This window comes from Magnetococcales bacterium (genome assembly GCA_015228935.1).
In the GTDB taxonomy this organism is placed as follows: Bacteria; Pseudomonadota; Magnetococcia; order Magnetococcales; family DC0425bin3; genus HA3dbin3.
This window is the reverse complement of record JADGCO010000002.1, coordinates 16349-74019: the sequence shown is the minus strand read 5'-3', so window position 1 is coordinate 74019 and position 57671 is coordinate 16349. Positions and strand designations below refer to the sequence as shown.

Here is a 57671-nt window from a genome sequence, read left to right as displayed (position 1 = left end):
GAAACACTGGTACAGGCCATCCGGAGTGCGGGGTGTATTCCCATGGCCACCCCGTTTGATGAAATCTCCGTTGAATCGTGTGAAAAAATGGGCATCGATATCATCAAAATTGCCAGTTCCGACTTGAATGATTGGATTCTGGTCGAAAAAATTGCCAAGACCCGCAAACCCGTCATTGTTTCTACCGGAGGATCGTCTCTTAAGGATATCGATGATCTGGTGACATTTTTTTCCAATCGCAACATACCTCTGGCCATCAACCACTGTGTGTCGATCTATCCGAGTGAAGATGACGAGTTGGAACTCAATCAGATCGATTTTCTGCGTACCCGTTACCCGGAGCATGTCATTGGACTTTCCACTCATGAATACCATGATTGGAAAGCATCGATTCTGATGGCCTATGCCAAGGGAGCCAGGACCTTCGAACGCCATATCGACATCGATGCGGATGGTATTCCGGTTTCTTCCTACTGTTCCTTGCCACATCAGATTGATGACTGGTTCAAATCCTGGAAAAAAGCTGTTGTCATGTGTGGCAGTTCGGGATTGCAAAAGCGGATTCCCCAAAAAAAGGAGATTGTTTATTTGGATCAACTCGTGCGTGGCGTCTATGCGCGTCGGGATATGGCCGTGGGTGAAGTCTTGACCGATGCTGACTACTATCTGGCCATTCCGCTCCAAAAAGGCCAGATTTCCTGTCGTGAACTGATGAATGGTGAACGCCTGCTGCGTCCCGTTGCCAAAGATGCCTCCATCATGATCGATGACATTGACAGTCCCTATGCGGAAAGGCCGGAACTGAAGCAATTGATTTATCAGAGAGGGTTTTAAATTGAAAAACGTTTGAAAAACCGGGATGGAGGTCCAGGAGGAAGGGCTGCGCCCTTCCTCCTGGCGGGGTTTGGGGCGGATCCCCAATAAAATCTTTTTTTCCAATTTTTTTTATCCGAGGGTTAATGGACAGCCTCTCAGTCAGGGTTCCATGAAAAAAATCAGCGTTGTTGCTTCGTGTTTCAATGAGGAAGAGAACGTCGAAGAGCTTTATCGGCGGGTGGTCCTTGTTTTCGAAAATCTGGCCAGATACGAACTGGAAATGGTTCTCATCGACAATGCCTCCACGGATGCGACCGCCGCCAAGCTGCGGGGTTTGGCCCAAAGAGACAAACGGGTCAAAGTCATCCTGAATGCCAGAAATTTTGGCCACATTCGCTCCCCCATGCATGCGTTCCTGGCCGCCACGGGTGATGCGGTGATCACCATGGTGTCGGATTTGCAGGATCCTCCCGAATTGATTCCGGCGTTTCTGGAAGCCTGGGAAGAGGGGTTCTTGAAAGTCGTGGCCGTCAAGCCAACGGCGCAGGAAAATTTTATTGTTTTCAATCTGCGAAAATTATTTTATCGCTTTCTCAACGCCATCTCGGAAATTCCTCTGATCAATAATTTTACCGGCTTTGGGCTTTATGATCGAATCGTTGTCGAACACATGCGTGCCCTTCAGGATCCCTATCCCTATTTCAGGGGACTTGTAAACGAAATTGGCTTTGCAATGAAAACGGTGACATTCGATCAGCCACGGCGGGTGCGCGGATTGACCAAGAATAATTTTTTTACATTATATGACATCGCCATGCTGGGGATCACCAACCATTCGAAACTTCCCCTGCGTATGGCAACCATTGGCGGCTTTCTCATGTCCGCGTTCAGTCTGTTGGTTGCCCTGGGGTATCTCATGTATAAGCTTATGTTTTGGAATGAGTTTGCCCTGGGCCTGGCACCCATGGTCATTGGGCTTTTCTTTCTCTTCTCGGTGCAAATGTTTTTTGTCGGTCTCCTGGGAGAGTATATTTTGGCCATTCACCGGCACGTCTTGAACAGACCGCTTGTGGTTGAGAAGGAAAGAATCAATTTTTAACGCTGTCCGAGTTTTTCAGATGGCATCGGTATTTTTGGGTGGTTTTGCTGGTGGGGCTGATGGGGCTGGTTTGGGCAGGGTGGTCAGGTCTTGTTCGAGTTTTTGCAGACGCTCTTCCCATTGCTGCATCAATTTTTTGGTTTCTTCAACGGTTTTGCGGGTCAGGTCTTCGATTTCGGGAACGTTTTCTTCGTAGGTTTGGCGACCGGCATTCCCCAGGGCGCGCAATCCTTCAAGAAAATGTTGCCGGGCGCGTTGCAGACTTTCCCTGGTTCCTTCCTGGGTCTTGTTTTCTTGAGTCGCATCGGGTGTACCGGCCTGTTGATTGGGAATGGTCTGTTGGTTGGGAGTGACCTGTTGGCTGGGAATGGCCTGTTGGCTGGGAATGGCTTGTTGATTGGGAATGACCGGTTGGTTGGGAATGGTCTGCTGACCAATCGATCCGGTTTCGGCTGTTGCCCGGGTGGCGAAAAAGAGCGATACAACGGCAACCGTCAGCAAGGTTGATCTCCGGCAGAGAATTCCATTGTGTGTCATGTGGTTTCTCCTGGTGCATCCAGAGCCGGAAACGACCATCCCAAGGTGGACATTTGGGACGCCATTTGTGGGTAGGCCATTTTGCCTTCCCGCACGATGGTTGCAAAGGTGCTGTAGTTGGCCCATAAAGTCTCCGTGATTTCACGACTCAGGCATGCCGCCTGCCCATGCCAGGCATCGCACTGGAAAATAAACCCGATATGGGGTGTCTCCTGTTGCAGGAGGGGATCCATATGGACAATATTGGCCTTTTCCAGATGCAGACCCACCTCTTCCCGAACCTCCCGCCGCAAGGCATCCAGCAGACTTTCACCGGCGTCCACAAAACCGCCCGGAAAAGACCACTTGCCGCTGCGGTGATCCCGGTAGGCGAGTCGCACGAGCAATACCTGATCTTCGGCAGTGGTGGCGTCTCTCCGAACGATCAAGACATGAGTTGAGAGCGTGGCTTTGGCGAGCATGGTCTTTTCTCACAATGCGGAGTGGTTGGCCCCCATATCCCCAAAAAAAAAACCACAGTAACGATATCAGCCTGTATCTTCGTAGACAATTTTCCAGAGATCCTTTTCCAGCCGCCAGTATTGGCGGCGCAGGGGTTGTTTGAACAACTCCTTGCCCCGGACTTCCTGGGTGAAGGTGACCACAATCATGCGCTGTTCGGTGGGGTATCCCAGGATGCTGATGTCGGAAAAATTGGTCTCTTCGGTCGTTCCTTCCTGAAACTGGCGGCGTAAATATTTGGTCCAACCAGCATGGTCGAAGCGATTGTTCTGGAAGTCGGGGGAGTAATGGCGCAAGACCCGTTCGACTTTGCCGCTAATCCAATCCTTGTGCCACTCCTGGATACGGGAGAGAAACCAGTCGAGTTGGCCGCGCCACTCCACGGGATCCAGCCATTCCACGGCATTGCTGATGATCACCGGCGTACCGATGCCAACCACTTCGCCTATGGTTTCAAAATCTATATTGGTCAAGGCAACGCAACCATCGCTCGCCATGGGTGGACGGCTGTAGGTGAGGGGAGGGGTTCCATGCAGCCAGATGCCGTCGCCGGTCTTTTTGAGGAGCCGGTCCCACTCATTGGGATAGTTGATCGGCATGGCACCCAGACCATACATGGGGGGGAGTTTGTAGCCGGGCAGATAGTCGGTGATGAAGTACAGGCCGACCGGGGTCTTTTTATCCCCCTTCAAGATTTTTCCGGATCCGTTTTTGCCGCTGGAAATGTAATAGTTGGCAATCAGTTCGGGACGGCCACTGACCCGTCGAAAAAGATACAGACGCGACCGGGTGATGTCCACCACGATGGCATTGCCCTGGGCATGTGCCAGATAGATCAAATTCTGGGGAATGGCATCCTTGGGGGGGGAGTCCAGATAATTGTGGATGCGAACCCGGGCCTCATCCAGGAGATGCATGACCTCGGGATCACTCTCCTGAGCGTGGCCAAAACCACGCAGATCACCCGCCTTGGCCATGAGCAGATCCCCCTGTATGAGATGTGCCAGGCGAAAATCCGGCCTTTGCCGGGTCAATTCACCGATTTCTCGCAGGGCACCATCCAGGTCATGGCGCAGGACAGCTTCCAGTCCCTTGATCAGTGACCGTTCGGTTGCGGAAAGATAGTCCAGTGGGGAAAAGGGACCCAGGGATTCAGCCCAGACAAGACCCCAGGCACCACTCAGGAATATTCCCCCCAGGAGTATCAGCAAACCAGTCGGTGCCTTGCGGCAGACTTTACCCATCCACCCCTTCCTGAAAAATTTTCCATTCGTTGCCTTCTTTTTTCATCAGAATGGATTTGCGCACGACATCCTGATATTTGTCAGAGCGGTAACTCTGAATGAAGCTGACTCTGGCAAGCCCCTGATTTTCCATGTGGATTTGAATGTCATCCAGGCCGACCTGTATGGATTGTGCATTTTCGATCAAATATTTGCGCTTGTTTTTCCAATCGTCGCGCCGGGAAAATCCCGCCGGCAGACGAAAATCCCGGGTATAGGCGGCCAGATATCTGGGAACCTGTTTTCCCGACCAGGCTTCGGCCCAGCCGCGCACGGCCTTTTCGACGAGTTGCGTTTGTTGGACCTGGTTCCCTGCCGTCTGATTGTGATCCGGCTCATTGTCCTTGGATTTTTTCTTGTCCTGGCTTTTGTCTTTGTCTTTGTCTTTGTCTTTGTCTTTTGTTGACTGTTTATCGCCTTGATCGGTCACTTTTGGATCCCGGCTTTCTTTTTCAACCGCCTCGAAAACCTGGTCAATCATGGTCATATTGGCCGTGCGGACAGCCTGGTCCGGCGTTTTGATCTGGCCTTTGGCCAGTTGCTTCATGGCGGTTGGGGCTTCATCCTTGATGGCTTTTTCCTTGGCTTTTTCCTTGGCATCTTCTTTGGTTTCTTTTTTCAGGGTGGGGGGTGATTTATCGGTTTTTGTTTCAGGCAGGGCTTTCTTTTCCCTGGTTTGTTGTGCCAGCAGATCGGCTTTTTCTTTCTCGGCACGTGCCTTGGCTTCGATTTCGGATCGGGTGCGTTCCTGGACTTCGGCGTCGGCCCGTTCGTGTTCATCGTTGCGGGCGAGCGTCACGGCCTCGGCGCGAATTTTTTCCATTTCCGTGGATCGCACCTGGGCCACGATTTCGGCATGGAGTTTTTGGCGCAGCTCGGTACGGACCTGTTCGAGAATTTCGGCCCGTACCTGACTGAGGGCTTCTGCCCGGAGCTTGTCCATGTTTTCGGCTCGAACCTTTTCCAGGGCTTCGTTGCGTGCCTTGCGCAACAGCTCCTCGGAGGAGTGGGGCAGGCCTGGTGTGGCTCCGGGGCCGGACCCCGAAGTGACGAAAAGCGTGCGTACCAGGGCAAGCTTGGCCTCGGTTACAGGATTTTCACGGTTGATTTGCAAGGCCTTCCGGTAAGATTGCGAGGCCAGCTTGGCATAGATGTCCCCGAGGTTTTCGCGGGCTGTGGCATAGGCGGGTTTGGAATTGATGGCCCTGAGCAGGATGTCGCGGGCCTTCTCCAAATGCCCCTGTTCCGCATAAAGCACGGCAAGGTTGTTGAACGGCTCGGGTCGGTCCGGAAACTCCTCGGTCAGTTCCTGAAAAACCTGAATGGCCTCGGACTGTTTTTGTTCCTCGGCCAGGATCAACCCTTTGAAAAACCGGGCCTGGGCATCTTTCGGATTGCTCTTCAAATAATTGGTGAGACGACCCATGGCCGTCGGAAACTGCCTTTTTTCGACAAGTGACTGAATCTCATCCAGCTCTCCGGCCATGGCCAATGGCATCGAGGATGACCAGCCGAAGAGTGTACAGGCCAGCAGAAGTGGGAGAGCATAAGACCATCTTATCACATGCATGTTCCATAAACCCGCTGAAAGGTGACAGAAACCTGCCGAAAAGCAACGGAAGCCGGCGGACAGGCAACGGAAGCCGGCAAAAAGAGGGCGAGACCCGCTGCAAGGTATCAAAAACCATTTGAAAGATAACAGAAATCAGCAAAAACAAAACCGGGTACAAAGGACTCCTGAAGAGTATAGACGCGCATTGTATCAATCTCAATGTTTCGGTTGCCGGTTGTGTTGTATTTCCCGCCCGGAAAGGGCGGACTCAATGGAGTGCGTCAATTCCGGCGATCTGGTGACGGATGGTGGCACATGGCTTGGGTGACGGGTGGTGGCGCATTTCTGGTCAGAGGGGCGGGAATGCCAGGGATGGCCGCAGAGATTCTTTGTTCAGATGGGGAGGAAGATCAAAAATTGCAGGGCCTGTTTGATCAGCCGTTTGGTCTTTTGTGCCACGACCCGCGACAGGGCGTCTTGCAGGCCAATCATTTTACCAAACAGACGCTCATAGCTGAGATTGCGGACGGTGCCTTCGCTTTCGTTGCTGAGCAGGAACAGATTGCCATGGGAATCCCGGTCATGCGTTAAAAGCCACAGGGCCAGTTCCAGGTTGCGGGCACTGTTGTACAATTTTTGCGGGTCCAGACTGTCCAGGACATAAAATTCCCGCTTGTTTTCGTAGGAGGCCATGATCATGGATCCCAGCCCGACCGTGTAGGCCAGGACCCGGTCACCGGTGAAGGACTCCTGAAATGCGAGACGAATACAGTCAACACCCTTGACATTGTTGAGTTCGGCAAATTCCCAGTTGTGGAAGGTCCCAAAAACCCGTCCGACATTGGCCTCGGCCTGATGGACGGTACCCCGTTGCAACTGGTTTGGGTTGCGCCGGTAGAGCTTGATCATCAACTGTTTGAGGTAACCCATGACATCATGCTGGTTGGTTTCAACGAACAGGTTGACGTCGGTCTTGGCCAGATCAGGCCAGGTAAAGTTGGAATTTTCCCGATCCACGGGCATCTTGTCTGGAGCGGGTCTGCTGCAACCCACCAGCAACAATACCAGTACGAGGATGGCCAGGGGTAACGGGGTTTCCTTGTGATTGGAACGCATCTGGGTACGGGTTTCAGGGTTCAGGGATGATCAATGGGCCACTTTTTCCTGCCGTTTCTGGAGGTATCCATTACGCAGGGCGATGTAGGGATCCAGGGTTGCCGTGCGCAGGGTCTGGAACTCCTCCAGGCGGAGAGAGGTTTCATTGACTCTGGAAAAGAGCTTGATGCCCGTTTGGTCCCAATAATCTGTTGGCTTATAGTTCAGGGGATCCAGAAACCAGTCGCCGACATCCCCGACCGTATCCCGCGCATTGGAAGGCCCGAGAATCGGCCAGACCAGATAGAGTTTGTCGCCAACTCCGTAATGGCCCAATGTCTGCCCCAAATCCTCATCGCTGCTGTGGAGATTGAAGTGCAGGGCCGCCACATCGAACAAACCGGCCACGCCCAGAGTGGAGTTGATCACAAACCGCCCCAATTCTTCACCGGCAGCCTGACCTTTGCCCTGCAACAAGGCATTGGTGAAATGGATGGGCGCTTTCAGATTGTGAAAGACATTGCGTACCGCAACACGCCCCCCTTCCGGAATCAAGGCCTTGTAGCCTTGGGCCAGAGGCTCCAAAACCCAGGCCGAGGCTTTGTCGTTGAAGGTGAATATGGCCCTGTTCCAGGGTTCCAACGGATCGGATGCCACCAGCGATCCTTGCTTTTGCTCTTCGGCAGACCAGACACTGTCGTCTGGCGTGTTTTGTTCTCCTCCGGAGGGGGTTCCAGAACCGGCCCGCCCATCGACCGGCCCACTGGCCAAAAGAAGGGCAACTGTCCACAACATCAGACGCTGCTTCCGAATTTTCATGAAACCATCCTCGAAATGTTGATGTTGCCTGAGGGGAGGAAATCTTCTCTGCACCTTGCAGAGAGGGGTGATGATGAGTGATAATCCGCTGGTTTGCAAACTGCTCCGGATGCCGTTGTCCGGTTTCGCCAATCCTTACCCAGTCGCGGCGTACATTTTCCTCCATGATCCTGATGCTTCGCAAGCTTGGTCGCACCTCTCTCCAAAGATTCTGGAAGATGGGGCACATGTTTCTGTTCCTGTTGACGGCCCTGTTTGGGGTCGTGCGGCCTCCCTATCGCCTGGATAATCTGCTTAAGCAGATTGTTTTTATTGGTATTCACTCGCTTTTTGTCATTGTATTGACGGCGGCGTTCGCCGGCATGGTCCTGGCTCTGCAAGGCTACTACATCCTCTCGCGCTTCGGTTCCGAAGGAATGGTGGGACCCATGGTGGCCCTCGCCATCGTCCAGGAATTGGGGCCGGTCCTCACCGCCCTGATGGTGACCGGACGCGCCGGGTCGGCCATGGCGGGCGAGCTGGGCGTCATGCGCATCAAGGAACAGATCGACGCCCTCGAATCCATGGGCATCAATCCCCTCAAATATCTCATCGCCCCCAGAGTGGAAGCCAGCCTGATCACCCTGCCCGTCCTGACCGCCATCTTCAACGTGGTGGGAATCTTCGGCGGCTATCTGGTCGCCGTGCAGCTCCTCGGCATGTCCAGCGGTACCTATTGGGGGGGCATCGAATCCAAACTGGCAGCAAAGGACATCTACATCAGTGTCATCAAATCGTTCAGTTTCGGACTGATCGTGGCCTGGGTCTGTACCTACATGGGCTACTTCACCACCCGGGGCGCGGAAGGCGTAGGACGCTCCATCACGTCGGCTGTGGTCCTCACGTCGGTCCTGGTCCTGATCTGGGATTATTTCATCACCTCGGTCATGCTCTAGGTCCAGGAGATTTCCCTTGCCTTCCCAAGATAAGACCACGAACCTGACTGAATCTCCCTGGCCAATCGGCGAAATGCTTGTCAAGGCAGGACAGATCTCCCTCAACCACGTCGAAGCGGCGCTGGCCCACCAGTCCAAACAGATCGAACCCGATCTCATCGGTGAAATTCTTGTCCGTGAAGGCATCATTTCCCAACCCGAGCTGATGGCGTTCCTGGTTGCCAAGTTCTTTGAAGAACGCAAAGAGTATGCCGCCCAACCTCTGCCGCCCACCGCCATCCGTTTTGCCGGTGTGGAAAAAACCCTCGATGGCCGCAAGGTCCTGGATCAGGTCGATCTGGAAATTCCCCAGGGCAAGATCACGGCCATCATCGGCGTCAGCGGCGGGGGAAAGAGCGTCTCCCTCAAACATATGATCGGCCTCATGGCCCCGGATCGGGGCCGGGTCTTCGTCGGCGATCAGGAACTGGGCAGGCTGACCAGAAAACAGTTGCTGCGCGTCCGGGAACGTTTCAGCATGCTGTTCCAGGGCAGTGCGCTTTTCGACTCCATGAACGTCTTCGACAATGTGGCGTTTCCCTTGCGGGAAAAAACCCGCCACAATGCCGAAACCATTGCCAAAATGGTCCACAAAACCCTGGCACAGGTCGGCTTGTCCGGCATGGACGCCAAGTTTCCGGACGAGTTGAGCGGCGGCATGATGAAACGGGTGGCCCTGGCACGGGCACTGGTCACCCAACCCGAAATCATCCTCCTCGATGAACCAACCGCCGGTCTGGATCCCATCATCGAAAATGCCATCCACCACCTCATCTGTGATACCTTCATGCGCGCCCGCTACACCATGGTGATCATCAGCCATGCCATACCGCAAATCTTCAACTGGTGCCATCATGTTCTCGTACTCCACGAGGGAAAAATTCTGGAATCCGGTCCCTCGGTCGTGGTCATGGAATCGCAACATCCGGTCATTAAACAATTTATCAATGGAAACCTGACAGGACCGATCAAGGTTATCTGAAATCCTGGGGAAGGTCGTCGATGACAACACAATCCGTCAAATTGGAACTGGCAGTCGGTATTTTCGTCCTGATAGGCATTCTGGCCCTGGGATGGCTCTCCATCAAAATGGCCCGCATGGAACTCGTGGGTGGCAACTTCATGACGATCCATGCCCATTTTACCTCCATTTCCGGACTCAGAAGCGGAGCCTCCGTCGAAATTTCCGGTGTCGAAGTGGGCCGGGTCAACCAGATCGAACTGGATACCAAACAGATGGATGCCCTGGTGACCATGAAAATCCGCACCAATGTCGCCATCCAGGAAGATGCCATCGCCTCGGTGCGCACCAAAGGCCTGATCGGCGACCGCTTCGTCAAAATTTCTCCCGGTGCCTCCGATACCCTGCTGAAATCCGGCGACCGTCTGGTCCAAACCGAACCCGCCATCGATTTCGAGGAACTCATCAGTCAGTTCATCCATGGCAGTGTCAAATAATTGCTTTCGGTCAAGGAATACAACCATGTCCACAATCCGGTTCCGTTATGCGTCCCTGACGGCAACAGTCGCCCTTTTCATCGCCATCTCCCTGCTGCCTGGAGTCGCGCCGGCTGACTCATCCACCTCCGCCGGAGCCATGGCATCCCTTCAGAAAACCATTGAACAGATCATCGATATTCTCAAGGATCCCCAATACAACTCCCCGGAAAAACGCGAGATACGACGCGAATCCCTCAGAAAACTGGTCTACCAGCAATTCAATTTTTTCCTCATGGCCCGCGGTGCCGTCGGCCCGCGTTGGCGAGAGTTCGCCCCGCAGCAACAACAACGTTTCAGTGATCTTTTCAAAATGGTCCTCGAAGATACCTACCTGGCCAAAATCGAGGGGTATCAGGGGGAAAAGGTCATGTTCAACAAGGAAATCCTGGAAAGCCCCACCATCACCCGGGTGGAAAGCCTCGTCCATGCCAAAGGACAGGAGTACAAAATGTTCTACCGGATGACACCTTCGAAAGAGGGAAAATGGGAAGTCTTCGATATCATCATCGAAGGGGTCAGTCTCATCAACAACTACCGTTCCCAGTTCCAGTCCATCCTGGGCAAGGAGGGACCTGCCGGGCTTCTGGCCAAAATGGAAGCCAAATTCGGCACTTCTGGTAGCCGTGGTGCGTCCGGGGCTGCATCAACCGGCTCCATGGATCTTTCCCTCGACAAAAAGTCAGGCCCGACAACAGGTAAAGAGACCCCGGCCACCCCATGACCGACCATTTTGCCGATCAGATATTGTCCCGGGCCAAGGCCACCTCGCCGCTGGTGGTTGGCATTGATCCCGACTTTGACCAGATGCCCACGTTTTTGCGCCCGACGGATTCTGACCCGGTCACCATCCGTTCCGCCTTGACGACCTTCTGCCGTCTGGTTCTGGAAGCCTCCGGGGAGATGGTCTGCGGCGTCAAATTCCAGTCTGCCTTCTTCGAACAATTCGGAACAGTCGGCCTGCTGGCCCTGGCCGATGTCATGGCCCTGGCCCGCACCATGAAACTACCCCTGATCCTGGATGTCAAACGGGGGGATATCGGCTCCACATCCCTGGCCTATGCCCGGGGATATCTGGCTGGTGGTGGCTCCCTGGGAGGGGGACGGATGGGCAGCTCCGATCTGGGAGCGGATTGCATCACCGTCAATCCGTTCATGGGCGAAGATGCCATCGAACCCTTCCTGCGGCTGGCCATCGACCATGGCAAAGGGGTCTTTTTCCTGGTCAAAACCTCCAATCCCGGTTCCGGTCTCTTCATGGGAGCCAAAACCGGCCGCTCCGAAACCGTCGCCGACCGTATCGCCAGACTCGTGAACGATTGGGCCAAAAAAACCATGGGAAAAAGCGGTTATGGCCTAGCCGGTGGCGTGGTCGGGGCCACCTTCCCCGAGGAGGCCGAACGCCTGCGCAAACTGATGCCTCGCGCCATCATCCTGGCCCCCGGCGTGGGGTTCCAGGGGGGGGGGATCGAAACCATGCGGGCCTTTTTTGATAACGACAAAAGCGGTGCCCTGGTCCCCATGTCCCGGACCCTGACCTATCCGGAACATTCCGGCAATACCCACGACACCTTCCAAAAAGCCGTCCAGGAAGCCACCCAACGCTATGTCACCCTCTTTCGGGAGCGGTTTCGTGCCCTGCCTCCTGGTGCTGTTTCCGGGCATGTTTCAATCTCGTGAACAGTGGGCCGTGCCAATTGTTCTTTGATAGTAAAAAATAATGGACCGTTACAACAGCGAGTTGTTGAATATCATAAACAAGACATGTGCAGTGGAGAGAAATAATGAGCATGTTTGAGGCTTTTATTATTATGCCATACAAGGAACCTTATGAATCCATCTATGGTGGTGTCATTTCGAAAGTTTTGAATAAGCATGGCTTTAATCCAATCAGAGCGGATCAGATTGAAGGGTCGTCTTCATTTTATTCAGATATTTCTGAAAGAATTCGAACCGCTGATCTGGTAATTGCAGAGCTGTCTGAGGTAAATCCAAATGTTTACTTTGAATTGGGACAGGCATCTGCCTTCAATAAAGATATTATTTTGATCACGGGAAAAAAGGACAGCTTTCCTTCAGATATTTCACATTTAAGGCATCTAGTATATGATCATGAAAATTTTTCTGAATTTGAAATGCTTTTATCAAAATGGATAAAAAACAGTCGCGCCTTTAAATTAAAATCTCAGAAAAAAGCAGCGAAAGTGCTTAATAGAGGAGATGTTTTTCCTGAGATAACTGACGCCACATTTTATCTGGAGCATTGGAGTAAGGATGATCGTAGACAAATAATAAAGCATATTCGGAACGCAAGCCTGATTCCAACCCAGTATTTGTATAAGTTTGATCGTGGATCATCATTGTGGCTAGGCTTGTGTCAGGACGCAGAATACAAGTATTTCGGTAAATCTGTTTCTTTTTTTACAGACAATATAGGGAAAATATTGGATTCTATTGGAAATGATTTTGTTTCTTCCCAGCCGGATTATATTTCACTTGGTCCAGGAAATGGTGTAAAGGACAGAATTTTTCTTACCAATATTATGGAAAGACAAACAAAGTCGGTCAACGATATTTTTTATTATCCTTTTGATATCAGCCCAACTCTTATCTCAAATGCAATTCAAACGGTTGTAGATGTGAAAGATTTAAAAAACAGATTAAAGATTAAAGCTATTGTTTCAGATTTCAGTAAGTCATTAAAATCGTTTACTCCTGTATATCAGTATCGCCCAGAACCTAATATTTTCACCCTTTTAGGAAACACGCTTGGGAATATGGATAAGGAAGTTGATTTTTTATATAGAATAAAAGAGGCTATGTTTATTGAAGACGTATTGATAGTTGAGGTAAGGTTAAAGACAAATAGAAGTGTTGACATAGGTGGAAGTGAACATATTAATAAGAAATTTGATTTTACACCGCTTGACATGTTGGGAGTGGACTACGATAGCGATAGACTTAGGTATGTTGAGCAAGAAAATAGGAGTAACGTGCCGGATACGAGAACTGTTATTGCGACTTACAACGATTTTAAACTTCCTGGAGATGAAGATGTTATGTCTTCCGCTTATCTGTCATATATTCATGAATATGATCCCGTCGCTTTACGTAAAGTTATAGAAAAGATTGGCCTGAAAATATTATGGTTTGGCCATGACGAGGGACTGGCATGCTTTGTTTTAAAAAAAAGCGGATCAGTCTAGCGTTACGGCTGTGTTGGCCAGACCATCCAGAGCCGTTTCAACAACGCCCTGGCCGAGGGAGAACAAAGAACCAACTATGTGACCGTGGCCGACATGAACACTGCCATCCAGGAGGTATTGGAACTCGACACCAATGCCGCCTTTGACAATCATTGGGGCGATCTGAAGGCCGCCGATCATCGGGTCCTTGCCACCCTGGCCTGGCTTTCAGATGAATCCACCCGCATCTGGCGTACCACCGCCGACGTGGAAGCCTTCATGAATCAGGCCGGCATGCCTCTGCCCCGCAATCAAATCCAAGGTTGCCTCGAAGCAAGATTTGACGAACAAATCCTGCTGAGAAATGGCCCGGCCTACAAATTTTCCGTGCCGCTCTATCGGCAGTGGATCGCCTGGCGCTGGCCCCCGGAAGTCGTGCGCGAGGAGGCCATGGATTCTTCCCCCTGAATTTCCAGGTTTTCTCGTGCATCAAATGCTATTTTGGTATCCACAGTGGGGAATTCCACAATCTTGATCCCATCCAGGGTTTTCCCGCGCATGTGGTCGCCCATCTGGTGAATACTTGCCAGCAAATCGTCAAATACTTTTTCATCCATGGGGTGGTTCCCTCTGCAAGGAGTCATCCAGATGCCGGGTCTGCGCCAGGATCGGCCTGTCGGCATGATATTCAGGTGGATTGATTGCCAGCAACACCTTGCGCACCCCGGGCCTTTGGGCATGGTCGATGGCTGCCAAACCGGCGCTCAGGGGATAGACCGCTTCCACCAGATCGGCCACACTCACCAGACCAGTTGCCAGCAACCGCAAGGCCGGCCTGAAAGGACCGCAACGCGAACCACGCAAGGTAATCTCATTCACGACCAGATCCGTGGTATCGATCCCACTCTTGTCGGAAAAAGTGCTTTTCAGGACGATGGTGCCCCGGGGGCGCACCAGGCGACGGGCGGTGGCAAAACCCGCTGCATGCCCGGTACATTCGACGACCAGAGTGGCGCACTCTGCCAGGGAGGCATCTTTCTCAAGGGAGGTCGCAATTTCCAACCTGGTCAGCAAATCCAGGTGGTCCTGGTGATGCCCAATGACCGTCAAATCACACCCCGTCAGGCGCAGAACCCGGGCCACAAGCTGACCCAGACGCCCATCTCCCACCACCATGACCCGGTCGGCAGGACGAATATGGTTGTCCTGGACGATGGCCAGCGCCGCAGCCAGAGGTTCGACAAAGACCGCCGTGGTATCGGCCATGGTCTCCGGGACCGGATGCAAATTTTCCAAAGGGAGCAGACAATATTCGGCGAAAGCCCCATCACGACCGCGAATGCCCAGGGCGGTGCGATTGTGGCAGTGGCTCCGCTCCTGGCGCTGGCATGGTCCGCAACGCCCACACACACAGTTGATCTCCCCGACCACCCGCCGGCCCTGCCAGTCCGAATCCGGTGCGGCGACCACCTCGCCGACAAACTCATGCCCGGGAATACCCTGAAAATCCACATATCCCCGGGCAATTTCCAGATCCGTGCCACAAATGCCGGCCAGACGTACCCGGAGCAGGGCCTCCCCAGCCCAAACCTCCGGCATGGGCAAATCCTCCCGGAGTTGCCAACGGCCATCCCAATACAATCCACGCATGATTGCCCCATTCTGACCTGTCAATTTCAAGGAACAGTATTTTCCAATAAATAAAACAAAAATACAAGCTCTTGCCGATATTGTGGCAGATATGGCACCATGTGCGGCAGCAGAGAAACTCAACTTGCCTTTGACCTGTTGGTCACAGGCACAAGCCCCAGGTTGCAGGATACCGTCATTTGAAGGGAACACTCGGACAAAAATTGTCATTGATGGTGGTTATTCTGGTCTCCCTGGTCCTGATTGTCCAGGGTATCATCTCCACCAGAATGGTCAGAGAGGCCTTTTTTCACAATACAGTGATCTATTTGCAGGGTGAATCCTCGGCCATGGCGGAACGGCTGCTGCATGTCATCAACGAGACCGGGGACTATCTATCGGTTGTTCGCACCCATCGGTCGATTGAAGACCATGTCACTTTTTCCATCTTCCAGGAGCAAAATGGCATGGATGAATCCTGGGCGGCGGTGGATATGTATTTGCATAAAATTTATCTTTCCAAACCGCAGTTATTCACCATTGACTGGGTGGATGCCAGGGGAAAAATTCTGCTGCACCATGTCAAGGGCCGCCAGGTGGAAACAGCCAGCCTGTCTGATCGTGGTGATTTCAAGCTTGCAGGCGACAAGAAATCTGGTATTGCTCACCGGATATTACAATCAGCAGAAAAAGAATGGATGCTTGAAAGCATCGGCATTCTGAATATTGAAGGAAAGAGGGAGGGGGCGATCATATTTTATCGATCATTATCTGAAACGATCAATAAATTAATGAATGATCTGGAAGCCAGAAGCATATCTGCCATTCTGGTCGATGGTCGGCAACAGCAGGTGGCCCAGACCCCCGGGCTGGGAACAACCCTGGCTGCCTGGATGGTGAATGCCGCCAGTCAGGATGAGCGTCGGAATCAATTTTCCCGGGTGCGGGTCGCGCACTCCATACCGGAAGTGGGTTGGACCCTGATTCTGGCCATGGAACCAGCCGAGGCCGACCATGTTGCCTGGCAACTGGGTGTGATTGGAGGGTTTTCAGCCCTGATGCTGGTGATGGTCCTGTATGGTTATGTACGATGGGCACTTGTCAATCCCCTGTTGCGCATCAGTCACGGCGTTCGGGCGGTCATCGCTGGGAATTTGAACCAGCATCTGAATGTGTCAACGATTCACGGCGGACATGAATTGGCAGAGCTGGCCGCCAATTTCAATCTTATGGCCGACCGGATCAAAGACAACATCGGGCGACTGGAAAGCCGGGAAAACTATCTGAAATCCATCCTGAAAAATTCCCTGGATGCCATTATTTCCACGGATATCCATGGCACGGTGATCCATATGAATCCGGCGGCGGAGACGCTTTTCGGCTATCAGAAGGATGTTCTGTTAAACCAAAATATTTCCGATTTCATTATTCCTGAAGAGTCCAGGGAACTCCATTGCACTGGTTTGCAGCGTTACGCGAACCTGCCTTCGGAACAGGTACTCCAACTGAAACGTCGCATTGCCCTCTCTGCCCAGAGTGTGGATGGAACGCGCATTGAGATTGAAATGTCTTTGATTTCCGTGGAAAACGACGGACATCTCCACTTTATTGCCTTCATGCACGATGTGAGCGAGCAAAAGCAACTGCTGAAATCCCTGGAAGATGCGCTCAACATGGCCGAACTGGCCAGCCGGGCCAAAAGCGAATTTTTGGCCAACATGAGTCATGAAATTCGTACCCCCATGAACGCCATCATTGGTATGACCGATCTGGTTTTGGGCACTCCGTTGAGCAGTGAGCAGATTGAAAATCTGGAAATGGTGCAGCGGGCTTCCAACTCCCTGTTGGAATTGCTCAATGGCATTCTTGATTTTTCCAAGATCGAGTCCGGGCATCTGAAGCTGGAGAGTGTCTCTTTCAATCTCCTCGACCAGATGGAGACGGCTTGTGAAACCATGGCGATACGCGCCCATAAAAAAGGTCTGGAACTCGTGTGCGCCATGGCCCCTGATTTGCCGGAGGTTGTGGTCGGTGATCCGTTTCGCCTGACGCAGGTCATGATCAACCTGCTCAACAATGCCATCAAGTTTACCAGTACTGGCGAAATCACCCTCTCTGCAAGTCTGGAACCGGATGCATCTGGTCAGGTGACTGGAGAGGCCAGAGTGCGTTTTTCGGTCCGGGATAGCGGTATTGGCATTCCCGGGGAAAAATTGTCGCAAATATTTGAGCGTTTTACCCAGGTGGATGGTTCAACCACCCGCAAATATGGCGGTTCGGGTCTGGGACTGACCATCAGCCAACACTTGATACACATGATGGGGGGGGCCATTCAGGTCAAATCCGAAGAGGGACACGGCAGTGAATTTTATTTCACCGTCTGTTTCCCGGTTGGCAAATTGCCCGATACCAGCTTCAATGGAAATTTGGCAAGAGATATCGCCACATTCCATTTCGAAAAACCCCTGTCAGGCTTGAAAATATGGATCGCCTGTGTCAACCAGGCCTTGCGCACCGACCTGGTACAGACCATGCGCCATTCTGGTGCGGATGGCGTGGCAGTGACCGATTCCGCCGACTTGATCACACGGCTGGAAAAAGCCCGGAAAGATCCTTTTGCATTGGCCATCGTGGATCATTTTCATGTGGAACAGGTTGGCCTGTTGCCGGCGGGTTGCGATACACATCCCGGCTGGCAGAAAAAGGTCCTGGTCTTGTTGCCGGTCAATCGACGCCTGGAAGATTTAAAGCCGGTCCATGTGTTTGCCAAAATCGTGGGCATACGTAAACCGCCCAGGCGTTTGCAACTGATTCGCTTGATCAATCGGCTTGCAGGTCGTTTGCCGGAAAATAATTCGGCGGATACCCGACAAAGCCAGTTTCAGGTGGCCGCAACGCCCCTGGATATTCTGTTGGTGGAAGACAATCCAGACAGTCAGCGGCTGGCCATTCATATTCTGAAACGGTGCGGCCATCGGGTAACGGTGGCCAACAACGGGCAGGCTGGCACGGAGTGCATCACCAAAATGGCGACCTGTGACCTGGTGCTGATGGATTTGCAGATGCCGGGGATGAATGGTTACGAACTGACCCGGTGGATTCGCACACACGCCCCCTTGGGAAAGCGACAACAGGTTCCCATTATCGCCTGTACGGCCTGTGCCCTCGAAATAGACCACCAGAATTGTCTCGATGCCGGCATGAATGGTTTCCTGTGCAAGCCCTATCGATCCCAGGAACTGTTGGATGTCTTACAGCCCCATGTGGCCCACAAGGCATCCACGACTCCAATAATTCCCGAGACTCCCAAAAACACGGTATTATCGGCAACCCACTGTGATGCCGAAACATTTGCCAGGCATCGGCACGATTTTGTACAGGATGGGCAAAAACATCTGGAGGCGGTGGCTGTGGCTCTTGACAACGAGGAATCCGGTACGGTTCTCAAATTGACGGAGGCCTTGCAGGAACTGGCAGTTCAGGTCGGGGCACAACGGGTCAAGATGCGGGCCATTTTTTTGGGACGCAAGGCGGAGATGAAGATTTGGCAGGAGACCGCGTCGGCGTTTGAGCAACTCCGGGCAGAATTCACAGATGCCGTGACCGCGTTGCATGCAACGGCTGCCACGACTGCGTTACAGACAACGGAGCCGACTACGCCTCAATAAGATTGTACTGACGCAGTTTATCCAACATTTTGTCGCGGGTGACGGGTTTGGTCAGATAGTCGGTGCAGTAGCCGTGGAAAAAGGCCTTGACCACATGGGTTTCGGTATCCATGGCCGACACCATGAACACGACGGCTTCCCGGCCATCCGTGCGTTGCGTCTGTTCCAATTCGCGAATCTTTTTCAACGCTTCGTGCCCATCGACCTTTGGCATCATGATGTCCAGGCAAATCAGATCGTAATATTTGCCATCCATCAAGGACATTTCGTAGGCCTCAATGGCCTCCTGCCCATTGGATACAAAATCGCACGTTCCAAGAGGTGCAAGAATGTGTTGCAGAAGAGACCGATTATCCGGTTCATCATCGGCGATCATGATTTTCATGGCACATGACTCCCCCCCCTCCCCGCTTTTTCCGGCTGAATCGTATCAGGGTACACTGCCCAGGTTTTTCTCTTCCAGATGGTGAGGTCATTGTTCATCCAGGTTGCCAGACAGATCTGACATGACCTCCAGGAGAACCCCCTGCCTGAACGATAGAAGAATCTGGCAACTAGAGCAAGTGCCAAAAGCAACATGACGACAACGCCACCATATATCTGCCATAAATATCGTTCAAACGAGCGCACGGATGCTTCTTCTCCATGCAGTCACCTCCACGAAAACAGGATATGGTCAGAATCGCGACAGATTGCGCGCCTGCCGCATCAGGGAGATAATCTTCGGTTTAGCTTTCGTATTGCGATCGATGCCCAGACCATGACGAAATATTTCCGGGAAGTGGTATATTCCTTCACGATTGTCAAAGAAAACGACGCCATTTTCTTCCATCATTTCAATATCATTTTTTTCCAATCCAATCCTGGCCAAAGCCTCGAACCTGCAAGGAGTCGAAAATCTGTTTTCGTGTTGACGACTTTCTCGGATTTTTTGAAATATTTTGTTCAGAACAATATTTTCCTCCCCAATTTCCTGAACTTTTGCCTCTCCGCAAGATGACAGGGCATCACGCATGGCCGATGGTGACAGGAGTCGATCCGTGGTTTTGGTATTGCCGATCGATTTGTTGGCGGCCTGTTGGAGAAAGCGAACAATATCACGAGCCTGGATACGTCCACGCAAATCAGCGAGGGAAGAAAGAACCCATTCGTTCGACCTGGGTTCCCTTGAATTTTCATTGCCCAGTTTCATTCCCCACAAGGCAGTCAAGTGACGCGCCTGATCACCTTCCAATAATTGGGCAAAACCATTTTTCCAGATCCCAGGGATTGCGCCAGAGTGTTCCGTGACCCAGGCAGCCAGTTCCATGGCTTCCGCCCAGCGCCATTGTAGGGCATAGTTGCGGTATTTATCGATGAATTGGGTACGATTTTGCGGAATGGCATGCACCACGATGTCCTGACGGACAAACACGATCAATCCCAGTAGCGTGTCATGTTGTTGTCGCAACCAGTTGGGTACCTCCTGGAGCAGGGAGCGCAAGGCGGTCTGTTGGCGGGGATCGGAACTGAAATCGACAAATGCCTCTTCGAGACCATCCACGATGGCAATCAGAAACTGTTTTTTTTCGTGGAGAAATTTCAGGAGTTTCTCACCCTCCCCTTTCTGGCCAGGATTGATGCCCATTACCCAGGCCATGGCATCGATCCAGAACGTTCGCCACTGCCAGATGTCCGGCGAGGATGACAGGAAACGACTGATTTCAGGTGCCAATTCAAAAGAAATTACACCAGGATCGGTCAGGCCGATCTGCGTGCGGCATTTTATTCTTATGTTCTGCAATTCCGTCATGTTGTCAGAGTTTTTGTTCCAGAGAAGCGGCAAAAACATGGCATCCAAACCGGGTTTTGATTTTTTCTTGATATTGTGGAAAAAATTGCCCCAGGTTCCACACTTGGCCAGATTCAGGTAGGTATAGGTCTTTCCAGCCCCCTTGGCCCCGATGACCACGGTGACAGGCAATTTGGCTGCATGATCGATGGCCAGTTTTTCAAGGGGTTGGATGGCAAGAAAATTGACATTCTGATCATTTATGTTGGATCTTCCTTCGGCGGTAATCAAGCTTCCTGCATAATCTCCCAATTTTTTACGGCTTTCTTCAATGTTGGGGGGACCAAGAGGTGTTTTACCCTTTTTTTGGGCACGCCCTGCCGATTTTGGCAACCACAATTCAAGATCTTTCCATAAAGTATCCGGAATATTGGCCTGTTTGATGGATGCCATGGCACCATCCCAATCATCGGGAAGGATGGCCAACAAGGGATTATAGGGAATCAAGGCCCGGACAAACCCCTCATCAAGCTCGGATAGAATCAGTGGCTGTTCATTTTCGGTTGCCGGAGGTGGAGACATAAAAGATTCCGCCAACATTTGGTCAAACTTATCCAGAATGGATGCCAGCATTCCTTTCTCTTGATCCAAGGTTCGTACCTGGGCAAAAATATCAAGGGGAAGTTGATTCAATATCAAACCGGGTAATTTACTCTCTGGCCATTGATTGGTCCGGGCCATGCGTCCCATTTGTTGCAACAAAAGCCTGGTACCCTGGATTGCCTGCCCGGAGGCATTGACAACCAGCAAACGATGCACACGCGGATCCAATAAAAGAAATGCCGACAGTTCGGAAAGCCCGGCCCGCAAATCCACAATAACGACATCGACCCCAAGCATCTTGCCAAGCCTGGCCAATGTTTCCGTGAAGAAAAACGGTGGATGGGAGACACTGGATACCAGATGCTCTGGACGTATTTCCAGTGAAACCATGCGCTTCATATTGCGAAAACCGGGCAGGACAAATATTCCATCCAATTCCTGGGACTGGACATAGTGATGCGCCGTGGTCAGGACACCCTCTCCCTTCACATCAGGATCGGCATGCACCATGTTGATCAGATCCGACAGGGAATACAGGGGATCCCCCAGTCGTTTTGAATAGAGAAAACTGATACCGGGTGCCTCGAAATCGGCATCGATCAACAATACCTTTTTTTTCCTGGATGCGTAGGCCTGCGCCAATCCCAGGGCACACATGGTACGTCCCACACCACCCTTGAAGGAGTGAAACAACACCAACGGCGGAAGCTCGGGTGGTAAGTCCGGTGGGAAAGGCGTGAACGTTTTATGAAAACGAACAATTCCCGGCGGTGAAAATTGAGCCCGAATCAATCCTCTCTTCCATTCCTGTTCTTCTTCGTGCGAAAGTTCTTCTAAAACAACTGACAATTGATCTCCGTCAGGGGTTCCTGTCGTCAAGATTATGCGACGCGAATTGTGATCCCATCGATCAGAGAAACATTTTTCCAACCACTGAAAAACGTCATTCTCGTTTGTGCCTTTGGCAACACCCAGTTGCAGACCATCCCAATAAGCCTGGGCGTAGATCAATCCGTCAGGAGGTGGCGGAGGAGGATCATCCACATTTTGCACATCCTCAGCCTGGTAGGATTCCCAAAGCCAACGTGAAATATCAACCCAACTGAACAACGAGCCGTGTCCAATCATTGCCTGTTTATCCTGTTGCCAATGATATGATTGATATGATCAAGCCATTGCAAAATTTCCGATTCATTCTTTTTCTCGACTTCCAGACCATACCGCCAAGCCAGATGCACATCCCAGGAATCGGTTTGAGTGTGTGTATATCCATTTTCTTGAAGAAAAAGTTTTTTTGGACATGGCGGCAACTTGCCATCCGTGGCTGTCATCCTGAGTTTTTTGACAATATCCGGAAGCTTGTGTGTATAAAGAAGATTGTTTTTATTATCAGGGCATTGAACAGGTTCCTGGCGAAGGAGCAAATGTTTGAGTCCACATTCGACAGCATAAAATAAAAGCAACCTGGATGAAGGTTCAGGCATTCCATTCAATTTGGAAGAACTGCTCAATGTCTTCCAACTCTTTTTAAGGTTGAAATATTTACATTTATCAATTCTGATCATGATTGATCCTGGATCTGGTCGGGACAGGCATGACTCCGTGGTCGTGTTCCCGGGAGTTGACCTTTCAATTGGCCACAGGCCGCCGCAATGTCGGCTCCACGACTCTCCCGGATGACGGTGACATATCCGGCCTGGTGGAGAATTTCCTGAAACCGGGTCACGACTTCCGGTGCTGATGGCACGTAGGGGACACCTGACCAGGGATTGAAGGGAATCAGATTGATTTTGGACGGAATATCCCGGAGATAACGGGCCATTTCCCGGGCATCTTCCGGGGAGTCATTGACCCCGGCGAGCATGACATACTCCCAGGTGATGCGGCGGGTGCTTTTCAGGGGATAATCCAGAAGTGCCTGCCGTAAGGCGGCCAAGTCATATTTGCGGTTCAAGGGTACCAGTTCATTGCGCAGCTCATCGCGCACCGCATGAAGCGAAATGGCCAGATTGACCCCCAGGTCGTGACCGACTGCGTGCAGACGCGGCACCACACCAGCCGTGGAAAGAGTGATTTTGCGGGTCCCGATGGCCACGCCCGAGTCGTCCATGAGGATACGGACCGCCTTGGCAACTGCGTCATAATTATACAGCGGCTCCCCCATGCCCATGAGGACAATATTGGTCAGCCTCCGGTCCCGGGCAGCCAGATCCTGTCGGCAAAAGAGAACCTGTTCGACAATTTCCGCTGCGGTCAGATTGCGGGCAAAGCCCTGGGCACCGGTATGACAGAATGGACAGTTCAGGGAACACCCGGCCTGCGAGGAGATGCACAAGGTTCCCCGCCCCTCTTCCGGGATGAAGACCGTTTCGATGACCTGACCATCCTGAAGCCGGAGCAGCCATTTTTCTGTGCCATCGGTGGCGGTTTGATGGGCCACCGGTTCCGGTCGCAAGGGGCCGCAGACTTGGGCCAGACGGGCGCGAAAGTCCCTGGAAAGATCGGTCATGGCGTCCCAGTCGGACGCCAGACGCACATACAGCCAGGACCAGAGCTGCCGAACCCGATAGGGTTTTTCGCCCCATCCCAACACGAGTTCGGACAGTTCCGTCCGGGATAGACCAGTCAAACGGATGGGATCATCCATCACATCCGCCTAGCGGGGGCAAATCTCCAGATTGTTGAAAAAGAAGGCCATTTCCTGGGCTGCGGTTTCCGGGGCATCGGAGCCATGCACGGCATTGGCCGAGACATCACTGGCAAAGTCGGCGCGAATGGTTCCGGGGGCCGCTTTTTTCGGATCGGTGGCTCCCATGACTTCGCGGTTTTTCTTGATGGCGTTTTCACCTTCCAATATCTGGGCCACGATGGGACCGGAACACATGTAGGCCACCAGCTCATCATAGAATGGCCGCCCCTTGTGAACGGCATAGAAGGCACCGGCCTGGGCAGGGGATAAATGCACCATGCGGGAGGCCACGATCCGCAGACCGGCGGCCTCGAAACGCGCCACGATCTGGCCAATGACGTTTTTCGCCACGGCATCCGGTTTGATGATGGAAAAGGTGCGCTCAATTGCCATGAATTTTCTCCTGATCAGGTTTGAAATGGTCGCAAAAACGGCCAACAAGCCACGTCTGGCCGTGTGCAGGAGGGTAACAAAGCCATCTCCGCAGGCCAAGGCATTCCATTGCAAACCAGGAGAATCGTGTCATTTTCCCTTTGCACCACGTTGAGTTGTTCATTTATCATACCTGGAAGAAGGATCATACAGAAATCCGCATCCCTGACTCAGAGGCTGTCTAATAACATGTAAATTTCAAAAAAACGAATGAAAAACTGGGATGGAGGTCCAGGGGGAAGGGCTGTGCCCTTCCTCCTGGCGGGGTTTGGGGCGGAGCCCCAATAAAATCTTCCTTTCCAATTTTTTTTATCCGAGGGTAAATAAACAGCCTCTAAGACATTTTCGAAAAATCACAGCAAGGAGAACACTGCATGAGACAATTTACCGGAGCGCTGGCTCTGATGATCGTCGGCGTCACGGCCGTTCCCGCAAGTGCCGGCTCCTGGTACGGAGGGGAATTTTCGGCAGAAGTCATGATGACCGGCAAGGACAGCCCCGCCAACCAGGCGACAGGTCGGCTCTTTGTCGGCAAAAATCGCATTCGCGCCGAAGGATCACATCGGGGTCAGGAAAAAGCGGTGATCATCGATGCCGCCAATCACAAGGCGTGGACCCTCATGCCCGCCAGCAAACAATATTATGAAGGGGTCAGCGATGCCCCGGTTCCTCCGGAACCGGATGTCAAGCCCCTGCCATCCGATCCAGACAGCCCCTGCAATACCAATGCCGCCCAGGTCAAATGTACCAAGGTCGGCATGGACAATACCGCTGGCGTTCCGGCGGAAAAATGGACCGTTACCCGTTCTGTCCAGGGTCGCTCCATGCAAATGACCATGTGGATCGACATGCAACGCCGCATCATCGTCCGCCAGGAAGCACAGGATGGTCCGGTCATGGAACGTCGTTTCAAGGGCATGGAAGATGTCGGTGGACGGGCGGCTGAAAAGTGGGAGTTTTCCGAATCCTTCCGGGGCCAGACCGCCACCTACACGCAGTGGATCGATGCCCGCTTGCGGGTTCCTGTCCGCGTCAGTGGTGACCAGAAATATGTCCTGGAAATGCGCAATATCCAGGAAGGTCCGCAGCCTGATACCCTTTTCCAACTCCCGGCGGATTATCAGCAGGTGGCTCCTCCAAAAGCGCAGCAGGGTCAGGGTTCGGCCATGCCGGCAGCCAACGAGCCGGTTACCCAGGCGGGTCCCCCAGCCGGTCATCCCCAAAACATTGAAAACAGGTTCAATACTCCGAGTGGTGGTGGCATCGGTGGTGGCAATGACCGGTTTGCTCCGCCGGCAGGCATGGGCAATCGTTTTCCCGCCCCGCCCATGGGGAATGACCGTTTTCCGCCCCGCTGATCAGGGACAAATCACCCGAATAAGCAAAAATGCCAAGCGTCCGAGAGGCGCTTGGCATTTTTGTTTCGGATCCGTTTATCCTGGCGAGGGGGTCATTTGTCCTTCATGACGGTGATACCGTTCCAATCTTCCGGGGGAGGATTTTCTGCAAAGTTTTGACACCGTTTCAAGAGCATGCTGGCCGGTTGGTCTTGTGGATTTTCGCGCAGACAGTGTTCGAACACTCTGGCAGCCGGCTGCCATTTCTGGTCGAGATACAGTGCCATTCCCTCGTTGTGGCGCTCAACGAATTGCCTGATTGCAGGCGACACCCTCTCCTGTTCTTCAATCAGTTCATGGATGCGAATCCCGGTCTGCTTGCCTTTGACGGCAACGACATCCAGAAAGCGGGTCACCATGCTGTCATAAACCCTGGCCCGGGTGGTTTCGCTCAGGATGATACGGGTTCCGTAATATTTATTGAGGCTTTCCAGACGACTGGCCAGATTGACGGTATCCCCGATGGCCGTATAGCTCAGGCGATCCTTGTACCCCATGTTGCCGACAATCACTTCCCCACTGCACAAACCCATGCGGGTGACAAACTGCGGATAACCTTTTTGGGAACATTCAGGGGCCATGGTTGCCAAAAAGCGTTGACACGCCAGGGCGGCCCGGCAACCGTTCAGCTCATGGGTCGGCAAGGGACCGGGTGCCCCCCAGAAGGCCATGATGGCATCACCGATGAATTTATCCACCGTTCCCTGATGTTGCAAGATGGTACTGGTCATGCCTTCAAAATAAACTCCCAATCGTTCCGACAACACTTCAGGAGACAACTGTTCAGAGATTGTGGTAAACCCGGCAATATCGGAAAAAAACACTGTCAAATCCTTCTTTTCCGCTTCAAGAACAGCCTCCTTGCGCAAGAGTATCAATTCTGCCACCAACTCTGCGGGCACATATTTTTTGAAGGAACGCAGACTGTTTTTCATGTTGATGACCGCAGACTGCATCGTATTGATTTCCCTGACATGGGATTTGATGTCAAACGCATGATCCAAATCAAATTTCTGGATGCGGGACATGTCCTGTTCCAGGAGCAGGAGTGGTTTGCTGATCCTCTTTGAGAATAGCAGTCCGAGGATGCTTGCGATCAGGATTGACACAACAACGATGAAATACATGGTGTTGAGGTAATCTTTTTCGTGTGAGATGATCTTTGACGCATTGATATCAACACCCAAAACGGCTTCCAGTGAGCCGTCCTTGTTGAATATGGGCGCATAGCTGGACAGAAATGTTCCCCATTGATCGGTATTGAAATCCTTCTCGACAATAATCCGATAAGGTTTTTCGAAGGCTGACAGCATGGCCGGGGTTGCCTTGTCATAAACATCTCCGACATGGCTCACGAGGTCAGGCGACTCTTCCGCATCCACGATAAAAACAATCTGCCCCGCCGAATTTTTCCGAAACGTATATATGTACCGGACATTGCTTGTCACATTGCGGATTCTTTTCAATTGGTGACGCACCGTCTGATAGGCTGCGGAGGTTTCATCCTGGCGCTCACGGATGGTGGCGTGCAATTGGGGATCAACCAGCAAGGCACCAATGGCCGAGGCTTCGTACATGCAGTGGCGAAACTCCTCCTTGGCAGAGGTGCGAACCATCAGGTGGGTCGTCACCCCAAACAGCAGAAGCGTCAGCAGAGCCAACCCGACAAAGGCACTTCCCAAACTCCACCGGAGGGTCAAGTTGAGTTGCTTGGGATTCGCTGGTTGCATGTTGTTCTCCGCCTGAAATGTTCCTGATGGTCACAAACCTGTCAGGGCAAAAAAGATACCTGCTTTATGGGACAAGGAGTCGTTATAATGATGCCATGCGTATCTGGAACCCTGCACCATTGACCCGCCACCGCTGGCGACTTTTCAAAAAACATCGCCGGGGATTCGTTTCCCTCTGGATTTTCGGCATTTTGTTTGGTCTGTCGCTGGTGGCCGAGGTTCTTTCCAACGACAAGCCGCTGCTTGTGCGTTATCAGGGAAGTTGGCTGGTTCCCCTGGTCGTGACCTATCCCGAAACCCGTTTTGGCGGATTTTTGGATTCCGAGGCGGATTATCGGGATCCTTTCATCCTGGAGCAACTGAAATCCTATCCCAATCGGGTGATTTTTCCGCCGAATCCTCACAGCCATCAATCCATCAATACGCAATTGACCCGGCCTTCCCCGTCTCCTCCCTCCCGGGACAATTATCTGGGTACCGATGATCGGGGTCGTGATGTCCTGGCCCGACTCCTGTATGGATTCCGGCTGTCGGTGTTGTTTGCCCTCGGATTGACGTGCATCGGGGTGGTGTTGGGCACGGTGGCCGGGGCGATCCAGGGTTATTTTGGTGGACGGGTGGATCTGTTTTTTCAGAGGTTCATCGAAATCTGGGGCAGCATGCCCGAATTGTATCTATTGATTATTTTTGCCAGTATATTCACGCCGAGTCTGGCCTTGTTGCTGGTATTGCTCTCCCTGTTCGGGTGGATTGGCTTGGCGGACTATGTCCGGGCCGAATTTTTGCGGTCACGCAACATGGTTTATGTCAAGGCGGCGCGGGCCATGGGGGCATCGGACCCGGCCATCATGTGGCGACACTTGTTGCCCAATGCCTTGACGCCGGTCATCACCTTTCTGCCCTTTCGCATCTCCGAGGCGTTCATGGCCTTGACCAGTCTGGATTTTCTGGGACTGGGCGTTCCTCCCTCCACGCCGAGTCTGGGAGAGCTTCTGCGGCAGGGCAAGGAAAACATCGATGCCTGGTGGCTTTCTCTCTCCACCTTCATGGTTCTGGTCGTGGTTTTGTTGCTGCTCAATTTTATTGGTGAGGCCCTGCGGGATGCCATGGACCCGCGCCGGGAATAGGGTCAGGTATCCTTTGGCAGCGTACCGGGATGAACGAGGTTTGCATGGCGGGATGCCATGGACCCGCGCCGGGAATAGGGTCAGGTATCCTTTGGCAGCGTACCGGGATGAACGAGGTTTGCATGCACCGGCCTTTGTTGGAAGTTCAGGATCTGGCAGTCCATTTTGTAACCGGTCCCGAGACCGTGGCGGCTCTGGATGGCGTTTCGTTTCATGTTGATCCCGGCGAAACCCTGGCCCTGGTGGGGGAATCGGGGAGTGGCAAGACCATGGCGGCCCTGGCCATTCTGGGCTTGCTGCCGGCGGGGGCACGACGCACGGCCAAAACCCTGTCGTTTGCTGGTGACTCCCTGTTGAAGCTGGACGAAGATGCCCAACGCCGGCTGCGCGGCAATGCCGTGGCCATGGTTTTTCAGGAGCCAATGACTGCCCTCAACCCGGTATATCCAATCGGTCGCCAACTGGCCGAACCATTGATCCAGCATCAGGGCTTGACAGAAAACAATGTGCGTCAACGGGCCGTTGCATTGCTGGAACGTACAGGTATTCCCGATCCGCCACGGATCCTGAATGCCTATCCCCACCAACTTTCCGGGGGCCAACGACAACGGGTGATGATTGCCATGGCCCTGGCTTGCCGACCGGCTCTGTTGATTGCCGATGAGCCGACCACGGCGTTGGATGTGACCATCCAGGCGCAAATTCTCGATCTTTTGCGTGATTTGCAGCAGGAGATGGGCATGGCCCTGTTGTTGATCACCCATGATCTGCCCATGGTGCAGCGCATGGCGGATCGGGTGTGTGTCATGCGGGCCGGCAAAGTGCTGGAAAGCGCTGCCACCCACACCTTGTTCCAGCATCCCAAGCACCCGTATACCCAAACACTTTTGGAAAGTCTTCCCGCGACACAATCTCCTTCGCGTCCCCCGGCATCGACCGTGCTTTACGAAGCCCGGGGGGTATATTGTCACTTTCCGGTTCGCCAGGGGGTGTTGCGGCGCGTGGTGGCGCAGGTCAAGGCCGTGGATGCCGTGGATGTCACCTTGCGGCGGGGAGAAACCCTGGGTGTGGTCGGGGAGTCGGGGAGCGGTAAAACCACTTTGGGCGAGACTTTGCTGCGCCTGAACGAGGGGGGAGGGGAACTCCGTTTTGCCGGTCAGGATCTCGGACGCATGCGGCGACAGGAATTGCGTCCACTGCGTCGTCGCATCCAGGTGGTGTTTCAGGATCCGGTCTCATCGCTCTCCCCACGTCTGACCATCGCCCAAAGTCTTGAAGAAGGCCTGAAAATTCATCGCATCGAAGCCGATCCCGGTCGCCGCCGCCGCCGCATCGTCACCATGCTGGATGAGGTTGGTCTGCCGGAAACCATTCTGGATCGGTATCCCCATCAATTTTCTGGCGGGCAGCGCCAGCGTCTGGCCATTGCCCGAGCCATGGTTCTCAAACCGGATCTGCTGGTTCTGGACGAACCCACCAGTGCCCTTGATCTTTCGGTCCAGGCCCAGATATTAAAATTATTATTGCGTCTTCAGGTCGATTACAATCTGGCATATTTATTTATTTCCCATGATTTACGAGTCATTCGCGCCATGTCCCACGATGTGGCCGTGATGTGGCGCGGTCGCATCGTCGAATACGCGCCAACCCAAAAAATTTTCGCCCATCCGGAACACGCCTATACCCGGGAACTGCTGGCTGCCGCGCTGCATATGAGTGATTGAATATATTGAATTTAAATGTAAACCTAAACAGGTGGATCGACCCGATCATGGATAAAGACCATGAATACAGGGAAGTTGTTGCAAAAGAGCCTCTGCCCCATGATGCAACAGCAGAGGGGATATGGGGAAGATTATGGTATTCAGACATGTGCCGGGCAGACTGACAGGAGACGGTGCGGGCCGGTCGGGAGGTTTCCCCCTGGTCCGAGTCAGAAAAATTGATGCAAGTCAAGAATTAAAAAGAGCCTGAATTCTTTAATAATCATTTTATTTTCTTGCCCTTGAGGCTGAAAATTTCCTAACATCCCGAAAAACGAAGTCGCTTCCCCACATGGGGTCGTGGAGGAAATGACAATCGGGGCTTGCCAGTATTCAGAGATTTTCGGGGGGAATTGTGAATGAAAAGAATGACCATTAAACATGGTGTGCTGCCCTGTGCGCATCATCTGTCATTTCGGATGGTGATGTCATGAGGCTCAGATTGACAATCGGCCACAAAATCCTGCTCGCCATTGGTCTGGTATCTGCGGTCATTTTGACGGGAATATCCAGTTTCTACCTGGAACATGAGCGCAAAAACATCTTGAGACAAAATCAGCGTGCCCGCACCGAACAGGTCCAGGGTGTGGTCAACGGGCTGAAAGCCATCATGATTCCCGGTTTTGCCTCCATTGCCCAGTCCTATGCCGAACAGTTGCGCAAGGTGCCGGGCATGGTGGATTTTCGCATCATGCGCCTGGATGGCCGACAGGCCTTTCTGGATAATGAAACCATCGAGGATGTCAATTGGCGACGTGGCAAGGACATATTTCCCCTGCAAGAGGAAAGGGGAAAGCGGCATCAAATCCTGTCCAAAAACAATCCAAATCTGGTGCGTGCCTTGGCTGAAAAGCGGCAGGTTTTCTACGAGGAACGCGGCGAAGAGAACGAACTTTTGCAAACCATCCTGATTCCCATTGTCAATGAACGTGAATGCCATTTATGCCACGATCCGGACCAACCGCTTCGTGGTGTCGTCAAAATGACCACCTCTCTGGCCCAAGTGGATGAGGCCATCGCCGATGCCCAACGCCGGGCGGGAATGATTCTGCTCACGTCATTGACTCTCTTGTTGATGGTCGTGTTTGTCCTGATTCGCCGGTCGGTGATCAAACCGATTCAGGAAGTGGAGCGGGCCATGAGTCGGGTGGCAGCGGGAGATTTGTCGTTTCAGGTGCCTGTCGTGAGCCATGACGAGTTGGGCGACATGGCCAAAAATTTCAATATCATGGTGGATCAGTTGCTGCGCACGTATACCGGTTTTCAGGCCGAACGCAACAAGCTTTCCACCATCATCCTCAGCGCCCGGGAAGGGATCATCGTCACCGATCAACATGAACATATTGTCCTGGTCAATCCGGCAGCGGAACGATTTCTGGGCAAGACCTCCGAGCAGATCGTTCAGGGGGGATTTTTGCATTTCATGGATGATCCCGACTATGTGCAACAATTGGTCGTTAGCGGTGGAGCGGGTATGCCCGAAACCGTGGTTTATAATCAACTCGTGTTGAGCATTCATGCCGCCCGTATCTGTTCTCCCGGGGGAGATGTCATCGGTTCTGCGGCCCTGATTCGCGACGTGACAGAGGAAAAAAAGCTGGAAGAAAAACTGCGTCATTTGTCCTATACCGACAAATTGACCGGTCTGTTCAATCGTCGGCGCATGGAAGAGCTGATGGCCGTCGAGTTTGATCGTGCCCAGCGCTATGGCTTGTCATTAAGCTACCTCTTGTTGGACGTTGACCATTTCAAACGCTTCAATGACCAGCATGGGCATGACATGGGCGACCGTGTCTTGCAAATGGTGGGCAGGTGCATGTTGAACTTTTTCCGCAAATCCGATTTTCCCTGTCGTTATGGCGGTGAGGAGTTTTGTGTCATTCTGACCAACATACCCAATACAGCCAATGATCGGGGATTCTGTCAGGTGGCAGAACGGCTGCGCAAAACCATAGAGGAGATGGTCATCGATGGCTTGCAGGTCACGGTCAGTATCGGGGTGTCCATCATGACAAACCGTGAATTTCCGGACGTGCCATCCATGATCAAGGCCGCCGATAATGCATTGTATCGGGCAAAAAAATTGGGACGCAATCGGGTCGTCCTGGCCAACACTCTGGATACACAATCGGAGGAAGAAAACAAGACGGGATAGCATCGTTGATCTGCTATTCAGCCTTCCCATTCAAAACGTTTGAAAAACTGGGATGGGGGTCCAGGGGGAAGCGGCTCTGCCCTTCCCCCTGGCGGGGTTTGGGGCGGAGCCCCAACAAAGTTTTTTATATCAAATCCTTTTTTTTGCAAGTGTTCTGAATAGATACTAAAAAACAACGAGTTGGCATTGCTTGCTTGTTGGCAGCATGGTGGCAGCCGATATTTTGAAAGGGGATATCATGAAAAAAAACCACGTCGTCATGGGTATGGTGTTGGGGGCTGTATTCGGATTGGCCATGAAATCTCTCTGGGCAGGGTCTGACGAATTGACCGAGCCATATTTGTTGGCATTGGGTGGCCGCCTGTATGACGACTGGAGCGTGACCCTGAACATCAAACCGCCCAAAACCACCCATCCAGCCTATCCGGCAACCGGTACCAAAAAGGGCATGGTGACTTGGCGGTGCAAGGAGTGTCATGGTTGGGATTATCTGGGCAAGGATGGCCGGTTTGCCAAGGGCGAGCATGCCACGGGGATTCGAGGCATACAGGCCTGGCAAGGACGGGATCCAGCCGATGTGGTGGCCCTGCTGAGAAAGCCAACTCACGGCTATACCCCGGAAATGTTTCCCGACGACGCTGCATATGCCCTGGGTCTGTTTGTCGCCAAGGGACAGATTGACATGACAAAGTTTATTGACGACCAGGGCAAGGCCAGGGGAGACCCAAAACGGGGCATCCAGGTTTATCAAACCATCTGTGCGTTTTGTCACGGCATGGATGGCAAAAAAATCAATTTTGGCACCGACAAGGAACCGGAACATTTGGGAACAGCCGCCCGGGAAAATCCCTGGGAAGTGATCCATAAAATGCGTAACGGCCAACCCGGCAAGGAAATGATCTCCCTGCGCATGCTTCCCGAGTTGGAACCGGCCCATATTTTGTCGTATGAGCAGACGTTGCCGGAATAAACTGCCCCTGGTCAGGTTGTCGCAATCGTCATCTTTCCTGTTGGTCTGGTCCAGATATGGATCACGTTCAGCGGGTGGGCGCGGCTTTTTTCCTGACTTTGCAGCGTGCCTGTCGGACAGATTTCATTGGACTGAAAGGATAAAATCCTGGATAATGGGAATGAAGCCATCTGCTGGCATTGTCTGGCTGGCGAAACGCTGAAAGTCTTTCTGGAACCAGTCGGCATCGAGGTGCTTTCAGAGGTCCAGGTCGTCATGGCTCCACCCAAGGCGGATCTGGTCCTGATTCGAAAACAAGGTGGCGATTGGACAGATGCGCAACGTTTGCGCCTGGCAGACGGGTTGAGAGACCTCCAGGCAGACCATATTCTGGCTGAATTGAAGATGACCGAAAGCCTGAATGAGGATACCCTGTCCAGGTTGACGGTGTACGACACCCTGTACCTGGAAACTGCGCGATTGAAAAGAGGTCAATTGCGCAGTGTCATGATCAGTTCCAAAACGCCCAGGCAGGAATTTCTCCAAAGATATGTATTCAAGCCGGTTGGTCCAGACGGCGTTTATGAAACCGAGCCACTTTGGGGCGGTGTTCTTCGGTTGATCCTTTTGAACGAATTGGCAGATGAAGCTCATAATGCCGCGTTAAAATGTTTCGCAAGTCGCCAGAAAGAGCGTAAAAAAGCGTTTGAAACAATCAAACGTACCGGGTTGTTCAGACTTTCTGAGGAATTCAGTCGGATTACTGTCGGTTTATGGAGATTGCAGATGAAAGGTTCATTGAACAGTCCAGAGATGGAAAGAATCACGATAAAGCAGGTTGCGCAACTTGGCAAAGAGTGGCTTGAATGTATGGCAGATGCCACACCTACCGAAGAACTTTTTTCCCTGCTGAAGTTGGATCATCGATTGGTGCAAGAACGTCAGGAAAGCAGAGCCACAATGCTGACACATCTCCTGCAACGTCGCTTTGGCACGATACCTGACTGGGCCAGAGAAAAAGTTGTCAAGGCTGATGTCTCAACCTTGGAGGTGTGGAGTCTTAGAATCTTTGATGCCCAATCCCTGGACGATATTTTTTCGGACAAGGTGTGACAAAGACGGGTGCCTGAGAAAATGCAGGCAGAAAACTGCACGCAGTTACACAGGTTCATCTGCCAAGGTCAGGATTTCCACACCTTCCGAGGTGACCAGGACGGTATGCTCAAACTGGGCTGAGAGGGAGTGATCCTTGGTGACCACGGTCCATTTATCGGGCAGGAGTTTGATGGCTGCCCGGCCCAGGTTGATCATGGGTTCGATGGTGAAAATCATGCCTTCTCTCAGGATGGGTCCCTCGCCCCGGGTTCCATAATGGAGGACGGCGGGTTCTTCATGAAACGCCCTGCCAATGCCATGACCGCAATATTCCCGCACAACGGAACAGCGATGTGATTTGGCCAGGCTTTCTATGGCGGCTCCGATGTCACCCAAATGCGCTCCGGGACGTACAACCCCGATGCCAACCTCCAGGCACGCCCGTGCCACCTGGATGATTTTTTCTGCCTTGGTACTGACGTGTCCCACTGGAAATGTCCGGCTGGTGTCGCCATGAAACCCGTTCAGACAGGTGGTGATATCCACATTGACAATATCACCCTCCCTCAGGAGACGCTCACCCGGAATGCCATGACATACCTGCTGATTGATCGAGGTACAGATTGATTTTGGAAAACCGCGATAGTTCAGTGGCGATGGCGTGGCTCCGTGCTGCACGATATAGGCATGGCAAATATCGTTGAGTTCATCGGTGGAGATATCCGGACGCACATGATCGGCAATCATGTTCAGGGTCGCAGCCGCCAGACGGCAGGTGGCTCGCATGGCCGCAATCTCTGCGGGTGTCTTGATCTGAATCATCGACTGCGCCTCTTTCCATTCGTTCCATATGTCCGGCCATGAGCGTTATTGATCCGGAACAACGGATCGTCAAATCCGGTACCCTATCACGCTTGGTGACAGACCATATCACATTTCAAATCCGGCACCCCATCACGCTTGGTGACAGACCATATCACACTCTCCGGCATGGCGACCATGGTATCAAAATGTATCTGGATATCCGCATCTGCTTCCTGGCGACCATGGGCCACGGAGACGATCCGGATCGTCGGAAAAATTCTTTTGGCCATGATCATTTTGTTCCTCCAGATTTGCCGCACAGGGGCATGACACCACCAGAACAACCTCTGCCGCAAAAAGTTTATTGACAAACGTTGTCCAGAATGGCGAGAATGGTAAACCGGACGCATATTCACAGCCGGACGAACGATTTCCTGTGCCATTCCGGACCGTCCGTGTGATGTTTGGCATTGGGAAGATGAACACATAAATCAATTACATGTGCTGTAAAATGACTGTCCGGCAGGGATCATGGCGGGAGGAAGGGGGCGGAAAACGATGGTGGCAGGTTCTCTTGAAAACACCCATACTTTCGGAGTGTCATCCGCCCGTCGGCAATCCGTGGAGTGGCAGGAAGTGCCTGCTGAAGAGAGAAAACGACCCAAAGCCGGGAGCGGCAGGGCACTGGTCATGTTGTCCGGCGGGGAGAACAGCACCATTGCGCTTTTCTGGGCTTTGCATCGCTTTTCCAGGATTGCGGCCCTGACCTTCAACCATGCTCACGACCACCCGTTGCAACTGGAAAGTGCCTGTAAAATTGCGGATATGGCCAAAATTCCCCTTGAAATCATTCCCATGGGTACCCTGCTTCAGGGGTTCGAACCTGTCCTGACCGCCAAAGCCGGGGAAGCCAAAAAAAACACGGGTCACAACTTGGCAACGCCCTGTCAGGAAAAAATGTTTATTCCGGGACGCCATCTCTTGTATTTTGCCCTGGCTGCAAACAGGGCCGGTATCATGAAGCATACTCATCTGGTTGTCGGGGCCAGTCGGGAAAGTATTGCGGGTTATCCAGAGTGTCAGATGGCGTTTATCCGGCAGATGACCAAAACCATCTCGGCCGGGCTGGGACGCAAGATCAAGATTCACGCCCCCCTCATCCATATGGACAAAGCAGGTGCCATCCTGTTTGGCAGTCGTTTTCCCGAATGCATGACAGCCATGCAATATACCCACACCTGCTGCAAAGACCATCATCCACCCTGCGGCACATGTCCAGCCTGTCTCTCGCGCCGTCGGGGATTTGTCATGGCCGGAGTGGAGGATCCTCTGTGTGCAACGGAACATTTTTTGCCGAAGATTATTTGAACCTCCCGCTCCATTCTAGAGAAGGGAACCTGCGGCTGTTGTGGTGGCGATACACTCCGACGACTTCCTTGACAAACAGGACTGTTTGATCAAGGCTTCCCTCACTGGAGCCATCGAGAATAACGGTCTGGTGGGGTTTGGGACAGAAGCTTCAGTATTATCTTTCTTTCCAAGAAGAATTCAATTTCCAGGCCGAACATTTTATCGAAGACAAGTCTTGCGAACCTCGACCGAAGAGGTGAATGGTGTCGAATGCAGAAAATTTTGATTTAAGTGGAGAATAATCAGAAATGCATCGGTTTGAACGACATTCCTGGCTGGTTCTCGGTGGTGTTGTGGTGATGCTGCTTCTGGCCCTTGATCTGGCTGCCGGACTCTCCTATCGCCTGTTCAAAGGGCACTCGTGGCACGACCAGTTGACTCGAAAATTTTTTGGGGAACAGGATTTTCGGGTGGCGGATCCGGTGTTTCATCATGGACTGGCCCCCAACATTGCCGGCATCAGCCAGTTTGGTGACAGTCGCTTTCGCATCGTCACCAATTCGCTGGGCATGAAAGACAACACCTCCCGGGTCGTGCCACGAGTCCACGATGGATATCGCATCGTGTTTATTGGGGATTCATTCACGGAAGGCGTCGGTCTCAGCTATCCGGACTCCTACGTCGGACGGATCGACTCCTGGTTGCGTCCCCAGGGCATTGATGTCCTCAATGCCGGAGTCGGATCCTATTCGCCGACCCTCTACTACCAGAAAATCCGGTATTTGTTGAACAATGCCGGTTTGCGTTTCAATGAATTGATCGTCATGCTCGATCTTTCCGACGCCCTGGACGAACAATTGAAATACACCCTCGATGAAACCAACAATCGCGTTCTGTACAATCTGGATGATCCCTATGGTCGCCGGGATCGGGTCCGGGCCGAAAAATCCTGGCGGGTCAAATGGATCTGGGACAATCTGTTTTTTCTTGAATATCTCCGTTACCTGTTGGAAATGCGCCGGTTTGGCATGCATTTTTCCTTTGAGGAAAAAACATCCGCTTATACCGGGCGGCGTGATCAAAAAGGGAGTTCCTGGACATATGACGGATCCACGTTCGGTCCCCCCGGCCTGGAAAAAATGGGCCTGTTCATGGATCGCCTGCTCGATCTGTTGAATAAAAATAATATTCGCCTGACAGTAGGCATCTATCCCTGGCCCGATCAAATATTTCGGGGGGAGATGGATTCTTTTTATGTGCGCTATTGGCAAGCCTGGTGTGAAAAACGCGGTATTGACCTGCTGAATCTTTTTCCGGTGTTCATCAAAACGCGACCCGAGACCGAAACCCTGGCCTTCGTGGAGCAACATTTTCTCAAGGGAGACATCCACTGGAACGGTGCCGGGCATCGTTTGACGGCGGATTTTATTCAAAAAAATCTTGCGAAACGCCTGCCAGAAAAATAACCGGAAATGGCCCGGAACAAAAAAAACCTTGAATCTTCCTGAAAATTCAACTAGACTGGCCGGGTTTTGGTTCAGATTCATGAACCTGCCCATTGTGCTTGCAACCGGAAGGAGAGGATTTTCGTGAGGGTTGAGGTATACGACAATAATGTCGATCAGGCCATTCGGGTCCTGAAGAAAAAAATGAACCGGGAAGGCATGTTCCGGGAAATGAAAAAACGGAAATTTTTTGAAAAGCCCTCCGAAAGACGGCGCAGGAAAAAGGCTGAGGCCGTCCGGCGGCTCCGAAAAAAACTGCGCCGGGCCATCGTGGCCGGTATGAGCTGAAAATTTGTTTCAGACAGAGTTTCCGTCCACGCCCACCCGCAAAGAGAAAACCCCAGAACCGCTCCTTCCTGTGCCTTCTTTGGCGCAGGAAGGGGCTTATTCGTTTCGTGTATTTTTAATTTTCAAACCCCGGCTTGCAGCCGCTCCAGAAGGTGGTGCAATGCCTTTTCCAGGGGTGCCTGCACCATGATCGGTTCACCGCTGTGCGGATGGACGAAATTCAATTGGGCCGCATGCAAGAACAGGCGTTTCAAGCCTGCCTTGCGCATGTGCCGGTTGAATTCCCGTTCGCCATATTTGGGATCGCCGGCAATGGGGTGCCCCCACAACTGAAAATGGACCCGGATTTGATGGGTGCGTCCGGTATCGGGCCTGGCCTCCACCAGGGATGCCGTTCCGAAATGGTCAAGGGTGCGGTACCAGGTCAGGGCCGGTTTGCCGTCCGGGCCGCTGGCCACCATCCGCTCGCCGGAGCGCACCGTGCCCCGCACCAGGGGAATGGCAATCTCGCCTTCATGGGGTGAAGGCGTCCCACGCACGAGGAGCAGATAACGCTTTTCCACCTCGCCCTGGCGAAAAGCCTGGGCCATGGCCCGCATGGTGGGCAGATCCAGACCAAACATCAAACATCCTGATGTATCCTTGTCAAGACGATGACACAGTTCGGGTATCGGTTCGCCGCGCATCTCCATACAGCGTCGAATCCCATCCACAAGACCCCACGGTTGACCACTGCCGCCATGGACCGGCACGCCGGCGGGTTTATCGACAATCAGCAGATGGGAATCCCGGTAACAGATACGGTCAACCAGGGCCGCCGACCAGGCGTCGGAGGGCCGGTTTGTTGCAGGTGTCTCTGTGGCAGGATCCTGAACCGACAGGTGAACCGGAGGAATCCGGACCTTCTGGCCCAGAAGCAACCGCTCCCCGCCCCGCACCCTTCCCCCGTCAACCCGCACCTGCCCAGTCCGCAACAAACGGTGCAAAGCCGACATGGGCAGAGAAGGAATTTCTTTTTGCAAAAAGCGATCAAGCCGCATCCCCACGGCATCCGCTTCCACCACCCGGTGGCGAACCGGGAAACGAACCAGGCCGTCATGATCAGTCAAATTTGCTTCCTTTGCCAAAAGATTGTAAGGTGGAGACCATGTGTGTGGTCGACAGATGGTTTGGCAGTCTTTACAATGAGCGGGTTGGTGCTGGTTGATATTTTGAAAAGAACATTTTTTTGTCATGGGAATCAATAACATGCATTTTCGTCTCACCGTCCTGGGGCATCCGGGGGATCCCAAGTGGGCGGCGGAGATGCCAAACAGATTGCACTGGGGAGCAGAATACTTCAATGAACAAGCGCATGCTGGTGGATGCAACCCATCCGGAAGAAATCCGCGTGGGTATCGTCCAGGATCAGCGTCTCATCGACCTGGACATCGAAACCTCAACCAAGGAACAAATCAAGGGCAATATCTACCTCGGGCGCGTGACCCGGGTGGAACCAGCCCTGCAAGCGGCTTTCGTGGATTTCAATGGCGGACGCCAGGGCTTTTTGTCGGTCAACGACATTCATCCCAAATATTATCCTCCCCCGGAAGGGAAGGAAAAGCCCGAGAAAGCCAGGGACAAGGACAAGGACAAGGACAAGGATAAAGAGAAGGATGTCGATCCGGCAGAACTCCTCGATGAAGGGGAGGAACACGAAAACGGCGACGAAACCGATGAAGAAGTTCCTACCCGGGTCCGCCGGGCCGCCAATCGCCGCCGCATCCTGCCGATCCAGAAAATACTCACCCGGGGGCAATCCCTGCTGCTCCAGGTGGTCAAGGAAGCCCGTGGCAACAAAGGGGCATCTCTCACCACCAACCTCTCTCTGGCCGGACGTTACACGGTCCTGCTGCCGGATAATTCCGGCGGCGGTGGTGGCATCTCCCGCAAAATCGTCGATCCCCAGGAACGCAAACACCTCAAGGAGCTGATGGGCAGTCTGGAAGTTCCCACGGACGTCAGCCTGATCATCCGCACCGCCGGGTTGGGCCGCACCAAGCGGGAAATCACCCGGGATATGAATTATCTGCTCCGCCTCTGGAAGCGCATTCAGGAAAAATCCGCCCAGGCCAAACCCCCCTGCCTCATCCACGAAGAGGGGGACCTGATCCTGCGCACCATCCGGGATCTCTATACCACCGACATGACCGAAATCCTGATCCACGGCCAGGAAGCCTATCGCCGGGGCAAGGATTTCATGCGGTTGCTCATGCCCCGCTATGTCAAGGTGGTGCAGCCCTATCGGGAAAACAAACCCATTTTTGCCCAGTTTCAGGTGGAAAATCAGATCGAGATGATGCACGAGCGCGTCATCCCTCTGAAAGCCGGTGGCTATCTGGTGATCGAAGCGACCGAAGCCCTGGTCTCCATCGACATCAACTCCGGACGGGCTACCCGGGAAAAAGATGTGGAGTCCACTGCGTTCAAGACCAACCTCCAGGCCGCCGACGAAATCGCCCGCCAGCTCCGTCTGCGGGATCTGGGCGGCTTGATCGTCATCGATTTCATCGATATGGAGGATAAAAAACACAATACCGAAGTGGAAAAGCGCATCAAGGATGCCTTCAAACTGGATCGGGCCAAAAGCCAGATTGGCCGCATTTCCCAGTTCGGTCTGCTGGAACTCTCCCGGCAACGCCTGAAACCTGCCTTCAGCGAGTCCAACCGGACGCTTTGCCCCCGCTGTGAGGGGTTGGGTACCATTCGTTCCGTGGAGTCAATGGCCATTCATGTGCTGCGGTTGATCGTGGAAGAGGCCGCCACCAATCGTTTCCAAAGATTGACCTACCATGTTCCTCCGGATGTGGCCAATTATCTGTTCAATCACAAACGCGCCCAGATCATCTCCCTGGAAGAGACCCACCACCTCACCATCGTGATCCTTTCGGATCAAGGGATCCAGACACCCAATTTTCGGAAGGAAACGGTCGAACGCCAGGGCGGAGAAAACGAAATCATCCAGGCGGCTGCCAAAGAGAAAGCTGCGGAACAGGCCAAGTCCGAACCAGACGATGATGACGGGGATGACAGCCTCGATGAAGACGATGAGGAGTTCATCCGGGATGAAGACGATGAGGATGATGAGGACGAAGGACCCGGTGATGGGGAGTTCCCCGCCCGGGGTGGCAGTCGCACTTCCAGAGAGACAGCCCGTTCCGGCAATGCTGCCCCATCCGAACAGGCCAATGGGGAAAAAAGCGGTGATAAAAAAAGGCGCCGCCGTCGCCGACGCCGTAAAACCACTTCAGCAGCCAATGGCGCTGCCGTCTCCCCGGTGGCACCCGATGCAGAATCCTCTCTCCAGACCACCTCGGTCACCTCGGTTCCGGAAGGAACCGAAGGTACGGGGGTACCGGGTCTCTATCGGCTCACCGGCGATCCTGCTGCAAAGAGTGATGAACATCCCGTCGAACCGGAAGGTGATACACCCTCCGCCACACCACAAAAACCGCGTCGCCGCCGCCGTCGCCGTCGCTCTGGACGTGGCTTGGGAGAAAAATTGTTTCCTCGCCATGAAACAGGTGAGAGTCCAGAAGGCGATCAAGCAGAGCATTACCATGAGGATCCGGAAAGGGGTTCCCCAGAGCAGCGGTACCATGAGGATCCGGAAAGAGATTCCCCAGAGCAGCACCATGAGGATCCGGAAAGGGGTTCTCCAGAGCAGCGGTACCATGAGGATCCGGAAAGAGATTCTCCAGAGCAGCACCATGAGGACCCGGAAAGGGGTTCTCCAGAGCAGCAGCACCATGAGGATCCGGAAAGGGGGGGGGCAGATTGTCCGCAACCAATGGATGATGTTCAGAAATGATTTTAAAATCAGGGTTGGTGATGATGGTTGGATGGTGTCCAATGTGAATGAATGACATGCCATCGGGAACAAAACATGGAACTGACCGAACTTGAACAGGATGCCCTGAAAGAGTTCTTGAACATTGGGCTGGGCATGGCCGCCGACTCGCTGAGTCAAATGGTCGATCATGAAATTCTCCTCTCCCTGCCGCAACTGAACGTGGTTTCATTGGAAGATGCCGTGCATTTGATCGACCATCACGAAGGGGATCGTCTGGTGGCCATCCGGCAAAATTTTTCCGGAGAGTTGTCTGGAACGGCCCTGCTCGTTTTTCCGGGAGCGGAGGGTTTGGAACTCGTGCGTACTCTTTTGGGTGAAAACACCCCCCTGGAAACCTTGACCGAGTTGGAACAGGAAACCCTCCTTGATGTCGGCAACGTCATTCTCAATTCGTTTTTGTCCAGTTTTACCCAGATGATCAACCTGGACTTTGAATTCGATCCCGCCGAACTCTTCAAGGCCGAATGTCGGGCGCTCCTCGATCTTTCTACACATAGAATGGTCGATGAAGGCATGAATGACAGGAGTGTCCAGGATGAGCAGGTTTTTTTTCTGATGATGGATTTCAAGACCAATGAAGACGATGACAGAATAAAAAATTCTCTGCATGGATATATCATCATGCTTTTCAGCCATGAGGATATGAAAATGTTAAAGAGGGAGTTGGAAAGAATATTGTCCCAGTTTTGATTTGTCGTCGAATGATGTCTCAGAAAATTAAAAATGTCTGGTTGTTTTTTCATGAATGATACTCTGGATGCTGATCTCTTTCGCAAGATACTTGGAAAAAGTTCCCAGGGGGTGATCATTCTCGACCAGCAATCCAGGATTGTTTTCTGGAATCGCTGGATGGAGAGGGCTTCCCGGCTTGCTGAAGCTGGCGTGGTCGGGCGTGAATTCACGGATGTTTTTCCGGAGTTGGCGCACAGCCGCATCATGCGGGGGATTCAGAATGCCCTTTCGCAGGGACTGCCCACCACGCTTTCGCATAAACTGACCCATCGACCCTTCCCGATCTTTCCGCCGGCTGCGAATCGAAACGTGGATGAGCGGATGAGTCAACTGGTCCTGATCAATGGAGTTCGTGCTGCGGATCGGACATTCTGCTGCTTTATCCAAATCCAGGACATCACAGATACCGTTTCTCGCGAACAGATTCTGCGTGAGCAGACGGAAGAACTGCGGCTGGCCAAGGAAATGGCCCAAAGTGCCAGTCAGGCCAAGGGAGATTTTCTGGCCAACATGAGCCATGAAATCCGGACCCCAATGAATGCCATCATCGGCATGGCCCATCTGGCGTTGCAAACCGAATTGAATCCTCGCCAACTCGATTATCTGAACAAGATTCAATCTTCAGCTCAATCCCTGCTTGGGATTATCAATGATATCCTGGATTTTTCCAAGATTGAAGCGGGTATGTTGAAGATGGAACAGGTGCCGTTTCATCTGGATGAAGTCCTGCACAATGTTTCCAATCTGGTAACCATCAAGACCGATGAAAAAGGCCTTGAATTTTGTTTCCATGTTGCGAAAAACCTGCCCCTGGGACTGGTGGGGGATCCCCTCCGTCTGGGGCAGGTGCTGGTCAACCTTGCCAACAATGCCGTCAAATTCACCCGGCAGGGTGAAGTGATTCTGGCCGTTGAATTGGAGACGCTGACTGAGGAGTCGATCACCATCCATTTCAGTGTCAGAGATACCGGCATTGGCATGACGCCTGAACACATATCCGGTCTCTTTCAGCCTTTCACCCAGGCCGACAGTTCAACGACCAGAAAATATGGTGGCACGGGTCTGGGTCTTTCCATTTGTCGGCATCTGGTTGACAGGATGGGAGGGCGTATCTGGGTAGAGAGTATTGTCGGACAGGGAAGTACCTTCCATTTTACGGCCTGTTTCGGACGCGCCAACAGGGAGCGTCGCCGCTTCCGGTTACCGAACGATAAATATGTCGGTTTGCGAGTCCTGCTGGCCGATGACAATGCCGCGTCACGCGAAATCCTGCAACATGCCCTGGAGTCTTTTTCCTTCAAGGTCACACCGGTGGCTTCCGGTGTGGAAGCCCTCGTCGAACTGGAGAAGGCCAGGGTCAATGATCCTTTCGATATGGTCTTCATCGACTGGAAAATGCCGGAAATGGATGGCATACGCACCACGGAAGAAATCAGCCGTCTCTTTCCTGAGCAGAAAATGCCAAAAGTCATCATGGTGACGGCCTATGGCCGGGAAGAGGTCCTGCACGCTGCCAAAGGTGTGGGACTCAGTTCCGTTTTGATCAAACCGGTCAGCCTTTCCCTGCTGTTCGATACCATTCTGTCCGCCTTGGGCGAGGAGGAACATCGCTCGAACAATCTCCTCTCTGCCCGACAAAACGATCACCAAACCATGCAGCAATTGTCTCATCTGCGGGGTGCCAAAGTCCTGCTGGTGGAAGATAACGAAATCAACCAGCAGGTTGCCCGTGAGCTTCTCGACAAGGCCGGTTTTCAGGTGCGGATTGCCCAGAACGGTTTCCAAAGTCTCGCGGCCCTGGCGGAAGAGTCGTTCGATCTCGTGTTTATGGACATTCAAATGCCTGAAATGGATGGTTACGAGGCCACACGCAGAATTCGCAACAATCCCGCTTGGACTGCATTGCCCATTATCGCCATGACAGCCAATGCCATGGCCAGTGACCGGGAAAAATGCCTTGCGGTCGGCATGAATGAACATATCAGCAAACCCATAGATCCTCGTCACCTTTATAATACCTTGTTCCGGTGGATCAAACCTCGGGATTTTTCTGCGGCAGAGCCAGCGACATCAACGTCACCAACAACATCATCTACGCCAACAATAATATCATCAGCAGCAACAACGCCAAAATCAACGTCGTTGCCAGCCAACGAATCCTGCCCGGCAACCTTGGTGCCGGACTCTGTATGGCTACCGGCAAGTATTCCCGGTTTTGATTTGCATGCCGGGCTGCAACGTCTGGGGGGAAATCAGCAGCTCTATCATAAACTTTTGCAGGATTTTCGGCATTCTTATCGGGATGCGGCTGAAAAGATACGCGCCGGTTTTGCCTCAAAGAATCTGAAAGATACCCAGCGCCTGGTTCACACCCTCAAAGGCGTTGTTGGTACCCTGGGTTCCCAGGATTTATATGAAATTACTCGGAATCTCGATGCCGCCTTGAAAAATGCCAACATGGCCGATGCCGAAGCCCTGTTGGATCCGTTTCAACAAGCTTTGCAGAGTGTCATCCAGACGTTGGCCGACCTGGAGGTTCCTCGCCATGCAAGTCTCTTGTCCCATGAGTCATCCAACGAAGGAATTGATGCGTGTTCCGAAAAACTTGACCAGAATACCCGGGATCATGTTTCACTTCTTTGTCACCAGTTGGCATCTCTCCTGGACCGTGGTGACGCCGATGCTGCAAACATTCTGGAACAGTTGAAAAAGAGTTTGTCCATGACAAATTCCCAGGAGTTGACGATCATGGAATCCTGCATGGCTGACTATGAATTTGATGTTGCCAGGGATGTTTTGGTAAAGTTGGCCCGGAATTTGGGCGTTTCGTTCTAGTTTTTTCATGTTTTGTACTTTTTTCAATTTTCAAGGGGCGTCACGCAATGCATGAAAAACCCGTCATTCTGATTGTTGACGATGAAAGTTTCAATATAGATGTACTGTTGAATCTTTTAAGGGAAGAATACACCATTATCGTTGCCAAAAGCGGCGAGCAGGCGTTGAAAAGACTCGAAGGCAAACAATTGCCGGATCTGGTCCTGCTGGATATTTTGATGCCAGGTATCGACGGTTATGAAGTGTGTCGCAAGATCAAAGAAGGATTCCGTACCCGAAATCTGCCCGTCATCTTTATCACGGCTCTGAACGATGCAGATGAGGAAACAGCAGGTTTTCAAACAGGTGCCGTGGATTATATCACCAAACCATTCTGTCCTGCCGTGGTGTTGGCCCGGGTGCGTACCCATATCGAACTGAAAAGGAGCCGTGATCTCCTGGAAATATTGGCCAAGGAAGATGGATTGACCGGTATTGCCAACCGCAGGCGCTTCAATGAATTTTTAGAGTTTGAATGGTCCCGGGCCAAACGCAAGCAGACATCCATTTCCCTGACCCTGATGGATATCGACTTTTTCAAACCCTACAACGATCATTACGGCCATGCCGCCGGAGATGAATGCTTGCGGCGTGTGGGGCATGCCCTGAAAAGATCCATGAATCGTTCGGTGGATCTCGTGGCCCGCTATGGGGGTGAGGAATTTTCCTGTGTCCTGCCGGATACCGACGGTCCGGGTGCCCTGGGGGTTGCCAACCGTCTGCTCAATGCCGTCAGGGAGTTGGCCGTTCCCCATCACCACTCCAAAGTGGCCGAGCATGTGACCATGAGTATCGGTGTTGCCACCCTGGTTCCCCATGCGGATCAAATGCCGGATATGCTGATCGAAATGGCGGACAGGGCACTCTATCTTGCAAAAGAAGGTGGACGAAATCGCATTGAACTGGCCTTCATCAGGGAATACGGCAGACAGGGAATGCCCGACATGTGTATGGTTCCTGTTCCCGACCACCGGTGAATGGAAGCATCGTCGGTAATCCCCCTTTTGTTTCCGATCACCAATGATCCACAGGGTGTGTAGCGTCCATGTTTGATGAAGAGACCATGAAAGCCTTGTTGGCAGAGTTTCTTTCTGAAAACCGGGAAGCCCTGGCCAGAATTGAACAGGATGTTCTTGATCTGGAAATGGATCCCGGCAATGTTGAACTCCTGAATACCGTGTTTCGTGATATGCATACGGTCAAGGGAAACTGCCGGATGATGGAGTTTACCCGCCTGGAAGAACTCACCCACGCTGCCGAAAATCTGCTTGATCTCTTACGCGAAAATAAAATTGTCGCCCATCAGGAAACCTGCAACGCCCTTCTCGGAATTTTGGACTCCGTCCGCCGCACATTGGCTGTGATTGAAAAATGCGGCAGTGAAGGAAATCCGGATTTTTCCAGCCAGATCAAAATCCTGGAAAGACTCACACTGGGATGTGGCCCCGGCGATGCCCCGGGTCACCCCAGGGATGGCGGCAATCCGGATCCCCAGCATCCCTCCGAAGATCCTGCCCGGGAGAGTGCCCACGCTCCCAGTCTGCAAACCGTTCGCCTGTCCATCGAAAAACTCGACGCCCTGATGAACATGGTGGGAGAACTGGGCTCGACCTTCAATCAGTTGCGGTATGCCTTTCTGCATCAGACAACAGCGACCGGCAAGGCTTTGGAGGGGATGGAAAACCGGATCCATCAACTCCAGGAAGAGGTACTCAAATATCGCCTGCAACCCATTGGCACCATCTGGGAACCCTACCATCGCCTGGTCCGCGACCTTGCCATGGAAACCGGCAAAAAGGTGATCCTGGATATTCAAGGTGAGGAGACCGAAATGGACAGAAATGTCCTTTTGGCCCTTAAGGAGTGCATGGGGCATTTGTTGCGCAATGCGGTGGATCACGGCATCGAGCATTTGCGTGACCGGGAACTTGCCGGGAAAGCCATCGTGGGGCGTGTCCAGCTCCTGGCCGAACAAAAACATGGACAGATTTTTATCGAAATCGCCGACGATGGTCGGGGCCTGGATGTGGAAAAAATTCGTACCAAGGCCGTTGAACAGGGTTTGCTTAATCTTCAGGACGCCACGCTACTGTCCAATGAAGAAGTGTTCCAGATTATTTTCGAACCCGGTTTTTCCACAGCGACACAGGTAAGCAAAATTTCCGGTCGAGGTACCGGCCTGGATGTGGTCAAAAATGCCATCACCAAACTGGGTGGTACCATGGCCATTTCCAGCCATCTCGGCAAGGGCACCCGGTTTCGATTCCGGATTCCGCAAACCATGGCCATCGTTCCGTCGCTGTTGCTCTCCAGCGGAGAGGAACAATACGCCGTTCCCCAGGCCAATATTCTGGAATTGCTTTCATTTTTTGGCGACGACGTGCGACGCAACATTGAAAGCAAGCTGCACGGATACATGGTTCGAATTCGGGATCGTCTCCTTCCCTTGTTGCCCCTGGATCAACTTCTGCACGGCCAATCCCCTGTGTCGCCGGCTGTTTCAAAAACAACTGCCCTGAACGCCCGTAATGTCTGCCATGTGGTGTTGTTGCATACCGAGGAAGGGGAGTTTGCCCTGGCCGTCGAAAAAATTGCCGATCCGATCAATCTGGTGGTCAAACCCATGCTGCGCCTTTTTTCCCACTTGACCATTCTCTCCGGAACGGCATTTCTTCCCGATGGCAATGTAGCGTTTTTATTGAATATTCCTGAATTGGGCCGGCTGGCCACGGAGACATCTTCGACCTCTTCTGCACCGGTTTCCTCTGCACCTTCCACGTCAAGTCAGGGCTGCACGGTAACCCAAAAACGTTCCTCGTAGTCCTGCACGGGCAAGGATGCGATGCCGGTTTTTCATTCGTTTTTTGAAATTAACAAGTTATTAGACAGCCTCTGAGTCATTCGCCCCAGGCGTAAAACTCGTTGTTGCAAGGTATTGTTAAAACTATCTGGAAATTATATTTATTTCCGTCAGGATCCCTGAAAAGGGTGCCATGGGCCTGAGTCAACTTTGTGGTTGCGTTCAAAGCCATGTATCGGCCTATTATAGGCCAGGACAATCGTCAAATAGAAAGAAACCACATTGCATCACACATCCCTCCCACCTGATACCATGGAACACCGGCCTTTGGTTCTGTTGGCCGAAGATGATCCGTTCATGATGCAATGGCTTTCCGAATCCTTGCGCCATATCGGCTATGTCGTCATTCAGGCCATGGATGGGGGGGAGGCATTATCGGCTTTTCAACAATCGTCGCGGCCCGACATCATCCTCCTGGATGCCATGATGCCTGTCATGGATGGCGTCACGGTTTGCTCACAAATCAAGGCTACCCCTGCAGGGCGGCAAATTCCGGTCGTCATGATCACGGGCGTTGCCCTGGAAGTGGACCTGATCGATGCGGCTTTTCAAGCAGGGGTCGAAGAATTTGTGACCAAACCCATCCACTGGCCCATTCTGCGCAATCGTCTGAACCTGTTGATTCGCAGGTCCAGGGCAGAAAACACCCTCCGCAAACAGCAACAGGAACTCCAGGAAGCCAATGAACGCTTCCGGACTGTTTTGGACAGTATTCAGGCCCTGATCTTTGTCGCCGATCAGACCAGTTACGAAATTCTGTTCATGAACAGGTATGGCCGAGAACACTTCGAAGGGCAGAATGGACAGACCTGCTGGGCAGTGTTTCATGAAAGCAGGGATGCTCCCTGCCCTGTTTGCCGGAATGGTCAATGGTTGGATGCCCAGGGTAACCCAACCAGCATTTTGCAGTGGGAATCCAATCTGAACCTGCCAGGAAAATGGTTTCACATCAATGGGATCACCATTCCGTGGAACGACGGCAGACAGGCGCGTCTGCATGTCGCCATGGATATTTCCGACCGGAAAAAAAGTGAAGATGCCTGGCAACAGGCCAAACAGATGGCCGACAATGCCAATCGGGCCAAAAGTGAATTTCTGGCCACCATGAGTCACGAAATCCGCACGCCCATGAACGGTATTCTGGGCATGACGGAACTTCTTCGGGAGGGTCAATTGCGTGCTGAGGATCGTGCGCATGTCGAGTCCATCCACCATTCAGCCAACAATCTCCTGAACATCATCAACGATATCCTGGATTTTTCCAAAATCGAGGCTGGCAAACTGGTTCTGGAAAATGCCCGGTTTGATTTACAGGAGATCATGAATAATCTGATGGATATTTTTCAGGGATTTGCACAAAAGAAGAATATTCTGCTGGATGTCAGGTTGGATCCCGCGACACCAACCGTGCTTGTGGGGGACTCCCTGCGCCTGCGGCAAATATTGACCAATCTTCTTTCCAATGCCATCAAATTTACCCCAACGGAGGGTATGGTGACGCTGGAAGTGGAATCCACGCGCCAGGCCAAGGATGTCATCTGGATTTGTTGCCGGGTTCGGGATACCGGTATTGGGATTCACCCCGCTCAGTTTTCCAAACTGTTCAAGGTATTTTCCCAGGGAGACAGCTCCACGACCAGACAATTCGGGGGCACTGGTCTTGGCTTGATCATTACCAAGCGTCTGGTCAAGCTGATGGGGGGATATCTTCATGTTGACAGTCAGGTCAACGTCGGCTCACTTTTCACGGTGGATCTTCCTTTCGGGATCCCCGCTGTTTCCCATGTCTCGGACAAAAGTCTCCCGGAAATCAGTCCATACAATTTTCCACCCAATGTTCGGTTATTGCTGGTGGATGATGATTCCGTGAACCGGACGGTCGTGCGGGGCATTTTAAAGCGCCACGGTTTTCTGATTGACGATGCCCACGATGGTATCGAGGCGTTGGACAAATTGACTACCACCCGCTATGACCTGGTTCTCATGGATTGTCAGATGCCCAACATGGATGGCTACACAGCCTGCAAAAAATTCAGAGAAGACGAACTGAAACAAAATCATGGACGGAGGATACCTGTCATTGCCCTCACGGCCAATGCCATGCAGGGTGACCGGGAAAAGTGCCTGGATTCTGGCATGGATGATTACCTGGCAAAGCCCATCCGGGGCGAGGATCTGCGCAGAATTCTCCGACATTGGCTTTCAACCGGTACCGACCAGAATACGCCCCCATAATCAGACATTGGCTTTCAACCTGTACCGACCAGGTTACTTCCCCATAACCGGCTTTTTTTCTTCTCGCCGAAGCTTCGACACGAAAAGTCAAAATACCAGTTCCAACAAGGTCAGATCGTCGTTCCGAGGCCCGGTCTGATGATGTTGGACCTGCTCCATGATGACCGAAAGAGGTTGATTTTCCTTGATAATGTAGCCAAGTGTCTTTTGCAGGTTGCTGACACCAAACATGACTCCATCCCGGTTTTGTGCCTCGACAAATCCATCGGAGAATGCGTAGACCCGATCCCTCTCCAGAACATCCACCCGCTGCATGACGCTTTCAAGTTCATGTTCGGCAAGGATTCCCAAGGGAACGTGTCGAGAAGGATAGGCCTGGAAACATGTGTTCTGACGAAAATGCAACAGTTCCGGAATTCCGCAATTCCAGATCAGGAGCTGTTTCCGGGTTGGATCATGTGCCAGAAAAGCAACGGCCAGGTACAGTTGCCGGGGCAGTTTGATGAGCATTTTGGTGTTGATTTCGGTCATAATGGCAAGAGGGTCAAAATTTTTGCGGGTCATGGTGTAAAATATGTCGGAAACCATGGGACTGCCTAAAGCCGAAGGAAGTCCATGTCCCGTAAAATCACCCAGCATGTAATGCCGGACGCCATCCGGACGGGTGGCGGAAAGCAGAAAATCACCGGATATTCTCTCCAATGGGGCAGAAAGAAAAGATGCCCCTTTATGATCAAACGTTGTTGATTGATTGATTTTCTCAAGGGTACTTTCGACAATATCCCTTTCATAAGCAAGCTTATCACGATGGTTCCTGACAACTTCCAGGACTCGGACAATTTCTTCCCGACTCTCGGCCAGATCAACGATGGCCCGGCGATTGCGTCGATAAAAATCTGTAATAAAGCCGAACATGAACAATACCAGCACCAGGGCAACACCCAGGACAAAGTCGCGATGAAAGCGGATCTGTTCAAGCCTGATGGCAAACGTTGTACGTAATTGATCGTGTAATTGATGCTGACAGGTCACATTTTGTTCTATGACCTTTGTGGCAACCGAGAAAAAAAATCTGGGATCCGTATTGACCATCTGATCAGATAAAAGGGTATTGCTGAAATTAAGTACCCCCATCAGGTTGGGTTCCATATTCTTGGCAAAACAGCTCAGGACTGCGTGTTCGGAACCGGATTGACTCTGGAAAAAACGGTGGATTCCCCGGATTCTTTCCAGACTGCGGTTGACGTTACCCAGCACTTCTCCAAACCGTACCCGGTCCAGATGACTCACCTCCCCGGATGCCAGAATGGCACTGACCACGGCACGCAGACGCCCTATGGATTCTCCCAGATCTGGATAGTATATCAATAATAATTCTTTTATATTGTAAATGTTCGCATCCGAATCGTTCGACAGGTGTGACTGGAATGCCAGATTCCGGATAATATCATGAATCCGATTGATCAACTGAGTATGGATGTCAAAAAGAAGTCTCGGGATTGATGTGTTATATCCATTCGGATTGAAATCACGTTTGATGGTCTGTGTCAGTTCCAAAAACTCTTGCGGCAAGGTTTTATCGTTGTGTTTTAATTTCTCATTCAATAAAGACCAGGGGATGTTTATGCTGTCTTTTGAATCTTGACTCATTTCCTGGATGTGGATCTGGGCAAATCCGCGAATTTTCTGTAAGATTGTTACATAATCATGCAATTCAATAATGTTTTCCAAACCGGAAATTTCTGCCTTTGCAAAATGGATTTCTTGATTGAAATTTGAAATGATTCGATAAATAGAAACCAGCACGAGAAGCGCCGGGACCAGCGTTGCAACAAGATATCTCTGGAGTGAAATTTTTGCTTCCATTGTCTGTTGAAACCAGGATCGGGTTGCCAATGAGTGTCGGTTTGGTTGAAAAAATTTTTATGGATGGTATAGATAATGGTTTTGAATGCATTCTCAGTGGGACGATAACATCTTGCAACAACCTTGTAACCGATTTTATCAATATTTACAAGAGTATGTATACAATTATTTTTTGATGTTTACAAACAAAAATATCAAGACGACCATGAAAATGGTATCATGAGCGGATTATCTGGTTGGAATGGCATGGAACGATGGAGGGTACATTCGATTCCATGAACAGCTTCGGAATACCGTATCTGGATGGGTTATCGACATGTTTTGGCAATTTAAATTTACTTCTGCCGTCACGCTGTTGCAGGCGATTATCCTGGGAAGCTTGGCGATATACACACTACCGCTCGTGGAACCGGCGGCGAGGGCCACAATTTGGTGTCTGGCTGGCATGGGACTGTTGTTCTGCGTTGTCTTGGCTTGGTGGTGGAGCGGACGGGTATTGCGGCGGTTGCGGGATCTTCAGACGGGATTGCAGGCCATCGTGCAGGAGAGGTATGGCGAGAAGATCCAGGAACAAAAAAATGTAGATCTGGAAGAGACTAATCAGGTCTTCAATCGCATGAGCCGGGAGTTGCAGCCGTCGGTCATGGGTCGCATGGCCGTTGCCACGGCACTCCCCGTCGGCAAACGGATTTTGTTGGTGGAAGACAGTCCAACCATTCAGATGATTGTGGCAGAACAGTTGACCCAGGCAGGCTTGGCGGTGGATGTGGCGGACAATGGTCTGGCTTGTTTGGATGCCTTGAGCCGTGCAGTTTACGACCTGATCCTCATGGATTTGAGCATGCCGGTCATGGATGGCTGGACAGCCATCCGCCAGATTCGGCAACTTGCCGATCCATGGAATGTCATCCCCATCGTCATCCTGACGGCCAATACGTTTCCAGGGGTGCGTGAGGCGTGCATGGCCATCGGGGCACAGGATTATTTGACCAAGCCTGTGCAACCGGATCTGCTTCTGGAAACTGTCCATGGCTTCCTGGCTCGATCTGAGACTGTGGTAACCCAGGTCAACCCAGTCACCTTGCCGAATTCGGAGTCGGATTCGGGTTCAGTATTGACCGCTGTTCCCCTGCTGGATGCATCGGTCCTGGAGCAGATGGCGCGGGACACGCCACCGGAACTGGTTCCCCGCATGGTGAATATTTTTATCCAGGAGGCCGAAAAACGCCGGGAACGCATTCTCCTCGATGTGTCAAGCGGTGATGCCCACGCTGTTCATCTGGAGGTGCATGCCCTGAAAAGCAGTGCAGGAACTTTCGGGGCACGGGCACTCTACAATGCAGCCCTGGAGGCCGATCTGGCCGGCAAAAATGGCGATGACAAAACCCTCTTGCAACTTGGCCAGGAATTACCGGCGTTGATCCAGCGTACCAATCAAGCTTTCCGGGCTTATTTTCTCTGATCGTTTTTTTTCCGGGATGCCGGTACACATGACAAATCATGAGTCAAAAATTTCTCCCAGTGAATTGGCTTTCAGAAGGCGGATACCCCATTTTTCCAGGGTTGGGTGTTCTGTTTTGCTGATTTTTTCCCGGATCTGATGGGGAAGATGGCCAAATTTTTCTTCCAACTGGAGAAGAAGAAAATTGGCACTTCCTTCTCGAATTCCTTCCTGGATTCCTTCCATTTTCCATTGTTGAGTCCATTCCTGCACTGTTTCGGCCAACATGGCATCAACCTCCTGCAAGTCTGATTTTTCCGGGATTGTTTGTCCGGGAATGCGTCTTGGCAACAGGACCCGACCCAACCATACCGTAAAGGCTCGGCGCGGGATCACGAATCATTTCGGAGTGGGAAAAAATCCGTCTGTAGCCACTGTCATGATCGCCCATGTTGAATATCTCAAGTCGGATGTGAAAAACCTGTAAAAGACGTTTAATGTTTTCCTGGATATTTCAGAGGGAATTTTTTGCCATTCAAGATCTTCGATATCAATGAACCAACTGGTTCAGATCGAAAATAGGCAGGAGAATGGCGATGACGATGGTCAGGACGATGCCGCCCATCAACAGGATCATGAGGGGTTCCAGAATTCCGGCCAGGATGGCGACCAGGGTTTCCACTTCGCGCTCCTGGGCATCGGCGGCCCGATTGAGCATGCTGGCGAGCGTACCGCTTGTTTCGCCGCTGGCAATCAGGTGAATGACCAGGGGGGAGAAGACCCGACTCTCACCGAGGGCCTTGTGCAAGGTTCCGCCTTCCCGGACCTGGCGGGCCGCATCCTGAAGGGCATCGCGCATGAGGCGATTGTCGATCACCCGGCTGGCAATGCGCAAACCTTCCAGAACGGGCACGCCACTGCCGGTCAGAATGCCAAAGGTGCGGGTAAACTGGGCCGTGTTGATGCCGCGCACGAGGCGGGAAGTCAAAGGGAGGTTCAAAAGCAGGTGATGCCAAAAGCGTTTGACCGGTTCCCGGGTCAGCAGCATGCGCCACAAAATGACCAGGGTCGCAACGATAGCAAGGACCACAAGACCGTGATGGCGCAAAAAATCGCTCAAAAAAATCATGAGGCGGGTCAGGGTCGGCAAATCCTGTTTGAAATCTGCAAACACCTGCACCACCTGGGGTACCACATAGGTCAACAGGGCGGTGGTGACAAAAAGGGCAAATACCAGGACGATTGCCGGATAGATCATGGCCAACATGACTTTTTGGCGGAGCTTGTGGCTGTTTTCCTGGAAAACAGCCAGACGGTCCAACACCTGTTCCAGGTGTCCGGTCTGTTCTCCGGCCCCCACGGTTTCCCGGAACATTTCCGAAAAAAGGAGGGGAAATTCGCCCAGGGCCGCAGCCAGGGAGTGTCCTTCCAAAACCTTGCCCCGGATCGCCAGCATGATATTGCCCAGGCGTCGATTGTCAGTCTGGCGGGAGACAGTGGCCAGGGCCTCTTCCACGGGAAGTCCCGAGCCGGTCAGGGTGGCCAATTGGCGGGTGGCCAGGACCAGATCGGCGCGTCGAACCCCTCCGATGCCTTTGCCTTTGCGGGTGGATTGCCGGACCTCTTCCACGGTCAGGGGGATCATGGCCTGCTCGCGCAGACGCTGCCGAACCTGACCGGGTGAGTCCCCTTCCAGGATGCCCCGCCGGTTGCGGCCTTTGGCATCCAGGGCGGTATACTCGTAAGCCCCCAAGGATCAATCCTCCCGTGTCACACGTATCACTTCATCCAGAGATGTCAATCCGGCCTTGACCAGACGCAAACCATCGGCACGCAAACTTCCCGAAACTGCGCGGGCCAGACCGGTCAGTTCAAGTTCCCCGGCCAATTCGTGGACCCGACCCCGCATGGCATCATCCATCACGAGCAGCTCGTAAATACCCGACCGGCCCTGATAGCCGGTTCCGGAGCAGGCCGGACATTGTCCGGGTCCGTACAGGGTCATTTTTTCAACGGGGGTGATGCCCATGGCCAGTCGTTCATCGGCGGTGGGCTGGCGTGGTTGTTTGCAGTTTTGACAGAGCAGACGCACCAGGCGTTGCGCCAAAACCGCCAACAGGCTGGAAGAGAGCAGATAGGATTCCACGCCCATGTCGCGCAGCCGGGTCACGGCACCGATGGCGCTGTTGGTGTGCAGGGTGGAAAGCACCAGGTGTCCGGTCAAACTTGCCTGCACGGCAATCCGAGCGGTTTCCAGGTCGCGAATCTCCCCCACCATGACCACGTCCGGGTCCTGGCGCAGAATGGCCCGCAATCCCCGGGCAAATGTCAAATCCACCTTGGTGTTGACATGGGTCTGACTGATCCCTTCCAGATTGTATTCAATCGGATCTTCGACCGTCATGATGTTGCGGCTGTGGTCGTTCAGCCGTTGCAGCATGGCGTAGAGAGTCGTGGTCTTGCCGGATCCCGTGGGTCCGGTAACCAGGATGATGCCGTTAGGTTTGTTGATGATTTTGTCAATGGTCTCAACGGCCAGGGGCACCATGCCCAGCTCTTCCAGGCTCAAAATACCGGCCTTTTTGTCGAGAAGACGCAACACCACCCGTTCCCCATGGCCAGTTGGGATGGTTGAGACCCGCACATCCACGGCCCGTCCGGCAATGCGCAGGGAGATGCGGCCATCCTGGGGCAGCCGTTTTTCGGCAATATCCAGGCGGGCCATCACCTTGACCCGTGAGGCAAGCAGGGGAGCCACGGACCGTTTGGGTTCCAAAACCTTGCGCAAGACCCCGTCCACCCGGAAACGAACCACGAGGAGATCCTCATAGGGTTCCAGATGGATATCCGAGGCATTTCTTTTGACGGCTTCGGTCAACAGCGCGTTGATCAGGCGGATGATGGGGGCATCATCGGCACTTTCGGCCAGATCCTTGGGTTCTGCCAGTTGCTGCGCCACCTCGCCAAGATCCATGGCACTGTCCATCTCTTCCATGTCCTGGATGGTGCGGGTCGATCCTTCCTCAAACTCCTGGCGCAGACGCTGGTCAAAATTTTCCCGGGTCGTGGTCTCCAGTTGGAGGGGAAGCCGGAAATATCGCCGCAGTTCCGCCAAGGCCCCGGATGTGACATCCGGGCGACAAAGAATTTGCAGCGCGTGTTCACCCTTGCCAAGCAGCAACACCCCGGCCCGTTTGCAGAATGCAAACGACAGAGGGGGGGATGTACCCTCAGGTACCTGATCCGGGGTGGCCAGTTCAGACATGGGGGAGAGACCCAGACCGGTCAATATGCATCATCACGGGAATCCTGGTGCCGGGCAATCCACATCATCACGGGTCGCATCATCATGGGTCGCATCATCATGGGTCGCATCATCATGGGTCGCATCATCACGGATCACATCATCACGGATCACATCATCACGGATCACATCATCACGGATCACATCATCACGG

46 protein-coding genes (1 of these 46 cut by a window edge) are annotated in these 57671 nt (G+C 52.6%); 26 read left to right on the top strand and 20 right to left on the bottom strand.

The features are described from left to right. Window positions 1–834, top strand: the 3' portion of a protein-coding gene (locus HQL65_01575) for an N-acetylneuraminate synthase family protein (GenBank protein ID MBF0134903.1). The gene continues 255 nt to the left of window position 1, outside the view; 834 of the gene's 1089 nt are visible here — the last part of the coding sequence; its start codon lies off the left edge, out of view; it ends in the stop codon at window positions 832–834. A gap of 151 nt (window positions 835–985) precedes the next feature. After that, window positions 986–1915: a glycosyltransferase family 2 protein gene (locus HQL65_01570; GenBank protein MBF0134902.1), complete on the top strand. Its 930-nt coding sequence runs from the start codon at window positions 986–988 to the stop codon at window positions 1913–1915. Between the two features lie 15 nt (window positions 1916–1930). Here the strand turns inward: HQL65_01570 and HQL65_01565 are convergent, their stop codons facing one another. The 6 genes from HQL65_01565 to HQL65_01540 all read right to left on the bottom strand — a co-directional run bounded on the left by HQL65_01565 (window position 1931) and on the right by HQL65_01540 (window position 7702). Continuing rightward, a complete protein-coding gene (locus tag HQL65_01565) occupies window positions 1931–2452 on the bottom strand; it encodes a hypothetical protein (protein ID MBF0134901.1) in 522 nt (173 codons plus the stop codon). Further along, entirely contained in the window at window positions 2449–2913 is a 465-nt protein-coding gene (locus HQL65_01560) for an NUDIX hydrolase (GenBank protein ID MBF0134900.1), read from the bottom strand. The genes HQL65_01565 and HQL65_01560 overlap by 4 nt, the downstream gene beginning before the upstream one ends. A gap of 66 nt (window positions 2914–2979) precedes the next feature. Next, window positions 2980–4197 (bottom strand): L,D-transpeptidase family protein, encoded by a 1218-nt coding sequence (locus HQL65_01555; protein ID MBF0134899.1) that lies wholly within the window; start codon window positions 4195–4197, stop codon window positions 2980–2982. Next, window positions 4190–5800, bottom strand: coding sequence for a tetratricopeptide repeat protein (locus HQL65_01550; protein ID MBF0134898.1), 1611 nt, complete (start codon window positions 5798–5800; stop codon window positions 4190–4192). Before HQL65_01550 ends, HQL65_01555 begins: the two co-directional genes overlap by 8 nt. 381 nt (window positions 5801–6181) lie before the next feature. After that, on the bottom strand, window positions 6182–6904 hold the full coding sequence (locus HQL65_01545) for a hypothetical protein (GenBank protein MBF0134897.1): 723 nt from the start codon (window positions 6902–6904) through the stop codon (window positions 6182–6184). 30 nt (window positions 6905–6934) lie between these two features. Further along, entirely contained in the window at window positions 6935–7702 is a 768-nt protein-coding gene (locus tag HQL65_01540; GenBank protein ID MBF0134896.1) for a VacJ family lipoprotein, read from the bottom strand. Window positions 7703–7866: 164 nt separating this feature from the next. Here HQL65_01540 and HQL65_01535 point away from each other — a divergent pair, with 164 nt between their 5' ends. The 7 genes from HQL65_01535 to HQL65_01505 all read left to right on the top strand — a co-directional run bounded on the left by HQL65_01535 (window position 7867) and on the right by HQL65_01505 (window position 13826). Next, window positions 7867–8637 carry an ABC transporter permease gene (locus HQL65_01535; GenBank protein ID MBF0134895.1) on the top strand — a complete coding sequence of 257 codons (771 nt, stop codon included), beginning with the start codon at window positions 7867–7869 and terminating at the stop codon, window positions 8635–8637. Between the two features lie 205 nt (window positions 8638–8842). Next, window positions 8843–9658 carry an ATP-binding cassette domain-containing protein gene (locus HQL65_01530; GenBank protein ID MBF0134894.1) on the top strand — a complete coding sequence of 272 codons (816 nt, stop codon included), beginning with the start codon at window positions 8843–8845 and terminating at the stop codon, window positions 9656–9658. A 20-nt stretch (window positions 9659–9678) separates the two neighbouring features. Then, window positions 9679–10134 carry an outer membrane lipid asymmetry maintenance protein MlaD gene (gene mlaD, locus HQL65_01525; GenBank protein MBF0134893.1) on the top strand — a complete coding sequence of 152 codons (456 nt, stop codon included), beginning with the start codon at window positions 9679–9681 and terminating at the stop codon, window positions 10132–10134. A 25-nt stretch (window positions 10135–10159) separates the two neighbouring features. Then, window positions 10160–10897, top strand: a complete 738-nt coding sequence (locus tag HQL65_01520; GenBank protein ID MBF0134892.1) for an ABC transporter substrate-binding protein — start codon at window positions 10160–10162, stop codon at window positions 10895–10897. After that, window positions 10894–11853 (top strand): orotidine-5'-phosphate decarboxylase, encoded by a 960-nt coding sequence (pyrF, locus tag HQL65_01515; GenBank protein ID MBF0134891.1) that lies wholly within the window; start codon window positions 10894–10896, stop codon window positions 11851–11853. The genes HQL65_01520 and pyrF overlap by 4 nt, the downstream gene beginning before the upstream one ends. Window positions 11854–11957: 104 nt before the next feature. After that, entirely contained in the window at window positions 11958–13379 is a 1422-nt protein-coding gene (locus HQL65_01510) for an L-histidine N(alpha)-methyltransferase (protein ID MBF0134890.1), read from the top strand. A gap of 93 nt (window positions 13380–13472) precedes the next feature. Beyond that, on the top strand, window positions 13473–13826 hold the full coding sequence (locus HQL65_01505; GenBank protein MBF0134889.1) for a hypothetical protein: 354 nt from the start codon (window positions 13473–13475) through the stop codon (window positions 13824–13826). Between the two features lie 141 nt (window positions 13827–13967). Here the strand turns inward: HQL65_01505 and HQL65_01500 are convergent, their stop codons facing one another. Beyond that, complete coding sequence (locus tag HQL65_01500; protein MBF0134888.1) at window positions 13968–15008, bottom strand: alcohol dehydrogenase catalytic domain-containing protein; 1041 nt, start codon at window positions 15006–15008, stop codon at window positions 13968–13970. A gap of 179 nt (window positions 15009–15187) precedes the next feature. Between HQL65_01500 and HQL65_01495 the strand changes: the two genes are divergently transcribed. Further along, window positions 15188–18655, top strand: coding sequence for a response regulator (locus tag HQL65_01495; protein ID MBF0134887.1), 3468 nt, complete (start codon window positions 15188–15190; stop codon window positions 18653–18655). Here the strand turns inward: HQL65_01495 and HQL65_01490 are convergent. The 5 genes from HQL65_01490 to ndk all read right to left on the bottom strand — a co-directional run bounded on the left by HQL65_01490 (window position 18642) and on the right by ndk (window position 24111). Further along, on the bottom strand, window positions 18642–19040 hold the full coding sequence (locus HQL65_01490; protein MBF0134886.1) for a response regulator: 399 nt from the start codon (window positions 19038–19040) through the stop codon (window positions 18642–18644). The two genes, HQL65_01495 and HQL65_01490, sit on opposite strands and share 14 nt — an antisense overlap. Window positions 19041–19331: 291 nt before the next feature. Then, complete coding sequence (locus HQL65_01485) at window positions 19332–22157, bottom strand: ParA family protein (GenBank protein ID MBF0134885.1); 2826 nt, start codon at window positions 22155–22157, stop codon at window positions 19332–19334. Further along, a complete protein-coding gene (locus HQL65_01480) occupies window positions 22154–22594 on the bottom strand; it encodes a hypothetical protein (protein ID MBF0134884.1) in 441 nt (146 codons plus the stop codon). The genes HQL65_01485 and HQL65_01480 overlap by 4 nt, the downstream gene beginning before the upstream one ends. After that, window positions 22591–23676 (bottom strand): 23S rRNA (adenine(2503)-C(2))-methyltransferase RlmN, encoded by a 1086-nt coding sequence (gene rlmN / locus HQL65_01475; GenBank protein ID MBF0134883.1) that lies wholly within the window; start codon window positions 23674–23676, stop codon window positions 22591–22593. The genes HQL65_01480 and rlmN overlap by 4 nt, the downstream gene beginning before the upstream one ends. A 9-nt stretch (window positions 23677–23685) precedes the next feature. Beyond that, the gene (gene ndk / locus HQL65_01470) at window positions 23686–24111 is read right to left on the bottom strand and encodes a nucleoside-diphosphate kinase (protein ID MBF0134882.1); all 426 of its coding nucleotides are present in this window, start codon (window positions 24109–24111) and stop codon (window positions 23686–23688) included. Between the two features lie 413 nt (window positions 24112–24524). Here ndk and HQL65_01465 point away from each other — a divergent pair, with 413 nt between their 5' ends. Next, complete coding sequence (locus tag HQL65_01465) at window positions 24525–25508, top strand: hypothetical protein (GenBank protein MBF0134881.1); 984 nt, start codon at window positions 24525–24527, stop codon at window positions 25506–25508. A 92-nt stretch (window positions 25509–25600) separates the two neighbouring features. On the opposite strand, the gene HQL65_01460 is transcribed toward HQL65_01465, so the two are convergent. Continuing rightward, window positions 25601–27277, bottom strand: coding sequence for a hypothetical protein (locus HQL65_01460; GenBank protein ID MBF0134880.1), 1677 nt, complete (start codon window positions 27275–27277; stop codon window positions 25601–25603). A 95-nt stretch (window positions 27278–27372) separates the two neighbouring features. Here HQL65_01460 and HQL65_01455 point away from each other — a divergent pair, with 95 nt between their 5' ends. From HQL65_01455 to HQL65_01435, 5 genes are all read left to right on the top strand, one after another. Continuing rightward, window positions 27373–28404, top strand: coding sequence for an ABC transporter permease (locus tag HQL65_01455; GenBank protein ID MBF0134879.1), 1032 nt, complete (start codon window positions 27373–27375; stop codon window positions 28402–28404). A 122-nt stretch (window positions 28405–28526) separates the two neighbouring features. Continuing rightward, a complete protein-coding gene (locus HQL65_01450) occupies window positions 28527–30128 on the top strand; it encodes an ABC transporter ATP-binding protein (GenBank protein ID MBF0134878.1) in 1602 nt (533 codons plus the stop codon). Between the two features lie 469 nt (window positions 30129–30597). Further along, window positions 30598–32322, top strand: coding sequence for a diguanylate cyclase (locus HQL65_01445; protein ID MBF0134877.1), 1725 nt, complete (start codon window positions 30598–30600; stop codon window positions 32320–32322). A gap of 238 nt (window positions 32323–32560) precedes the next feature. After that, the gene (locus HQL65_01440) at window positions 32561–33292 is read left to right on the top strand and encodes a hypothetical protein (GenBank protein MBF0134876.1); all 732 of its coding nucleotides are present in this window, start codon (window positions 32561–32563) and stop codon (window positions 33290–33292) included. 420 nt (window positions 33293–33712) lie between these two features. Next, the gene (locus HQL65_01435; protein MBF0134875.1) at window positions 33713–34384 is read left to right on the top strand and encodes a DUF4351 domain-containing protein; all 672 of its coding nucleotides are present in this window, start codon (window positions 33713–33715) and stop codon (window positions 34382–34384) included. Window positions 34385–34429: 45 nt separating this feature from the next. Here the strand turns inward: HQL65_01435 and map are convergent, their stop codons facing one another. Further along, window positions 34430–35188 (bottom strand): type I methionyl aminopeptidase, encoded by a 759-nt coding sequence (gene map, locus HQL65_01430; GenBank protein MBF0134874.1) that lies wholly within the window; start codon window positions 35186–35188, stop codon window positions 34430–34432. A gap of 86 nt (window positions 35189–35274) precedes the next feature. Next, complete coding sequence (locus HQL65_01425) at window positions 35275–35460, bottom strand: hypothetical protein (protein MBF0134873.1); 186 nt, start codon at window positions 35458–35460, stop codon at window positions 35275–35277. Window positions 35461–35731: 271 nt separating this feature from the next. Here HQL65_01425 and HQL65_01420 point away from each other — a divergent pair, with 271 nt between their 5' ends. From HQL65_01420 to HQL65_01410, 3 genes are all read left to right on the top strand, one after another. After that, window positions 35732–36538, top strand: coding sequence for a 7-cyano-7-deazaguanine synthase (locus HQL65_01420; protein MBF0134872.1), 807 nt, complete (start codon window positions 35732–35734; stop codon window positions 36536–36538). A gap of 290 nt (window positions 36539–36828) precedes the next feature. After that, entirely contained in the window at window positions 36829–37986 is a 1158-nt protein-coding gene (locus HQL65_01415) for a hypothetical protein (protein ID MBF0134871.1), read from the top strand. A gap of 123 nt (window positions 37987–38109) precedes the next feature. Beyond that, window positions 38110–38313 carry a 30S ribosomal protein S21 gene (locus HQL65_01410; GenBank protein ID MBF0134870.1) on the top strand — a complete coding sequence of 68 codons (204 nt, stop codon included), beginning with the start codon at window positions 38110–38112 and terminating at the stop codon, window positions 38311–38313. 122 nt (window positions 38314–38435) lie between these two features. Here HQL65_01410 and HQL65_01405 read toward each other — a convergent pair whose 3' ends face one another. After that, window positions 38436–39422 (bottom strand): RluA family pseudouridine synthase, encoded by a 987-nt coding sequence (locus tag HQL65_01405; protein ID MBF0134869.1) that lies wholly within the window; start codon window positions 39420–39422, stop codon window positions 38436–38438. A 233-nt stretch (window positions 39423–39655) separates the two neighbouring features. Between HQL65_01405 and HQL65_01400 the strand changes: the two genes are divergently transcribed. The 6 genes from HQL65_01400 to HQL65_01375 all read left to right on the top strand — a co-directional run bounded on the left by HQL65_01400 (window position 39656) and on the right by HQL65_01375 (window position 50906). Then, complete coding sequence (locus HQL65_01400) at window positions 39656–42163, top strand: Rne/Rng family ribonuclease (GenBank protein MBF0134868.1); 2508 nt, start codon at window positions 39656–39658, stop codon at window positions 42161–42163. Window positions 42164–42238: 75 nt separating this feature from the next. Beyond that, a complete protein-coding gene (locus HQL65_01395; GenBank protein MBF0134867.1) occupies window positions 42239–42895 on the top strand; it encodes a chemotaxis protein CheC in 657 nt (218 codons plus the stop codon). Window positions 42896–42946: 51 nt separating this feature from the next. After that, window positions 42947–45772: a response regulator gene (locus tag HQL65_01390; protein MBF0134866.1), complete on the top strand. Its 2826-nt coding sequence runs from the start codon at window positions 42947–42949 to the stop codon at window positions 45770–45772. Window positions 45773–45819: 47 nt separating this feature from the next. Beyond that, window positions 45820–46788, top strand: coding sequence for a diguanylate cyclase (locus HQL65_01385; protein ID MBF0134865.1), 969 nt, complete (start codon window positions 45820–45822; stop codon window positions 46786–46788). Between the two features lie 68 nt (window positions 46789–46856). After that, a complete protein-coding gene (locus HQL65_01380; GenBank protein MBF0134864.1) occupies window positions 46857–48632 on the top strand; it encodes an Hpt domain-containing protein in 1776 nt (591 codons plus the stop codon). A gap of 261 nt (window positions 48633–48893) precedes the next feature. After that, window positions 48894–50906: a response regulator gene (locus HQL65_01375; GenBank protein MBF0134863.1), complete on the top strand. Its 2013-nt coding sequence runs from the start codon at window positions 48894–48896 to the stop codon at window positions 50904–50906. An 87-nt stretch (window positions 50907–50993) separates the two neighbouring features. On the opposite strand, the gene HQL65_01370 is transcribed toward HQL65_01375, so the two are convergent. Further along, entirely contained in the window at window positions 50994–52274 is a 1281-nt protein-coding gene (locus HQL65_01370) for a serine/threonine-protein phosphatase (GenBank protein MBF0134862.1), read from the bottom strand. Between the two features lie 814 nt (window positions 52275–53088). Between HQL65_01370 and HQL65_01365 the strand changes: the two genes are divergently transcribed. Beyond that, on the top strand, window positions 53089–54234 hold the full coding sequence (locus HQL65_01365) for a response regulator (protein ID MBF0134861.1): 1146 nt from the start codon (window positions 53089–53091) through the stop codon (window positions 54232–54234). A 36-nt stretch (window positions 54235–54270) separates the two neighbouring features. Here the strand turns inward: HQL65_01365 and HQL65_01360 are convergent, their stop codons facing one another. From HQL65_01360 to gspE, 3 genes are all read right to left on the bottom strand, one after another. Then, window positions 54271–54609 (bottom strand): DUF4351 domain-containing protein, encoded by a 339-nt coding sequence (locus tag HQL65_01360; protein ID MBF0134860.1) that lies wholly within the window; start codon window positions 54607–54609, stop codon window positions 54271–54273. A 154-nt stretch (window positions 54610–54763) separates the two neighbouring features. Beyond that, window positions 54764–55966: a type II secretion system inner membrane protein GspF gene (gspF, locus tag HQL65_01355; protein MBF0134859.1), complete on the bottom strand. Its 1203-nt coding sequence runs from the start codon at window positions 55964–55966 to the stop codon at window positions 54764–54766. 3 nt (window positions 55967–55969) lie between these two features. Continuing rightward, the gene (gene gspE, locus HQL65_01350) at window positions 55970–57478 is read right to left on the bottom strand and encodes a type II secretion system ATPase GspE (protein MBF0134858.1); all 1509 of its coding nucleotides are present in this window, start codon (window positions 57476–57478) and stop codon (window positions 55970–55972) included. Window positions 57479–57671: the final 193 nt, after the last annotated feature.

Bases quoted from the DNA above. Each gene is read 5' to 3' on its own strand.
- HQL65_01570 (MBF0134902.1), top strand. From the start codon at position 986: ATGAAAAAAATCAGCGTTGTTGCTTCGTGTTTCAATGAGGAAGAGAAC.
- HQL65_01445 (MBF0134877.1), top strand. From the start codon at position 30,598: ATGAGGCTCAGATTGACAATCGGCCACAAAATCCTGCTCGCCATTGGT.
- HQL65_01530 (MBF0134894.1), top strand. From the start codon at position 8,843: ATGGCGTTCCTGGTTGCCAAGTTCTTTGAAGAACGCAAAGAGTATGCC.
- pyrF (MBF0134891.1), top strand. From the start codon at position 10,894: ATGACCGACCATTTTGCCGATCAGATATTGTCCCGGGCCAAGGCCACC.
- ndk (MBF0134882.1), bottom strand. From the start codon at position 24,111: ATGGCAATTGAGCGCACCTTTTCCATCATCAAACCGGATGCCGTGGCG.
- HQL65_01540 (MBF0134896.1), bottom strand. From the start codon at position 7,702: ATGAAAATTCGGAAGCAGCGTCTGATGTTGTGGACAGTTGCCCTTCTT.
- rlmN (MBF0134883.1), bottom strand. From the start codon at position 23,676: ATGGATGATCCCATCCGTTTGACTGGTCTATCCCGGACGGAACTGTCC.
- map (MBF0134874.1), bottom strand. From the start codon at position 35,188: ATGATTCAGATCAAGACACCCGCAGAGATTGCGGCCATGCGAGCCACC.
- HQL65_01545 (MBF0134897.1), bottom strand. From the start codon at position 6,904: ATGCGTTCCAATCACAAGGAAACCCCGTTACCCCTGGCCATCCTCGTA.
- HQL65_01560 (MBF0134900.1), bottom strand. From the start codon at position 2,913: ATGCTCGCCAAAGCCACGCTCTCAACTCATGTCTTGATCGTTCGGAGA.
- HQL65_01480 (MBF0134884.1), bottom strand. From the start codon at position 22,594: ATGATCAGAATTGATAAATGTAAATATTTCAACCTTAAAAAGAGTTGG.
- HQL65_01535 (MBF0134895.1), top strand. From the start codon at position 7,867: ATGATCCTGATGCTTCGCAAGCTTGGTCGCACCTCTCTCCAAAGATTC.
- HQL65_01400 (MBF0134868.1), top strand. From the start codon at position 39,656: ATGAACAAGCGCATGCTGGTGGATGCAACCCATCCGGAAGAAATCCGC.
- HQL65_01555 (MBF0134899.1), bottom strand. From the start codon at position 4,197: ATGGGTAAAGTCTGCCGCAAGGCACCGACTGGTTTGCTGATACTCCTG.
- HQL65_01415 (MBF0134871.1), top strand. From the start codon at position 36,829: ATGCATCGGTTTGAACGACATTCCTGGCTGGTTCTCGGTGGTGTTGTG.
- HQL65_01450 (MBF0134878.1), top strand. From the start codon at position 28,527: ATGCACCGGCCTTTGTTGGAAGTTCAGGATCTGGCAGTCCATTTTGTA.
- HQL65_01380 (MBF0134864.1), top strand. From the start codon at position 46,857: ATGTTTGATGAAGAGACCATGAAAGCCTTGTTGGCAGAGTTTCTTTCT.
- HQL65_01510 (MBF0134890.1), top strand. From the start codon at position 11,958: ATGAGCATGTTTGAGGCTTTTATTATTATGCCATACAAGGAACCTTAT.
- gspE (MBF0134858.1), bottom strand. From the start codon at position 57,478: ATGTCTGAACTGGCCACCCCGGATCAGGTACCTGAGGGTACATCCCCC.
- HQL65_01385 (MBF0134865.1), top strand. From the start codon at position 45,820: ATGCATGAAAAACCCGTCATTCTGATTGTTGACGATGAAAGTTTCAAT.
- HQL65_01500 (MBF0134888.1), bottom strand. From the start codon at position 15,008: ATGCGTGGATTGTATTGGGATGGCCGTTGGCAACTCCGGGAGGATTTG.
- HQL65_01440 (MBF0134876.1), top strand. From the start codon at position 32,561: ATGAAAAAAAACCACGTCGTCATGGGTATGGTGTTGGGGGCTGTATTC.
- HQL65_01365 (MBF0134861.1), top strand. From the start codon at position 53,089: ATGTTTTGGCAATTTAAATTTACTTCTGCCGTCACGCTGTTGCAGGCG.
- HQL65_01490 (MBF0134886.1), bottom strand. From the start codon at position 19,040: ATGAAAATCATGATCGCCGATGATGAACCGGATAATCGGTCTCTTCTG.
- mlaD (MBF0134893.1), top strand. From the start codon at position 9,679: ATGACAACACAATCCGTCAAATTGGAACTGGCAGTCGGTATTTTCGTC.
- HQL65_01520 (MBF0134892.1), top strand. From the start codon at position 10,160: ATGTCCACAATCCGGTTCCGTTATGCGTCCCTGACGGCAACAGTCGCC.
- HQL65_01460 (MBF0134880.1), bottom strand. From the start codon at position 27,277: ATGCAACCAGCGAATCCCAAGCAACTCAACTTGACCCTCCGGTGGAGT.
- HQL65_01425 (MBF0134873.1), bottom strand. From the start codon at position 35,460: ATGGCCAAAAGAATTTTTCCGACGATCCGGATCGTCTCCGTGGCCCAT.
- HQL65_01395 (MBF0134867.1), top strand. From the start codon at position 42,239: ATGGAACTGACCGAACTTGAACAGGATGCCCTGAAAGAGTTCTTGAAC.
- HQL65_01465 (MBF0134881.1), top strand. From the start codon at position 24,525: ATGAGACAATTTACCGGAGCGCTGGCTCTGATGATCGTCGGCGTCACG.
- HQL65_01505 (MBF0134889.1), top strand. From the start codon at position 13,473: ATGAACACTGCCATCCAGGAGGTATTGGAACTCGACACCAATGCCGCC.
- HQL65_01455 (MBF0134879.1), top strand. From the start codon at position 27,373: ATGCGTATCTGGAACCCTGCACCATTGACCCGCCACCGCTGGCGACTT.
- HQL65_01390 (MBF0134866.1), top strand. From the start codon at position 42,947: ATGAATGATACTCTGGATGCTGATCTCTTTCGCAAGATACTTGGAAAA.
- HQL65_01565 (MBF0134901.1), bottom strand. From the start codon at position 2,452: ATGACACACAATGGAATTCTCTGCCGGAGATCAACCTTGCTGACGGTT.
- HQL65_01485 (MBF0134885.1), bottom strand. From the start codon at position 22,157: ATGATTGGACACGGCTCGTTGTTCAGTTGGGTTGATATTTCACGTTGG.